This window comes from Bacillus cereus group sp. BfR-BA-01309 (genome assembly GCF_022664315.1).
In the GTDB taxonomy this organism is placed as follows: domain Bacteria; phylum Bacillota; class Bacilli; order Bacillales; family Bacillaceae_G; genus Bacillus_A; species Bacillus_A mobilis.
The window spans coordinates 57,672-101,485 of the sequence record NZ_JAKUHE010000016.1 but is presented as its reverse complement, the minus strand read 5'-3'; the positions used below and the strand labels follow the sequence as shown (position 1 = coordinate 101,485).

Here is a 43,814-nt window from a genome sequence, read left to right as displayed (position 1 = left end):
CAAATCGCAAAAGACGCAAAAACAAAAGGAAATGTATACGTAAGTGTACAAAGCAAAGGTGAGTTAGAAAGTACGCGTACAGTGAAAGCATTTGATACAGAAATTACAGCCGCTCCAAATGCAAGTAATATTGTTGTATTAAATAATGATGCTGGTGAAGATGATATAGTTCGAGTAACAGGCTTAAAAGCCGGAGATGTAGTCAAAGTATACAACGTGGCACAAGAAGGTAACGAGTTGAAATCAGCAACCGTTGCTGACTCAAAAACGTCAGTAAATGTTAAAATTCCTCAATTAGGTGAGAAAGCAGGAAAGGTATACATTACAGTAACAAACGTGAATAAGGAAGAAAGTGTACGTGTAGCAAAAGATTTTATAGGTGAATAAAAGGATAAAGTATTAAAAATTAGTAGTTCAATAGAGAACGCCAGGAGGATGTAGATCTCTTGGCGTTCTTGTCTTTGGTTAAGTAAAATAAATAGTAATAAAAATGCTATTTTGAAAATGGAAATATTTAAATTTGAGGGAGGAATGGTTTTTTTATAAATGAAATAGCTGAATCCGATTTTATACTTTTTATATATTTTTGTATGTTAATTATTTGACAGATAATTTCGAAATGTTATAATATGGATATGTTGAAATTTATATTTTCTTAAAAGGCATGGGAGTCAGATGAGAATTGTGAAAGGATGAGGGGAGTGACACATAGTATGTATCACCACACAGCAATTAATGTATTAAGTCTTTTACAAAACATGTCAAATAATAAAATGAACGATATGAAACTAGATGCGGAATTCAAAAAAATAGAAAAACAATTCCGAATAGGGTATGAAGAGCTCGTTGATTTATATAATCGAATGGTATTATTTCAAATAGATATAGAAAAAAATGGCGGTATGCGAGCATATGAAAAATCGGTAATTACATGGCTGAAATCTGAATTAGAACTATTATATGAAGTGTATAAATTTTGTCAACGCCACGGTTTAAACATCACAAATATTTCAAAATATGTTAGTAAGAATGAATTGACTCTTTTTCCAAAAACAGAAAGCCAATTACAAAACACGTATTATAAATTAAAAAAACAAGAGATGGCGTTTGAAAATATTGAAAAACAAAAACCAGGGCGAAAGCGAAAATATAAACCTGTTAAAGAGAAGATTACTGAGACGAAACAAGAAAGAAAACAAGAAATAGAAGAAGAAGTTCGAAGTGAAGAGGATGAAAAAAGTCTTGTAACAGTTATATCAGGTATCGTTGACAACTTTGAAACAATTAGTCAATGTAGCGAAAAGAAGGAACGTGAACTACATCAATTTATGGAAGGTATTTATAAGCTTTCTAGCATGGCTGCAGATCGTTCAAAAGGTGAAAAAAATACACGTGACCTTCAAAGTCAATTAAAGTCGCTACAGTTTGAAAATGAAAGGTTAAAGAGGGAGAAGGAAGAACTCGTCTTTGATATTAAAGAAATGACGCATCGTTTAATTCATTTCATTACGAGCTCTGATATTGATCAAATTCGTACATTGCCTTTCTTTGTAAAAGAATGTAAACAAGATTTGCATAAATTAGGGCTATATAACGCACAAGATGGTAAAATGAAAATTATGGTTGATCGTAGTGGACAGGTTATGACTGTAACGCAGTAAGAAAATTTGGGTACAAAACAAAAGGGAACTACATAGTTTATATGTATTTCCCTTTTGTTTTGTGTAAAACTGCTTGATTGAAGGAAAAAATCATTATGTGAGAACGAACGTAGTGTACCTTTAATTAATAATTTAGTTTTAAAATAAATAGTGTTTAGAAGAAAAGAATATTTATGATATGAAAAAGAGTATGTGACTATGAAAAATCATCCACAATGCCTCATATAAGACAAAATGAGGGAATAGGTGGGGGAGGATCCTTGTATAAATATGGCTACGGGGAGAAACAAACTTTTTCTACGCAAGGGAAAGCTGACGATATATTAAGTAGTAGGGTTTCTTCTATATCCATAGATTTAGAGTGAATTGTCTCAATGATCTAGCGGAATCTCAGAGTTAGTTATAAGAACTCTCCCTAAAGGATGGACAAGGGAGGGAAAAGAGGAATATGAAACTTCATAAAAAGTTTAAAAGAGATTTTCTCAAATATCATTTAGTTCTTATACCCAAAGGTGTAAATGGTTTAATGGTTTCGGTTCAATTATGGATATTTTTTGTGAAAAACTTGGGTCCACTTTCATATATTTAGCCCCCTTGATATGACTATTCGTTTGTTTTAATAAAGAAGTATAGGTACTTGTGCTATTAACTGTTAAATTAAGAGAGTTTTTTTTATTAATATGGCTCAGTTGTTTAGGAAATCTTGAATTTCTATGTTGAGTAATTTGGTTCTGGATTATAGGTATAACTAAAATAATTAAAAAAAACATTAAAAAGTATGTATAATAATAATATAATGATTAATAGATGATACAGTCTGAAAAATAAAGGAGCCAAAAATAATATGAAACCGTTTATGTCAGCATGTTTAATTGTGAAAAATGAAGAGGATATGTTACAAAAATGTTTACAATCCCTTCAGGAGGGGATAGATGAAATTGTTGTTGTGGATACTGGATCTACAGATGCCACAAAAGAAATTGCAAAAGAGTTTACAGATAAAGTATATGACTTTGAATGGGTAAATGATTTTGCAGCCGCTCGTAATTTTGCAGCATCTAAAGCGAGTGGTGAGTGGATTCTTGCAATTGATGCAGATGAGTGTGTAGATGGAGAAAATTTTAAAAAGGCGATTAAGGAAGTTCAATTACAAAAGGATAAGTATAATACTTATATTGTTGATATTATGAATTTTGTAGGGAAGCATGGCGAACGTACAACAGTAAATAAAATGGGAAGAATATATAAAAATGACGGGACAATCTATTTTAAAGGAGCGTTACATGAACAGATTGTAGTTGCTGAAGGAGAACAGCATATAGGATTATCTTGTTTAATACTATATCACTATGGTTATTTATCTCATATAGTAGAAAAACAAAATAAAAAAGATCGGAATTTAAAAATTGTCTCGGAAGATTTACGTAATAAAAAAAATGACGGTTTTTCATTATTTAATTATGGACAAGAGTTACGTAGACAGGGGAAAACTAAAAAGGCATTAAATAAATTTGTTGAGGCGTATAAATGTAAAAAAAGTATTAATGAAGGTTGGATACGTACATGTCTATATTATATTATTGAAAGTTTAGTAGAGCTAAAGCGTTATGAAGATGCTTTGAAGATTGTAAAGGATACAGAGACATTATGGCCAGCGTCTCCAGATTTTATTTGCTGGAAAGGTGATATTTATTATCTACAGAAACGTTATGAAGATGCGAGGGAAATATTTGAAACAATAGTAACACATCAAGAAAACTATAATGAGGTTGCTTATCAATTTGATCGGAAAACATTTATTCCTCATGAACGTCTAGGCCGAATTTATGAAATAGAAAAAAATGATAAAAAAGCATTGCAACATTATATCCAAGCTCTGAATGAAAATGCATCATCTATAAATGTGATAATGAAAGTAACACATATTTTAAATAAATACCATTCTGCACAAGAAGTATATGAATTTTTAGTGCAGCAAAAAGTTTTCAAAACAGATGTGATACGATTAGAAGTAATAAAATATTTGCTAAGCATGGGTTTATCAGATTTACCAGTATTATTAGCACGTGATTTAGAAGAGCAAGCACTAGTTAAAGTAATAGAATTAAAAGCAAGTATTATTACAATACAATCTTCTCAGTTAGAAAGTATTGCTGTTAAAAGAGATGACTTATTATTAGGGATACAAAGAGGGATATTTGATATTGGAGATTTATGTGTATTATATGAAATGACACAGGATATATATGTACAAGAAGTTATACGGAGTTCCAATTTTAAACATGTATTCGAGATGTTATTTGGAGAGGTACGTGGTTTTAAGAAAATAAAGCGTGGTGAGTATTTAGCGATACTAGAAAAAGCGCTTCGTTATAATAAGCCAGAATTTGTAGAACGACTTATTACATATAAAAATATGTTTCATAAAGATATTCATGCTAAAATTGCGGATGTATTCTATGACACTGGCTATGAAGATATCGCTTTGGAATTTTATCAGTTAGCAGATGAAAATCATATCTCGAAACAGGGATATGTGAATATTATTGAATGGTTAATTGCTCAAAGTAATAAAAAAGAAGCACAGCGTATTGCTTTGCAGGCTATAGAGTTATTTAAAACAGATTTTCGCTTTTATAGATATAGTTTAGAAATGAATGAAGGAAATGTAGAAGGAGTAATGTCAAAAGCTGTGAATGTTTTTCCTGATAGCAACTGGTTAAAATACAGATTATTATTATCATTATAATATAAAATTAAATTTAAAATATGAACTATCTTTAGAGAACGGATAGTTCATATTTTATAAAGAATCGGAACCGTATGGAGAATTAATGATAAGATTAAATATTAATAGATGGAATTTATAATAGTTTGTACTTTTGTGATTATTTAACTGCAGGATTATCTACAGATTACTTTGAATAGATAAACTTATTATAGATATGAAAAGAGAAAAAGATGTTCAGGTTAAATTTTAAAAAAATTTCGTCTATTAAGAGTAATTTAGATTTTAACAAGTGAAATGAAAAATTTGAAATTAATATAAATATAGCTTATTAGAGAATTATAAATAAATAAATAAATAAAAACAAGCACTCTTTAAGAACGTATTGCTTATAAGAGTGCTCGCTTGTTAATTATGTTTACTAGATAAATATAATTTTGTAATGAAGTTCCATACCCTTTCGGAAGAGTTGCAATCTTGATATGCATGGATTTTATTTGAAACTTGTTTTCTCGCTTTTTGATAGTAAGAATGGTTGGTTTCATAGGCTGAAATTTCGTTTTGTAAGCTTATTTGATCAAATACTTTGGGACCGGGTGTCCATTCTTCATATGGTGTAAGTAAAAAACCACGATCCTCTTGATACTCTCCCAAATCTGTAGGTGTAAATATAATAGGTTTGTCTAATAATAAATAATCGAAATAAACAGAAGAATAGTCAGTGATTAAGAAATCTATTGCTCCTAATACTTCATATAGATCAATGTGCCATGCTATTAATTTTTCAGTTGGGAATAGGCTTATATGAGAAAGTCCTTTTAACATTTCACTATAATTCTCACCATATAATGGATGTGCTTTTACAATTAATTGATAATTATTTTTTTCTAAAAATTGATTAAAAGTACTTAGTTCAAAATGGTTAAAGCCAAATAAATTGGAAGAGTAATCTGTACTGTTAATTTGGCTAGTAGCACGAAATGTCGGCATATAAAACAAGAATTTTTGACCGGTATCATCCACATGTAACATTTTACATAATAATTCGCGGCTATTTGTATTAAATAGTAAATCATTACGAGGAGCCCCGGTGATTACAAAGTTATTAGGATCTACTCGTACACATTTATATAATAATTCATTATATAAATGTGAGTAGGAAGCTAAATAATTTAATGGTTTGAAAAATGAGGAAATACTATTTTTATTGTGATAATTTGGATCGGCATAAAACATCGTTTTTAATGGAAAACCATGCCATAAATCAATGACAATTTGGTCTGGGTTAAATTGTTGTTTATTGAAATTATACTCCATATTCGTTGTAACAACGATATCGCTGTCCATTATCTTTTGTGTATATGTGTGTGATATGTTATCTACTGAAATGAGCTCAATATCAAATTGTTGTCGTATATCATTAGGGATTGATTTATATAAAGCCAGGGTATTACAGCCACTGAAATTTCTATATGTAAGTAAAATTTTTGGATGCTTATTTTTTATTGTTATATCCTGTTTCTTAGTATTTGCAATAAGTTGAGCACTTGTTATGGTCCACAGATTATCTTTTTTTAATAAGAATACTTCATATAATGAGATGTATTCATTTTTTATAAGTTGGAATTGAACGATTGCACAATTAGTATTTATATCAAGAGACTGTATCTTCGGATAACAAATGGGATAGTTTTTTGTTTCATAGTTATATCTAGTTAAGTAGGTATTAACGTTTGCTAATACCAAATCTAAAATAGTATTTTTTTCTTCTGCTTCATTAATTTTTTTAGCAGACTGTGAAGCTGTAAGCATTTTTTCCTTAATAACTTTTAATAATTTTATGTAATACATTAAACTTTCCGCATTTATATGTTTAATATACTCTTCACCGGGCGTAACAAATACTTTTTGGAAGCTTCCAGTTTTTAAAACTAAATCGTTATCGAGAGTTTTAATCCAATCAATTAGGAGTTTGAATGTCTGTTGTTGAATAACTGGTTCATTTTGTGACAAGCTACCAATGAAGAGATATTGAACACTCCCTTCAATCAAATGTTTAATATATATAGTGAAAGAGTCATGTTCTAATCCATATTTACTTTTTTTAAAGCAGTTATGTACAGTATTAAATACATTGAATACATGTGGTAAATAAACTAAAGGGTTTGTAAATGCTGATTGTGTTAAAGATAAATTTTGTGATTCTCGTACTCTATAATAGTAAATAACAGACGAAATTGTAACAATGTTTTTTGCGTTAAAAAAAGTTTGTATTGCAAATGGCTGATTTTCAATATATTGGGTATCTTCTGCGAATTGCATTTCTTGTAGTAAGTCTTTTTTATATAACTTTCCGCAACTGAAAACATTAGAAATAATTTCAGAGTTTTCTTCAATAGAGACTCGTTGCGTAATTGGATCCTCTGAATGTGTGTGGATACTATTTAATTCAGTGAAATTTTGTATTGCTCCAATAACTAAGTCAGATTTATTTTCTTTCGCGATGCTATGCATAATTTCAATTGCTTGATTTGATAATATGTCATCAGAATCTACAAATGTAATATAGGAACCTCTGGATAATTTTAATCCTACATTTCTAGCAGCGGATACTCCTTTATTCAAATCTTGTTGAAAAAGTTGGATGTTTTTATTTTTTTCGGCAAAAGATAATGCTATATTTGCGGTATTATCTTTTGATGCATCATCAATAAGGATAATTTCTATATTTGAATAGGTTTGATTTAATAATGATTGAACTGTCTGCTCTATATATTCTTCAACATTATACATAGGGACAATTATACTAATTTTATCTTGCTGCACTCTATATGTCTCCTTTTAAAAACTTATCGTTAATGTTTAATTTGTATTAGTAAATATTTCGCGAAATTGGATTATCTTATAGGAATAAAGTTGAAATTAGTTTTGTTTGGCTGGAATTCTTGGATTTTGAATTAAGGTATTTGTATGTTAAGTAAATCTTTGTTGGCAGAAAAATTCAGATTAGTGAATAATAGGTATATTACGTATGTTTTTATAGTAAAATACACCTTTCTGCAAGCAGAAAGGTGTATTTTATTTTTATCTAATGGATTATTGTAATAATTTACTCACCATTTGCGGAGTTTGGTTTGCTTGAGAAAGCATGCTGATACCAGCTTCGTTTAAGATTTTAAACTTAGTCATTTCAGACATTTCTTTTGCCATATCTGCATCTTCGATTTGAGAAGCAGTTGCAGCCATGTTAGTTGCCTGATTATTTAAGCTTTCTACGTTAAAATCAAGACGGTTTAACGTTGCACCAAGTGTAGCACGATTTCCTGCAACTGTTGCAAGGGCTGCATCAATTGCAGAAATTGCTTCACGTGCAGAACCTGCATCAGATGCTTCTGTAAGGCTAGCAGCGCCTAAGTTCTCAATACCAATTACGATATCAGCAAGAGATAGGGCGCCAAGAGAAACACTTGATAAACTAACACCAACTTGTTGAGCTGATGACGTAGAATCCATAGTTTGAATTGTAATTGTTGAATCGTCTTTTAATAAGTTTTGATCGTTAAATTGTGTGTTATCAGAAATATAAGCAATCTGATTTTTTAATTCTGCAAATTCTTTTTGTAAAGAAGCTTGGTTTCCTTTTGTGTTTGCGCCGTTCGCAGATTGAGTAGCAAGGTCACGCATACGAAGTAAGATGTTAGATACAGAATTCATTGCAGACTCTGCAGTACGGATTAATGACATACCGTCTTGTGTGTTACGAGCTGCAACAGACATACCGCCTTCACGTGCTTTCATACGAGTAGCAATTGCTAAACCAGCAGCATCGTCAGCCGCACTGTTAATACGTTTACCACTAGATAAACGATTCATAGAAGTATTCATTTTGTCTTGGTTTTGGCGCATATACTCTTGAGTACGCATGCTGTTAATGTTTGTATTAATTCTCATGTTAAGAACCCCCATTTTTTTATATTGACTTTTCTGCAAATTGAAAAACGGTAATATGCGAAAAAATCAATTTCGAGATTTATTGTAATCCCTGTCATAGCGGGTGTCAACTAAAAATTCGAATTAATAAATATAAAAAAATAACAGTTTAACAATATATTCATTTTTTTATTACAATATTATTAAAAGGATTATTGCAAACTTTAAAAAAAAACTCTAATATTAGATTATCTTTGTTTACCGAAAAGGTGATATTATGTTAGTTGGAAATATAGTAAAAGAAGTACTTGCATATAAGAAAGGACAAATTCAGCAAAAGCTAAGTAGTCCACAAGCATTCGTTAGTAGTCGTTTTCAAGAGAAGTTGCAGAGTGAACCTGCGAAGGAGACGAAGGGTACTGCGCAGCCGGTAAATGTAGAGGATATGAGTCAGCCGGTACAATCTACGAAAATAGAAACGGTCGTAAATAAAACGGAACAATCTATTAATAAAGTAGAGGAAGCGAGTAAGCCTGAAGAAAAAGCTGAAACGAAGAACGTAGATGAAGTGCAAGTCGCACAAAAAGAGTTTGAACGACGTTTCCCAGAAACGAAAAATGAGGCTGCTGATACGTGGGGATTAACGAAGAAGTATAATATTCAAAAAATACGTTCTTTCAATGAGGGGAAGTATGAGGATATTATTGATCGAGTAAGTGGTACATACGGAATTCCGAAAACGTTAATTCAAAAAATGATTGAAGTAGAGTCTAATTTTAATCCGAAAACGGTGTCACATGCAGGTGCGATGGGTCTTATGCAGCTTATGCCAGCGAATGTGAAAGAGATGGGTATAAAAAATCCATTTTCACCAGCTGAAAGTATTGAGGGCGGCGTGAAAGAGTTAAGCGGTTATTTGAAGAAAAATAACGGCGATCTCGTACTAGCGCTTGCATCTTATAATGCAGGTCCTGGTAATGTGAGAAAGTACGGAGGCGTACCGCCATTTAAAGAAACGCAAGGATATATTAAAAAAATATTAAATATCGACGTTTCAAAATAAGAAATTTCATATATAGAGAGAACATGAAATTTTCGTGAACATAATATGGGAGTTGGCTAGATTTGAAATTACAAGATGATATTCCGTTAACAATTTATTTTGAAATCGGAAATACGAAAAAGAAAATTGAAGATTTGCTTCATATAACGAAAGGTACATTGTATCGTCTTGAAAATTCAACGAAAAATACGGTGCGTCTTATGCTTGAGAATGAAGAGATTGGAACCGGAAAGATTTTGACGAAAAACGGGAAGATGTATGTTGAAATCGTTGAATTGAAAAGGTAGGGAAGGGGATTGTCATGAGTGGCGAAAAATTAAGCCAAGAGCAAATTGATGCCCTGCTGAAGGCGGTAAATGAAGGCGAGGAAATGCCAGCTTTCGCACAAGAAGCAGGAAAGCAAGAGAAATTTCAAGAGTATGATTTTAATAGACCGGAGAAGTTCGGTGTTGAGCATTTACGTAGCTTGCAAGCAATTGCTTCTACATTTGGTAAACAGACGTCACAGACGTTGGCAGCGCGTATGCGTATTCCGATTGAGTTAGAGCCTTCAACGGTTGAGCAAGTTCCATTTACGAGTGAGTATGTAGAGAAAATGCCGAAAGATTATTATTTATATTGCGTTATTGATCTTGGCCTCCCAGAGCTTGGAGAAATTGTTATTGAGATTGATTTAGCGTTCGTTATTTATATTCATGAATGTTGGCTTGGCGGAGATAGTAAGCGTAACTTCACGATGCGCAGACCACTTACCGCATTTGAGTTTTTAACACTGGATAATATTTTTATGCTCCTTTGTAAAAATTTAGAGCAATCATTTGAAAGCGTTGTTGCGATTGAACCAAAATTTGTAACGACGGAGACAGACCCGAATGCATTAAAGATTACGACAGCAAGTGATATTATTTCATTATTGAATGTAAATATGAAAACAGAGTTTTGGGATACGACGGTGCGCATCGGAATTCCGTTCTTATCTGTTGAAGAAATTATGGATAAGTTAACATCTGAAAATATTGTCGAACATTCTTCGGATAAACGTAAAAAGTATACGTCTGAAGTGGAAGTGAAAGTAAATCAAGTGTATAAACCTGTTCACGTTGCAATTGGTGAGCAAAAGATGACAATGGGCGAGATTGAACAAATTGAAGAAGGCGATATTATTCCGCTCCGTACGAAAGTTTCGGATGAATTACTCGGTTATGTAGATGGAAAGCATAAATTTAATTGTTTTATTGGAAAAGATGGAACGCGTAAGGCGCTCTTATTTAAAAGTTTTGTAGAGTAGGAGGATCCATATGAAGCATGAAGTATCTCCTGTGTCATTAATGGGATTAGAAGATTTTGCAGGAAAGCGAAATGAAGCAGGTAAAGCACATATTGATACTGTTTCAGACATTTCGATTGAACTTGGTGTAAAGCTTGGGAAGTCATCTATTACGCTTGGTGATGTGAAACAGTTAAAAGTGGGCGATGTTCTGAAAGTAGAGAAAAACCTAGGACATAAAGTAGATGTGTATTTAAGTAATATGAAAGTCGGCATTGGAGAAGCGATCGTAATGGACGAGAAGTTCGGTATTATCATTTCTGAAATTGAAGCCGATAAGAAGCAAGCTGCGCTTATGAAAGCGCAAAAGCAAATGCAAGATAAAGAGTAGAGGAGGAGTCATATGTCGTATATGACGACCTTATTTCAAGTCGTTTTACTGTTTGGTGCGCTCGGCTACGGTGCATATTATATGACGAAAAAGACGCGCAAGCAGCAGTTTTTTAAGCAAGGTGAAAATGGCCATATTCAAGTAAAAGACGGTGTGTATTTAAATCATCAAACGAGCGCTTTTTTATTTGAAGTGGACGGCAAGCAAGTGTTCACTGTTATTAGTAATAACGGTGTACAATCTGTGCAATTAACAGGAACAGGAAATCAGTTTCAACAAGCGCTAGAAGACGCGGTGAAGAGTGAAACGAAAAAAGTAGAGGATCCATCATGAGAATAAAGAAACAGTTATCATTATTAGCCGTTATTTTCGTATTTTCTATCGTTTTTTCAATTATTTTTGTAAATCCAGCGTATGCGGCCCCGAACGGTTTTATTAATTTCGAAAATGGAAAAGAGTTTACGAGTAATTCAAGCGTACAGCTATTTGCACTCGTTACCCTTTTATCATTATCTTCTTCTATCGTTCTATTATTTACACATTTTACTTATTTTATGATCGTTCTTGGGATTACACGTCAAGGACTTGGGGTAATGAATTTACCACCGAACCAAGTACTTGTTGGACTTGCATTATTTTTATCACTCTTTACGATGCAGCCTGTACTTGGGCAGCTAAAGAGCGATGTGTGGGATCCGATGACGAAAGAGAAGATAACAGTAAGTCAAGCTGCGGAGACGACAGCTCCGATTATGAAAGATTATATGTCAAAGCATACGTATAAGCATGATTTAAAAATGATGCTGAAAGTGCGCGGAGAAGAGTTGCCGAAAGATTTGAAAGATCTTTCTTTATTTACGCTCGTGCCATCTTTTACGTTAACGCAAATTCAAAAAGGATTGTTAACGGGGATGTTCATTTATTTAGCGTTTGTATTTATAGATTTGATTATTAGTACACTGTTAATGTACCTCGGGATGATGATGGTACCGCCGATGATTTTAAGTTTACCGTTTAAAATACTTGTTTTCGTATATTTAGGTGGATATACAAAAATCGTCGACATTATGTTTAAAACGGTCGCCTGAAGCGTTTGATGCTATGTGATAGGAGTCATATAAATGAATACGTCACCAATTATAGATATTTTTCAAACCTTTTTTTATAAAGGAGTTATGATTTTAATGCCGATTGCCGGTGTAAGTATGATTGTCGTTATTATTATCGCCGTCATTATGGCGATGATGCAAATTCAAGAGCAAACGCTGACGTTTTTACCGAAAATGGCGAGTATTGTACTCGTTATTATCATTTTAGGTCCGTGGATGTTTCAAGAGTTAACGACGCTTATTTTAGATTTATTTGATAAAATCCCATCGCTATTGCGTTCGTACTAAGATAGGTGAACTGAAATGAATATGGAATTATGGGCGGCGACGTTTTTTGCGTTTTGCCGCATTACTTCATTTTTATATTTTTTGCCGTTTTTCTCAGGTCGATCGATTCCAGCGATGGCGAAGGTTACAGTAGGACTTGCCCTTTCGATTACAGTTGCCGATCAAGTTGATGTCTCTCATATCAAGACAGTTTGGGACGTTGCAGCTTATGCAGGAACGCAAATTGTAATTGGATTATCGCTTTCAAAAATTGTAGAAATGCTGTGGAATATTCCAAAAATGGCCGGGCATATTTTAGACTTTGATATCGGTTTATCACAGGCAAGTTTGTTTGATGTAAATGCAGGTTCACAGTCTACTTTACTATCAACCATTTTTGATATATTTTTTCTCATTATTTTTATTTCACTTGGCGGCATTAATTATTTCGTTGCCACGATTTTAAAGTCGTTTCAATATACAGAGGCGATTTCAAAATTGCTGACGACTAGTTTTTTAGATAGTCTACTCGCAACGTTATTATTTGCGATAACATCAGCGGTTGAAATTGCTCTTCCGCTCATGGGAAGTTTGTTCATCATTAACTTTGTTTTAATTTTAATCGCAAAAAACGCTCCGCAATTAAACGTTTTTATGAATGCGTACGTCATTAAAATCACATGTGGTATTTTGTTTATTGCGATGAGTGTACCGATGCTCGGTTATGTGTTTAAAAATATGACGGATGTATTGCTTGAGGAATATACGAAACTATTTAACTTTTTCTTAACGAAGTAGGGGGACGCGCATGGCAAAGGATAATAAAACAGAAAAGGCCACCCCGCAGAAGCGTAAAAAATCGCGTGAAGAAGGGAATATTGCCCGGAGTAAAGATTTAAATAATTTATTTTCCATACTAGTATTAGCAGTTGTCGTTTATTTTTTCGGAGATTGGCTCGGTTATGAGATTGCAAACTCTGTAGCGGTGCTGTTTGATCAAATTGGCAAAAATACAGATTCGACCGAGTATTTTTATTTAATGGGGATTTTACTACTAAAAGTATCAGCTCCCATATTAATACTCGTATACGCTTTTCATTTATTCAATTATATGATTCAAGTCGGTTTCTTATTTTCTTCTAAAGTCATTAAGCCGAAAGCGTCGCGTATTAACCCAAAAAACTATTTTACGAGATTGTTTAGTCGTAAAAGTTTAGTAGATATTTTGAAATCACTATTTTATATGGGGTTAATTGGTTACGTTGCTTACGTTCTCTTTAAAAAGAATTTAGAGAAAATCGTTAGTATGATTGGATTTAACTGGACTGCGTCACTTACTGAAATTATTAGGCAAATTAAATTTATCTTTTTAGCTATTTTAATTATATTAATCGTTCTTTCTATTATTGATTTTATTTATCAAAAATGGGAGTATGAGCAAGATATTAAGATGAAAAAAGAAGAAGTAAAACAAGAGCATAAAGATAATGAAGGGGACCCGCAAGTAAAGGGAAAACGAAAAAACTTTATGCATGCGATCTTGCAAGGGACAATTGCGAAGAAGATGGATGGTGCAACATTTATTGTAAACAACCCGACTCATATTTCGGTCGTACTTCGGTACAATAAACAGGTTGATGCGGCGCCAATTGTCGTTGCAAAAGGGGAAGATGAGCTCGCATTATATATACGAACACTTGCCCGCGAACAAGAAATACCAATGGTGGAAAACCGTCCGCTTGCTCGTTCTTTATATTATCAAGTCGAGGAAGATGAGACGATTCCAGAAGATTTATACGTAGCTGTAATTGAAGTTATGCGCTATTTAATTCAAACGAATGAACTTGAAGTATAATAGCGCGTTTGGAGGAGATCTCTTGTGTTTAAGATAGATTCTGCAAGAACCTATTTTTCTATCTTTTTAGCAGCGTCATTCGTAGTGGCGCTCTTAATTCCACTTCCACCATTTATACTTGATATCGTTATCGTTTTTTTACTAAGTATGTCAGTGCTTATTTATATGCGAGCAACAAGTATTAACGAGTGGGATGAATTAAAGTCATTTCCGACGATGCTGTTATTAATCGGGATTTTCCGCGTATCGATTAACGTATCGACGACGCGAGCGATTTTGACAGACGGAAATGCGGGGCATGTTATTGAAGAGTTTGGTCAGTTCGTAATTGGCGGGAACTTATTAATTGGTATCGTTATTTTCATAGTATTAATCATATTCCAGTTTATCGTTGCAAACGGTGCGTCTCGTACTGCTGAAGTTGCGGCTCGTTTTACACTTGATTCTTTACCCGGGAAACAAATGTCAATCGATGCGGATTTAAATCAGCGTATTATTACTGAAAAAGATGCACAGGCAAAACGAAAAAAGTTAAATATGGAAACAGAGTTTTACGGGGCGATGGATGGTGCCGGGAAGTTCATTAAAGGGGACGTTATTTTCGGGATCGTCATTTTATTCGTAAACATTATTTTCGGTTTAATTGTCGGCATAATGCAGCAAGGAATGAGTTTTGCTGAAGCAGCTATTCACTATACACAGTTAACTGTCGGTGATGGAATCGTAAACCAGATTGGTTCATTAATGCTTGCGATTTCAACTGGTATTATCGTAACGCGTGTATTTGACGGTTCACCTGATACAGTAACTGAAGGTATCTTTAAAGAGTTATTAGCACATGAAGTCGTTGTATATGCGCTTGGTGGTTTATTTATAGCAATGGGTATTTTTACTCCGTTACCATTTCTACCATTCGCACTCGTTGGTGGAACAATTGTCTTCTTAGGAATTCGTAATAAAAACCGAATAAAGAAAGAAAAAGAAGACGAGCTTCAAAAAGAATTAGAAATGATTCAAGGCGAAGATGAACAACTGCAACAAGTGGAAGATTCATTCGGAGTATTTACAGATAAATATCCAATTATAGTAGAACTCGGTTTAGATTTAGCAGCACTTGTAAAGCAGAAGATTAACGGGGAAACAGCTCGTGATAAAGTTGTTCTTATGAGGAAGTCGATTATTACCGACCTTGGTATTAACGTTCCTGGCATTAACTTTAAAGATAATACGAGTTTTAGACCACGCGGACGTTACATTATTCGTATTAAAGGTGCGAAGGCAGCTGAAGGTGTTTTAAAATCAGGTTACTTATTAGCATTGAAAACACCGAATGTAATGGCCGATTTAGATGCAGAACCAGCGAAAGATCCAATTTTCGGTGAAGATGGATATTGGATTTTAGAACATATGGTACAAGATGCACAAATGAAAGGCTATCAAGTATTAGAGCCACTTAGCATATTAATTACACACTTAGATGTTATCGTTAGACGTAATCTTCATGAGTTAATTCAGCGTCAACATGTAAAAGACTTAATTAACTCGCTTGAAAATGATAACGGCGTTTTATTAGAAGAGATTAAGAAGAAAGAAATTGACTTATCACTCGTTCAAAATGTTATTAAACAACTTTTAAAAGAGGGTATTTCTATTCGTGATTTACCAACCATTATTGAAGGTATTATTGACGGAAAAGAAATTTATCAAAATCATGTCGACGGTGTAACGTCATTCGTCCGTGAATGTATTTCAAAAGTGATTTGTGAAAATGCGAAAAATCCTGACGGTAAAATTTATGCGGCGCTCTTCTCGGATTCAATCGAGTTAGATGCGGATGTTGTAAATAATTCATACCAAGGTTACTTATTAAACTGGGATTTAGATTTGGAAACACGTGTTGTTGAACAAGTACAACGTGTCTTTAAACAAGCTCGTTTAATGGGAAGAGAACCAGTATTATTAACGCGTAGAAAAGATTTCAGATTTGCGATTGTAAGACTTCTTGAGCGTTATCAAGTAGAAGCGCAAGTACTTTGTATTAGCGAATTAGCACCGGAAATTGTTGTGGATCAAATTGCCTATATTGAATAGTAGGGGGTGAAGTAATGGAAAGTACAGAAAAGAAAGAAGCGTTAATGCGAATAAAAGCAGCTTCGAAAAATGAATTGTATCGAAAGTTATTTGACCAATATGGTACAGATTATTATTACGTTGTCGATGAAAGTGTAAAACGAAATATCCCGTTTTTTTGGAAAAAGAATTATGAAATGTTAGTTGCTTTTCCAGAGGATAAACAGGAAGAAGTGAATGAAGGCACAGCTCAATTTCATGAACAACTAATGGATGTTGTGAATGATCCTTCAGAACAAATTATGAAGGTGAACGGAATTCAATCGGTACTGCACAATTTAGAAAACGTGACGACTCCTATGTCATACGCGGCGATGCAAACAGGAAATAGTGAAGAATGGGCAAGAAAGAAAGAAAAACTATTAAAGCTGTTTGAAAAAGGTATCGTCGTTGTGAAACAGACGGAAGAGACGAAAGTAACGAAAAAGCAAAAAACTGTGAAAAAAGTCGTTCCCGTTAAGAAAGAAGAAGTTGTTGTAAAGACAGAAAAGCAAGAATCTGTACCGTTTATTATTCAAAAGGTAATTCGTATGCTAGAGCAAAACGATGTAGAACAATACTTCATTCATGCATATGCTGAAAAGTTAAAAGTGAAGTTTGAGAATGCGACGATGATTACAGAAGAAGAAGTGATCGAATATATATTGGAAGATATGAGATCTCATTTCAACACGGAAAACGTTTTTGAAAAAGAAGTGCAAACAATTGCATTAATCGGTCCAACTGGAGTTGGAAAAACGACGACACTTGCGAAAATGGCATGGCAATTTCACGGTAAGAAAAAAACGGTCGGTTTTATTACGACAGATCATTCGCGCATTGGAACAGTACAGCAACTGCAAGATTACGTCAAGACAATTGGATTTGAAGTAATCGCTGTACGTGATGAAGCTGCAATGACAAGAGCGCTAACGTATTTTAAAGAAGAAGCGCGCGTCGATTATATTTTAATTGATACAGCCGGAAAAAATTATCGTGCGTCAGAAACGGTGGAAGAAATGATTGAAACGATGGGACAAGTAGAGCCAGATTATATTTGCTTAACGTTATCAGCTTCGATGAAAAGTAAAGATATGATTGAAATCATTACGAATTTTAAAGATATTCATATTGATGGTATCGTATTTACGAAATTTGATGAAACCGCAAGTAGTGGTGAATTATTGAAAATTCCAGCCGTATCATCAGCTCCAATTGTATTAATGACAGACGGGCAAGACGTGAAGCAACATATACATATCGCTACAGCTGAACATTTAGCGAAACAAATGTTGCAAACATCATAGAAAAGAGGTGAAGGATAAGGCAACTGCCTTATTCAAACGAGTATGAACGGTCTTTATATAGGTTCTATGGGTATGATGAATTACATGCAGCGCATTAATGTTCATTCGAATAACGTTGCAAATGCTCAAACGACAGGATTTAAAGCAGAAAATATGACTTCTAAAGTATTTGATGTACAAGACACATATCGCCGCGGAGATGGAGCCGTGACAAATATCGGTTCGGTCGATTACGCTGTAGTACCAGCCGCGACGCATGTGAACTTAGTACAAGGAAATATCCAAATGACAAATAGTGATACAGATTTCCTTTTAGATGACGGAACTGCTGGCACAGCTTCGTTTTTCGTTACATCTAAAAATAATGAAACGTTTTTAACGAGAGACGGTAGTTTTACATTAAATAGTGATCGTTATTTGCAAACAACTTCAGGTGCTTTCGTAATGGGAGAGAATAATGAACGTATTCGTATTCCAGAAGGAGCAAAGGTAGCTGTACAAGCAGACGGTATGTTATATGATGCAGTGACACAAAACAATATTGCTCGCTTGCAAACAAAAACAGTAGGTGCAGAAGCGAATAATCGTCTCGTACAAAGAGAGAACAAAAGCTTTACACTAGCAGAAGGAAACATTGCTGATTTACCGAACGGAGCAGGGACAGTAAAAAATCATATGCTAGAAAATTCAAATGTAGATATGACGAAAGAGATGGCTGATCTTATGACAGATCAAAAAATGATTTCAGCGTCACAACGCGTTATGACTTCATTTGATAAAATTTATGAAAAAGAAGCAAATGAAATATTGAGATAAAGGACTTCCCATAGCGGAAGTCTTTTTTTATTATTGCATTTATTTCAGTTACATCATATAATGATAATGATTATCAATATCATTATATCTATTTTCATCAGAATGGAATTTCATAATGACAGCAACATTGCTTAACTAGGTAAATTAAAAACAAGGGGATGGTGTGTATGTCTACAAAAAAACAACTTTGCATTGGATTATGTTTAATTTCTAGAAAGAAAGAGCAAGAAAGTGAGTTTAATTCGGGAATTGAAGAGCAAGTAGAGTTAGCGAAACAGGCAGAAAAATCGAAGTTAGACTTTGTTTTTAAAGCGGATTATTTAGTGGCACATCCAGATTTAATTGCTCGTAATAAGGGAAATGTCATTTTAGATCCGACGTTACTGTTTACTGCTATTGCGTATGCAACAGAAAAAATTGGAGTCGTTACGACTGCTTCAACGTCGTTTTATCCACCATATATATTAGCAAGGCAGTTACAATCTTTACACTGGATTAGTAATGGCCGAGTAGGCTGGAATATTGTCACATCCATTGACGGCGCTGAAAACTTTGGTGAGGAAGGGATGCCATCATCAGAGGAACGATACGCGAAAGCGGCAGAATGTACAGCGTTAGTAAGAAAACTTTGGGGAAGTCATCCTAATGAAGTATTGAAAATAAATAATCCTGATGTGATTAGAGAGATGGTAAAGCCTATTGAACATAATGGCGAATACTTTAAGGTGAAAGGTCCACTTAATATTCCGCAGCATATTGCAGGGGAAATGCCATTATTTCAAGCTGGTGCTTCAGAATCAGGACGGAATTTCGCTGCTTCTGTTGCGGATGCAATTTTTGCTGCAACGCCGGATGTAGAGTCAGGAATGGAATTGCGTCAAGATTTAAGAAGAAGAGCAGAACAGCATGGCCGTAACCAAGATGATATACGCGTATTACCGGGATTATATTTCTTTATCGGTGATACATATGAAGAAGCGTTAGAGATGCATAGGCAAGCACATCAACATCTCACAAAAGAAAAGAGATACTCATTACTCGAAATGGTTCTCGGACTAGATGCGAGAGGGATTCCGTTAGAAAGTAAGATTACGGAAGAGATGTTGCCAAGTCGTGATCAAACTGTTCGCAGTAAAACACACGCTGAATTATTACGGAACTACATTATTAAAAATGAACCAACTGTGGAACAAATACTAGAACGACCAGAAGTTGTTGGCTCGGCTCATTGGGTTGCGGTTGGTACAGCGCAAGACGTTGCGAAACAAATTATGGATAGATTTGAGGCAGGAGCGTTAGATGGATTTATTGCTATCCCAGGAGGGCCTCCAAAGTCACTAGATCTATTCTTTCGTGAAGTTATTCCTTTATTCGTGAAGGCCGGTGTATTTAGGGAAGAGTATACAGGTTCTACTTTACGAGAGCATTTGGAGGAGAATCTATCAAATATGCTGCAGCTAAAATAAGTGAAATAGTATGTAGAAAAAGCCTTTTAATTAGAAGGCTTTTTATTTTTAGGTGAAATTTCTGAATTATCAATTGACTTTACTGGTCTGTTTTTTTATATTAGTAGGTATACTAATAACTACTAATATATATGTATCGTTTTGAGATGAGAGTTATATAGAATGTGAGGGTTTGCTGATGGATGAAATTATAAAGGAATTACAAAAGTTAGGTTTTTCCCAGTATGAATGTAAAGCGTATATTGGACTACTAAAACATTCCCCAGTAACAGGGTATGAAGTGAGTAAACAAACAGGGGTACCTCGTTCGATGATTTATGAAGTACTCGGTAAATTGATGGATAAAGGAGCGGTGCATATCGTTCCTACTGAACCAGTGAAATATGTACCAGTACCAGCTACGGAGTTAATGAATCGAATGCGAAAAGATTTTGAAAAGTCCTTTGAATTTTTAGACCAGAAATTAAATGGTTTAGAACAAGAGCGACAAATAGATGTAATTTCGCATATTCGCTCCAATGATCGTGTTGTAAAAGAAATATGCAATATAATTAATAGGGCGAAGGAAGAGTTATGGATTTCTGTATGGGAAGATCAAGTGCATGAAATTGAACCATATATTCATCAAAAGGAAGAGGAAGGTGTACATATATTTTCGATCTTATTTGGCGCTCCACATACAAAAATAGGCGCGACGTTTCATCATAATTATATGACGCCCCACGTTGTTGAAAAGAGAATGGGTGGTCATTTAACTGTTATTGCTCGTGATGGAGAGGAAGTATTAATTGCGAACTTCTCAAATGATAGCACTTCATGGGCCGTTACAACGTATGACCCAGCTTTAGTTCTCGTTGCTACAGAGTATGTGCGGCACGATATTATGATCGAAGAAATCACAAAGGAATTTGGAGCTGATAAGTTAGATACGTTATGGCGTGAGAATATAGATTTAGTTCATGTCGTAACAGGAAAACGAACGATGAAAGGAATGGAGGATGATACGGATGAGTAAAGCTCAGGCACATGTAGCTTTGCAGAGTGATGATACATTTCAGCAAGGAGTAAAAGATTGTTTACCAACTGTATTTGGTTATTTGAGCATCGGTATAGCAGCTGGTGTAATTGCAAAAACAGCAGGTTTCTCCATCATTGAAATTGCGTTTATGTCCACTTTAATTTATGCAGGTTCTGCCCAATTTATATTAGCTGGTATGTATGCAGCTGGTGCGCCTGCTTCAGCAATTATTTTTACCGTCTTTTTTGTTAATTTACGCCACCTTCTAATGAGTGCTGCGCTCGCGCCGTACTTTACGAAACTGCCTCTATTAAAAAACGTAATGATTGGTTCTCAAATTACAGATGAAACGTTCGGCGTTGCAGTGCAACACGCAGCGCAAAAAGGATATGTAGGCGACAAGTGGATGATGGGGTTAAATGTAACAGCATATTTAAATTGGATTCTTGCTACTATTATTGGCGGGTTGTTTGGTGAGTGGATACCTGATCCGCATACGTACGGGATGGATTATGCATTACCAGCAATGTTTATCGGATTATTTGTACTTCAGCTCATAAGTAGTAAACCCAAACTAGCAATTCATCTTACTGTTGCTATTGTAGCGATAATAATCGCATACGTTTCACACTTATTTATGCCAGATAGTATAGCGGTTATTATCGCAACATTACTAGCTGCGACGATTGGAGTTGTGATTGAAAAATGGAAATAAGATTGGAAGTACTATTACTTTTACTAGCAGCAGGAGCTGTTACACTCGTGCCACGTATTTTACCTCTACTCGTATTTAGCAAACTTCAAATTCCGGACTGGGGTTTAAAATGGTTAAATTACATACCAATTGCGATATTAGCAGCACTTTTAGCACAAGTATTATTTATGCATGAGACGATGCAGTGGGATTACCTTATCGCAGCAATTCCAACATTTCTTGTAGCGATATATACTCGTAGTTTATTAGGTACAGTATTAACGGGCGTGATTGTGATTATTTTGTTACGTTTCTTTTTCTAAAAAGGATTACGCTCATATAATAGCGAAAGGTGTAATAACATGAACGATATAGGGGTGGTGTTATGATACTTTTAACGATAGGAGCAATTTTGTTAACATTGTTTATTTTCTTTATTATCGGCTTCATTACGTTTATGATGTTTGTTGATAAGGCGACACCTCAAATATATTACACACCTTGTGAATCAGTGACAGTGAAAACTAAAGGTAAACATAGAAGGAAGAAAAGTTGATTGTTGGCTTTTCTTTCTTTTGTTTTATCTGATTTTTCTGTATAATTTAAGTTAGTTATCCAACTAACTTAAAGGAGGTCGTAGAAGTGGCAAAACCAAATGTTGTTAATAAAGAGAAGTTACTAGAAGCAGCAAAAGCAATTATTGCAGAGAACGGGATGGAAAAGTTGACATTAAAAGCAGTTGCAGAGAGTGCTCAAGTTACACAAGGTACCGTATATTATCATTTTAAAACGAAGGATCAATTATTACTTGAAGTAACTGAATCGTTTTGTAAAGCGTCATGGGAACAAATAGGAAAGGATGTACAGTTAGAGAAGGCTTTACAGTCTGCGGAAAGTAGATGTGTGAAAGATTCAATGTATCATCATTTGTTTTTTCAATTAGTAGCTAGTGGATTAAAAAATGATGCGATGAAAGATAAAATTGGTGGATTGTTACATTATGAAAATCAAAAATTAAAAGGAGTGTTAAATAAAAAAATAGGAGATACAATGACATCTCAAATTTCAACTGAAACATGGAGCGTTTTATGTAATGCGTTAATTGACGGATTGGCATTGCAAGCATTATTTAATCCATCTTTTTCTACGGACAAAGTATATGGTGATTTATATATGCTCTTGGAAAAGCTTACAGCGTTACAAAAGGGAGGTAATGTCAGTGAATAATAGATTTTGGCTCACTATTTTATTTTCGATTGGCGTTTGGTTTTTTGTCTCAGCATTCTTCATTATTTTTGGTTCTTCCGTTTTATTAGAATACACTTCAAATAGGTTTTTTCTACAATTGACATTTCTGGAATTAGGAACAGCTATAGCTTTATACTTTATAATGTGGTTATACAAAAAACTAGATACTACGAAATATGCAGTTATTAAGTTAGGTATATGTGGTACAGCAATCGGTTTAATTTTAGATTCTTACATCTTATATAATTCTTCTAATCTATTCTCACAATTCTCCTCACAGCAAATCATATCATTTACCATTTGGATGGTTATTGCTTATGCATTATATTTAACAATCCCTTTCGTCATGGAGCGAAAAAAATTGTTGTAAAGAGGCATTTTATCCTCTTTACAACAATTACATCCCCGAAAGAACTAACAACAATTACATCCCCGAAAGAACTAACAACAATAACCCAAATAGAAAACTAATAATAGAAAGAAAACCGATACATATGGAGAACACACGATTGTTTCTCCATTCGCGCCAGAAAACGATAAATCCTAAAATACAAAGAAAAAACCAGATGGGCAGAAATATGAATTCGCTAACTTTCTCAGGAAGTAACGTATAAAAAGTTGTTACATATAAGATCCAATTTGTAAAAAATAAAATACAAACGATAATAGATTGTAAATGGGGGCGCTTGAAAAATTCCCCTTTTTTTACGGTTATAAAAATGATAGTTAGCGCTGCGAAAAAGGCAATGAATATGAAAAGAAGTAAGAGTAATGTAAGTGTCATTTACATCTCCTTTATAAGATAGTTTTTGCAAGAAATGAATCTATTATATTGTATGCCTGCTTTGTAGAGTTCTCGCTATATTTTTCAGTGTACGGATTTAGAAATCCATGTTCACCGTGTAGTTGTTGTAATTCTAGTAAAGGATTGTTTTGTTGCTGCAATGTTTGAATGAAAGAGGCTACTGAAAAACTAGCTTCTTTTTCAGGGAAAATAAGTAGGGTAGCACATGTTGGTTTCATATGAATATAGTCACGTATACGAGAACCGTAACATCCGATAATAAAATCTATTTTCGGGTTGTTACTGCAGATCCATGAGATGGTAGCGCCAACACTAAAGCCGATAAGTCCAATATGTGTGTAACGACTAGAAAGACGAGTAATAAACTCTTCAATTTGCTCTTTTCCATCATCAAATCCAATATGATTCATAAAAAAATGATATGCTTTTTCTTCATCACTGTAATGAAATGCATGTTGCGATTGTAGAAGATTAGGACAGAATACATCTATATGAGATGAAGTGAAGTGGTCGGCAACGTGACGCATATGGTCGTTCACACCATATATTTCATGAACAGCAACGAGAGCACATTTTTTCTTCATCGTTACAATGTACCTCTATGAAACTTAAACTCTTTCTCAACACGGCATATACGTAGATGGAAGTTTTCATACCACTGCTCACGGCCTCTTTTTTTCGCTTCTTTATGTAAGGCGTTTTGTTTCCAATTTTCAATTGCTTCAAGTGATTCCCAATAAGAAATGGTGATTCCGAGTCCTGCATGATCACGTGCACTTTCTACACCTAAAAATCCAGGTTGCTGTTTTGCAAGCTCCTCCATTTTGTCCGCAACGCTACTATAATCTGTCGTATCAGTTGATAAATGAGAAGTGAATATAACTGCATAATAATGACTCGTTTTTTGTGGAGCATGTTTCATATGATTTCCCCCTTTTATACATATTTTAGCATATAAAAAAAGAAAAGAAGCACGAGGCTTCTTTTCTTTCTTACGCTGTAAATTTTAACCCAGCATATATTTTACGACCCTTTTTTTGAATCCAACATACTTGATCCTTTTTCTTTTGAATATTACGCTCATTCATTGTTACTTGGATAACTTGATCAATGGCGAGTGGGGTGTTCGTTTGTACTTGGCACCCTCCGGTACTATAGTCGATAATGGTCGCTTCAATTGGCATCCCGTTCATATGCAATGTTCCAGGAGCCATAAGTTCTTCACGTATATGTTGCCTGCGAAATTGCCTTGGTGATTTCTTTGTATTCTTTACGAAAGATGCAATTGCAAGGATAAGATACGCTTTATCGTACACCTTTTCAACACGGTCATTAACCGGCTTACTAAATAGATGAAGAACGAGTTTACAATATTGTTCATGAGATACATCATCAAATGATACACCAACTTGCACGGAATTTGCTTGTCTCCGAATCCATTTTTTTGTACTATGAATCTTTTCTACTTCTCCAAAAGATAATGTATAGGAAGATAGGCTTGATAAAGTTTCAAATGGAATGGATGAATCTATTTCAAAACGTGCACCAGTTTCACTAATATCAAGAACACGGCAAGAAATGGTCATATCTTCTGCATATAATGTACCTGATAAATTAACGAAGAATCGTTCTGAGTTTCGGAAACGCGGTCTTTCAAATGCTACAAATAGTGAAGTGACAATAGCTATTCCGTTGTAAAGTACCCAGAAAATATTAATATATAAACTTTCTCTTTCAATATGATATTGTTCAGGGTATAGGAGCATAAGTGTAGCTCTTATAAGTGCAATTACTGTTAAAATGAGTAACACGAGGTGAGGGACACTTGCGATCCATAAAAAATGTCTCGTGTTGTTTTGAACACCTATTCTCGTTACATGAAATTGAAACTTTTTGCGTAAGAAAGTTTCTGATAAAATAGCAAACCCCATATAAGGTGCCATAGCTACTTCATAAACGTGACTCCACGTAGTTGTTCGCTTTTTATTAGAAACAGCTTTGAAAATAAGCTGTGATGTTAAAAAGGCGGGAGCCCAAAATATAAATAATTGCATAAAGTTAATTTCTAAACTATAAATATCAAATACTAAAAATAATAGCGGTGCTAGTAAAAATACCATTTTATAAATGCCGAAAAACCAATAATGGATTCCGTCTGCATATAAAATACGTTGCATAATTGACAATCCTTTTAAAGTGAAAGGATTCCATTTTTTCACGACTTGAATATTCCCTCGGCACCAGCGATCCCGTTGTTTTAATAAATCGCTAAAAGTTTCTGGGGATAATCCAACTGCTAATGTTTCATTGACAAATACAGTTTCCCATTTGTTCGCTTGTAGGAGCATACCAGTTGCCATGTCCTCAGTAATAACGCCAGTAGCAAATCCTCCAATTTCTTCTAGCGCAGTACGGCGAAATAAAGCGTTACTACCAACATACATCGTAGCGTTAAAACGATCTTTTCCTTCCTCTAATTGACGCATAAAGAAATCTTGTTCATTGGCGATATTATCTTCAAAAAATAAATTGTATTGGAATGGATTAGCATTATAAAACACTTGTGGTGCTTGAACAAATACAACATTATTTTTAGAAAAATAACCAATCGTTCGCTCTAAAAAGTTAGCTCTTGGTACCATATCAGCATCCATTGTAACGATAATATCACCTGTCGAATGTGTCATGGCATGATTTAAGTTTCCTGCTTTTGCATGCTTGTTTTCAGTACGAGTAATATAGTGAACAGAAAATTCACTAGCAAGAGTTTTAACACTTTCCCGTCGGCCATCATCACAAATGTAAATATTAAGCAACTCTTTCGGATAAGTAATCATTGTAAAACCAGCGACAGTTCGTTTTAATAAATCGAGTGGCTCATTGTAAGTTGTGATAAAAATGTCGACAGTAGGTAATGTTTCGAAAGTAGATAACGGTATTTCTTTCCGTTTATACGGCTTCCATGAAATGATGCTGAAAACGATAGACTGTAAATAACCAGCCCACTCTGTAAGTAACAATATAATACCGGCAATAATACTTATAAGATTAATAGTGGGTAGTGAATAAAAAGTTCGCCAAATAAGGTAAATGGCATTACTAACGAGAAATGGAATAATAAGTAATTTCTTTGACCATAATTATTTGTGGGCGAGAGCATAAATAAAAATTATTAAGAGAAAAATAATGCCTAAACCTTCGTATATAGAAAGGTTCATCAAAAGCCTCCTTTATTAATAAGATATGGAATTATAAAACCTTTTACATTTATTTATAAAGATTTTGTAATTACTACCATGCAGAATACCATAAAATAGATTAAAAGTAAGAAGTTTCTATATTTATATTCAAAGTTTAGTTAGTTTTAATCTAAAAATCTCTATATAAAAATGTATAAATAAGTAATAAAACACATATTTTGTTAACAAATCTTATGATTTATATTAGAATAATATATATAAAGTATATACATATAATATGTTAGAAAAATATATTGAAGGAGGTGACCTCTTTGCACAGTTGGGGAAAAGAAAATAAAAAAATATTAAATGTATTTGTAGTTGCTATGAGTTTATTCTTGTTATTATCTCAACTACAGTTTTTAAGTCCAATTGATAAGGTGAGTGCAGCGGTAACAGATGATGAGGGATTCGATAAACCTACTTATCAATCTATTCATAAAGGTGATATGTATTCTACTGGGAATGTGAATTTGGGTATTAAAGCCACTGAAGCTCAAAAGAAAACGGCATTGTATTCGGATATTACATATACTTATGGGACAACACCGAATGGTTATACACGTGAACTCATTGATGTAGATGATGACTCAACAACTACAAATTCATCTAAGGCATACATCCCTGTTCCGGAGGATGCTGAAATTGAATGGGCTGGATTATATTGGAGTTCCACACGTTATGAATTAAAACAACAGCAGTATGTAGCACCAGTTAAGTTTACTACTCCGACAGGAATGAGTTTTCCAGTAACACCAAGTTACACATATTATGGAAGTGGTTTACTGTATAATTTTGGGATTAATGGTACGTATTATTCTAATTATGCAGAAGTTACCGACCTTTTGAAATCATCGAATGCAAAAGGTGGAAGCTATACTGTAGCAAATATTCCATATCCAAATACAGGCGATGCATATGCTAGTGGTAAATATTCTTTTGCTGGCTGGTACATGCTAGTGATCACGAAAGATAAGTCAAAAACAAGAAAAGCATTTACTGTTTATGATGGCGGATTAAAAAGGGCTACTGGATCTGGTGAAAAAGAGTTTACCGTGAAAAACTTTATTGCTTCAAAAGCAGGCGATTTAGATCCAAAAGTTTCTGTTTTTGCTGTTCAAGGTGATAGATATTGGCAAGGTGATAAACTTTTTGTCCATACAGATAACACCTGGAAGGAAATTACTGATAAGTTGAATCCGACTGGTAATATATTCAATTCTACAATTTCTGAATATGAGGAACATATGCGAGATAAGTATCCAGGTACTTTTAATCCAGATTATAAAAATAATTTAGGAATTGATGCAGATTTAATTAAGTTACCAGCAGGATATATTAAACCAGAGCAAAAGGAAGTACGTTTAAAAGCTGCGACATCTGGTGATGACTATGTATTAAACACATTAGCCTTTGCGGTAAATGCAACAGCGCCAGAGCTTGATATTGAGAAATCAGTCGTTAATGTAAAAGAAAAATACGAACCCGGTGAAGAAATCGTATATCGATTGAAAGTAAGAAATATTGAGATGAATTCGAGTGCAGTTGATACAAAGATTATAGATGTTCTAGACCGTCGTTTAAACTTTATACCTGGATCGGTGAAAATTATTTCTGGCCCGAAAGCGGGGAATCAAACAGATCAAGTTGATTATGATGAAAAGACGAGAAAGTTAACGATTAGGATTGGTGAAGGAGCAAATGCTTCGAAAGGCGGAATTTATACGGATAAAACGCCTGAAACAATCGTTGAATTTAAGGCGACATTAAAAGGTAGAAAGGTAGAAAGTGAAATTCCTAATACTGCCGTTGTTCAAGGAATTGATGAGCTGACAGGAAGTAAAGTTGAAGATAACTCTTCTAATAAAGTAGTAGTTAAAGTATTACCCGAACGAGAAGAGAAACCTGGGAAGTTAGTAGCTACTAAACTAGCTAAAGATATAAACGGTGGTACGCTGAAAGTTGGCGACAAACTAGAATATACAATTCATACTAAAAATAGTGTGCCAGATTCTCTCTTAAAATCTGTTAAAATTACGGATAAACTTCCTGAAGGAGTAGAATATGTTCCAAATACGTTAAAGATAAACGGGAAGGAACAAACGGATGTTGAAGATGAAGATAATGCACATATAAAAGATGGAACGATTTATGCTCATCTCGGCGACCTTAAAGGTGAGGAAGAGAAAGCAATCACGTTTGAAGTGGTTGTAAAATCGGAGATGGCAAATAAAAAAATAAAAAACATAGCAATAGTTGAGACTGATAGCTCGAAAGATAAGGAGAAACCAGAAGTTGAAACGCCAGTTGATCCGTTGTCTGGACAACTAGAATCGAAGAAAGAGATTATTGGCATAAAGCAAGAAAAATTTCATGTCAATGATGAATTTGAGTATCAAATTAAAGCTCGAAATAAGGTGGGAAATGGGCTTATTAAAGATATGCGTCTAATAGATAAACTTCCTGAAGGTATAGAGTATATAGCTGGTAGTATGAAATTGAATGGGAATTTATTGACAGATGCAGTTGACGAAGATGAAGGATCTTATGAGGATAACACAATCAAAGTAAACTTTGGTGACGTGCTTGATACAGAAGAAAGAACGGTAACTTTTAAAGTGAAAGTTAGGCAAGACGCATTAAAAACGAAAGAAATTGAGAACATAGCGGTTGTTGAGGGGAAAACGCCAGATGATGAAGATTTACCACGACAAAAACCGAATGTAAAAACGAATGTGGAAGCAAAGGAACCTAAAGTAAGAAAGATGGTTTCAGATGCAGATGAAAAAGAAGTGGAAAAAGCGACATTACAAAGTATAGATGAAGAGTTTACATGGCATGTAAACTATAATTTTGGTAATGATGTTATGAACCTTGAAAAAGTAGTATTGCAGGATGACTTAGAAGATATTTTAACTATCTTACAAGTAAAACTTGTAAGCAGTGATGGAGAAGAAATAGAAGTTATACCGCAAATTGATGAACAAATAAAGAAAGTAAGTATTGAGTTACCGAAGCGGGATGGAAAGTATACTTATCTTGCGAATCAATCGTATACAATGCATATTAAGTCAAGACTAAACGATAATGTAGATATACTAACGACATACAATGAGAATGATGGTATTCCAAATAAAGCTGAATTACTGTTTGATCAGAAAAAATCCGTGTCAAATGAAGCAATCGTAGTACCGCCAACATTAGGGAAGTTTGAGATTGAAAAAGTAGATGCGAACGATGAAAATCTCAAATTAGAAGGTGCGGTATTTCAAGTAATTGATAAAGATGGAAAAGTAGTATCTGAATTAACAACGGATAAAAATGGTGTAGCCATTTCTAATCCATTGCTATTTGGAAAATATACGTTAAAAGAAGTACAAGCACCAGTAGGATATATGCTTATGAAAGAGCCAATTGAAATTCATGTGGCTAGCGATGTATCTACCCAAAAAATGAAAATAGTAAATCATAAAAATGAGTGGATTATCCCTGAAACAGGTGGCATAGGAACAATTGTCTTTTATGTAATTGGTGGAATATTGATGTTCATTACATCTTTCTTCTTCTTTAGAAAAAGAAAGGTTATGAAATAGATTAGTAGTTTGCAACAAAGGTAGACACAATAGGGGAGTGACGAATAATGAAAAGGATTTTTAGCTTATTATTAATATGTGTATTAGCTTTTTCGGCATTAATGAATATGACGGTTAGTGCTGAATCAAAAAGTACAGGTACTTTAACGATTCACAAGTTTGAACAAAGTAAAGGTTCTAAAACAACTACAGAAGGTAATGGAAAAGAAGGACAAACTGTTCCAGAAGATGCAAAACCTTTAGAAGGTGTAACTTTTGAAATTAAACGAATTGAGTCATTTGAAAAAATTTCAAATGATGGAACTGTTATAAAAGAAGAAGCAAAACTAGTAAAAGACGCTACAATTACAAAGGTAACAGATGCGAAAGGGGAAGCTGTTTTTAAAGATCTTCCGCTAGGGCGTTATGAAGTAAAAGCAATTGAAGGCCCAAAACATATTGCATTGGATAAGACTACTTTTATTGTCGATATTCCAATGACAAGTGCAGACGGTAAAGATTTAAATTACGATGTTCATATTTACCCTAAAAATGAAACAAAACGTGGTTCAGTAGAATTCGTAAAAAAAGGTGAAGCCGGTCAAGTATTAAAAGATGCAGAGTTCCATTTATTTAAAAAGAATAAAGATGGAACAAGTACACAAGTTAAGACACCGAGTTCATTAGTAACAGGGGAAGATGGTAAAGTTCGTGTTGATTCGCTAGAATATGGAGATTATTATTATTTTATTGAGCATAAGGCTCCAACAGGTTATTTAACTAGTAAAGAGGAGCGACCTTTCTCTATTAAGGAATCTGGTGAAGTAGTTAAGCTGGAAGATATAAAGAACTATAAAGAACCTACCATTACTAAAAGTATAAATAACGGTTCGGAAGTAGCTGGAATTAATAAAGAGACAGATTATACGTATGATGTTAAAACATTACTTCCAGAAGATATTAAATCATATAAAAAATATGTCGTAACAGATATTTTAGATGATCGTTTGGAAATAAAAGGTCAACCAATTGCTATGGTTGATAGAAAGAAAGTTGAAGATGGTATTGTAAAAGTAGTTGTAGAAGGCCAAAAAGTAACTGCTACGATTGAAGATTTTTCAAAAATAAATGGAAAAGAGCTTCATTTACAAATTACTGCGAAAATTAAAAGTGATGTTCAATCTGGAGTAGAAATTCCGAATAAAGCAGTACTAGATTTTGTAAATAAAGACGATGTTTCATCAGAAAAAGATGGAAAGCCATCTAATGAAGTAGTGGTTACACCAACTATGGGAAATATTAAAATTGAAAAAGTTGATGGTAAAGATAAGTCTCTGAAATTAGAAGGTGCGAGATTCGAATTACGAGATAAAAAGGGAAATGTTGTAGTAGTAAACAAAAAGAAAATGGATGATATCACGGATGCAAATGGTATTATTACATGGAATGAAATCCCATATGGTGAATATCAAATTGTTGAAACAGTAGCACCAAATTACAAAGATGAAGACGGCGCAGTAGAACAATATCAAAAATTAAGAGATCCAATTGATATTAAAATTGATAAAGATCATAAAGTAATTGAGCTGCAAGTTGAGAATAATAAGAGCGGTTGGATTATTCCAGCAACGGGTGGTATGGGTACAATTCTCTTCACAGTAGTTGGTCTTATGCTAATGGTGACAGCAATGTTTATTTTCTTTAGAAAGAAACCTGAAAAGAATTCTTAATTCATATGTTTATAATATTGTAGTATGGAAAAGAGGAAAGGTATAAGCTTTCCTCTTTTCCACATTTTATCCGTAGTGAAAGAGGCTGTTATGAAACGAAATATTATTTTTGGAAGTATTTTTTTACTAGGATTAAGTATATTCCTCTATCCAACTGTAAGTAATTGGTTTGCAACGAGAACGCATTATTCTGAAGTAAGTATGTATGATGAAGCGGTAAAAAGGTTGGAAAAAGAAGAGATTGATCGTAAAGAAGCAGAGGCACAAGAATATAATAAGAAGGTCCAAGATACGACGCAAACATTTTCAGATCCTTTTCGTGAAAAGAATGACGAACATAAAAGTTCGACTGTAGATATGTTAAATATTGGTGATGTTATGGGGTATGTCGAAATTCCGAAAATTGATGTGAACCTTCCTATTTATCAAGGAACGACTGAAGAAGTGCTAACCCGTGGAGTAGGGCAACTGAACGAATCTTCATTACCAATAGGGGGAGAAAGTACGCATACAGTTTTAACGGGGCATCGTGGTTTACCATCGGCACTTATGTTTACCAGTTTAGACAAAATTGAAAAGAATGATATATTTTATATTCATTCATTAGATAAGATACTTGCTTATCAGGTAGATCAAATAAAAGTTGTATTACCAAATGAAACGAAAGATTTATTAGTAGTACAAGGAGAAGATTATGCAACGTTAATTACATGCACCCCTTATGGAGTAAATACGCACAGATTACTAGTGAGAGGGCACCGAGTTCCATATGATGCTGGAGAAAAAGAAATGATTCCAAAATCTTTTATTATAGAAGATTGGATGATTGTTCTTCCTATTGTTCTTATTTGTATCATCCTTCTAATGATTTATTTGAAAAAACGAAAATAATATGTATTGTGTGGTGTATGTGTGAGAAGGGGCTTAATAAGTTTAGCATTGTTCCTTACAGGGTTATCTCTATTTCTATATCCATTGCTTGCTGATTATATAAACAATTATGTATATAAAACAAGAGTAATTCGTTACGAAAAGATGGTAGATAATTTAAAAGCAGAAGGTGCCAATGAGAAATTTCGGAAGATGGAAACATATAATCGTTTGCTAGGAAAAACTACTTTCAAAATGAATGATCCATTTGTTCATGATATTGAAGTAGAGAATGAGCAGTTAGATTTTATAAATAAAAACGAGATGTTTGGTACGATTTCAATTCCAAAAATAAATGAGGAGTTGCCAATTTACTTAGGTGCAAATCAAGAAAACTTAAGTAAAGGAATAGGCCAAATTGAAGGGACTTCTTTACCAATTGGTGGGAAAGATACACATAGTGTATTGGCAGGGCATCGAGGCTATCATGGTGCGAAGATGTTTCGGCACCTAGATCAATTGGCTGATGACGATATATTCTATGTCAATGTACTTGGAAAACAACTTGTTTATAAAGTAATTGGACGTGAAATCATTAATCCAAATCAAGTTGAGAAATTGAGTGTAACAAAAGGACAAGATAGAGTTACATTACTTACATGTGAGCCATATACATCTAGTAAATATCGATTGTTAATATATGGTGAGAGGGTAGAAACAAATCAAAATGGACATGATTACAAAAGTTTAGTAGAAGTTAGGGGTCATGAAACAAGGGATTTATTTGAGAAACTGGCTTTTGGCATAGTAGGTCTCATTGTAATTTGTATAGGGTTGTACGGTTTATTAATAAAGAAAAACTAGTGATGAAATATATAATATAAGAAAAATGCCACTTCAAAAATGAAGTGGCATTTTTTATATTTCCTCTAAGCTATTAACTGGAACAGTTAATTCGCGTCCTGGATTTTTTACTTCATATATGCGGGCGGTTTCGTTGTTTTCATCGACGTGTTGAATGGTAACAGGCATGCCTTGAAAACTGACATTCGCTTGTTCTGATGATACAGAAAGCTCTTTTGCACGTTGAATATTCATTTATATTCCTCCCATCATTATTATCTTTGCTAAAAAAGAGGAATAATATACCATTTCGAGACATTCTTAAAGTTTTTGTATTATTTGTAATGTTTCTTTAATAAATGCAGAGAAAATAGAATCCGGATACGATTGTATCATTTCATTTGCTTTTGTGGCTTCTTCAAGAGCTCTTTTTTTATCATTCAGTTTGACGTAACAAAGTGCACGATATGCACCTGCTGTTGTAAGCCACGATTGATCAAGCGGATGGTTCATATAATCTGGTATAATAGCACGTTGCAATGCTTGTAAAGCTTCTTCGTAACGTTTTAATCCGTATAAAGCTTTTCCTTTTTCAAGATAATACAATCCGTCGTCTTGAAAAATGGGCTGATCTTTTAGTTTTTCTCGAAATTGTTCTACATGTTTTAATGCGATTGTATATTCATTAGTAATCGTGTTGTAGTAGTAAGCTTTTAAAATATCGATCATCGCAATGGATAGAGTGTCTTCTGTAAAAATGGCAAATTGCTCAGATTTTTTTATGTAATATAAATATTGTTCTTTATCAACTGTAATGGCTTTTTGATAAGATAAAATCCGGTAAAATACATCTGTTTTATAATACACTTGATGTTTCTTTGAAAATGCGAGTGTCTCTAATATCGTTCCTTCACATTTTTCATAATCGCCACATGCTAGTAATATGATGGCTTCATATAAACATAAATCAATATGTATAATAAGATCCATTTCTAAATGTTTCTCTTCATAATCATTTCTAATATTAGATATAAGTTGTAAACATTCTGCATATTTTTTACGTGTGAATATTGCAAAAGATAATTTTAATTTTGTTTCCGTACTGTCGCGGTATAACTTATATTTTTCAAAAATAGAAACAGCTTTTTCTACGTAAGATTCAATGTTGTAATCTTTTATAATTACTGCGGCAGTTACGAATTGTTTGTATATACGAGCCGTATTTAAAGTAGAAGGGAGCTCTTTTTGAACGATAGGTAGTAGGGTCTTATACACTTCATCACATTTATTTTCCTTTATGAGTTGCTCCATTTTTGTAATGAGTTCTGCAATTTCTCCATCATCTTCTTCTAGTAAAAAACTTGTTTCACATCCTAGTTTTTCAGCGATATATTGTAATGTTTTCATGGAAGGTGTAGCTTTTCCATTTTCAATTTGACTAAGCATACTTTTTGTAAGTTCCGAACCTGCCAGCTCTGTTTGTGTAAGTTTTTTTTCTTTACGTAGCGCTTTAATTTTTTCGCCGAGAGTTTCCATATTATTGCTCCTTTATCATTGGAAAAGTTAAATTGTATTTAACTTTTTGTTGTAAAAATTGGAAAGTCGATTATATAATAAGTTTAACACAATTTAACTTTTAAGGGGAGAGAGTCATTATGGGAGATGTAAGTATAGGACAACATGATACAAGAATGAAGATTGCAACGAGAAATATTATTTTAATGATGATTGGAAAGATGACGTCTTTATTAGGGGCAGGAATTTATACATTTGCGATGGGGTTATACGTTTTAAAGACAACTGGTTCAGGAATGGGTTTTGCAATTACGCTCGTTTGCGGATCACTTCCAAGGATGATTTGCGGTCCGATTGCGGGTGCTGTAGCTGACCGTGTGAATCGAAAATGGCTTGTCATTGGCACTGATTTATTAAGTAGCTTAACGATGCTTATTATGTTTATTCTTGCTACTATATTTGGACCATCACTTCTTTTTATTTATGTTTCAGCAGCATTATTATCAATTTGTGCCAGTTTTTATTCTGTTGCATTAACTTCGTCTATTCCGAGTTTAGTAGATGAAGGGCGTATTCAAAAAGCGAGTGCTTTAAATCAAACAGCAGCTTCTTTATCAAATATATTAGGGCCGATTATTGGCGGAGTTGTATTTGGTTTCTTTTCCATTAAGTCGTTCTTTTTGTTAAATAGTATTACTTTCTTTTTAGCCGTTATTTTGCAATTATTTATTGTATTTGATTTGTACAAAAAAGAAGTGGCTGAGAGTAAAGAGCGTTTCTTGACGAGTATAAAAGAAGGATTTTCATATGTAAAACGACAGCATGAAATATATGGTTTAATGAAAATAGCGCTGTGGGTAAACTTTTTTGCATGTGGGTTAACCGTAGCACTTCCATATATTATCGTTCATACATTGCATCTATCTTCAAAGCAACTCGGTACTGTAGAGGGAATGTTAGCAGTCGGGATGCTAATGGGTGCGATTGCTTTATCAGTGCGTAAAGAAGTGAAGAATCCGTTTCGTTCTATTTATACTGGACTGTTTTTATTTGCGGGTTTGAGTTTATGTACAGTCTTCCCATTGTTAGTTACCATTCCAAAAGTGGCGAGTTTTATTTACTATATTGCTTTTATGATGTTAACGGGTATAGCAATTATGATTGTAAATATTCCGATGCAAGTACATATGCAAAAAACGACAGATCCGAGCTATTTAGGGCGTGTGTTTGGCCTACTTGAAACAATTGCTACTGCAATCGCACCACTCGGTATGATTGTATATGGATTATTATTAGATATGTTGCCTACTAGCATTGTTATGATGACATTAGGCGGAGGTTTATTGTTAGTTGTATTAGTTGGGGTAAAGCAACATATGGCAAAAAAACAAGTGGATGTGTCGGTTTAAAAATAAGAAAATAATAAAAAATTGACTTATCATTATAAAAATGACTAAATTAGTATTTTAGTTTTTGAAACTCTTTTTCATGTGTGTTACAGTATAGTGAGCAGACAAAGAAAAGGAGAAAACATCATGAAAAAATTAAGTTTTGTTATGCTTTTTCTGTTAGTTGTAATGGCTGGATGCAGTAATTATGACACGTATATTGAAACAGGTATGCAATCATTGAAAGATGAAAAATATAGTGATGCGATTATGTGGTTGGAAAAAGCGGAAAAAGAGAAAACAGGAAATGAAGCGAAGGCATATAAAGAAGTCGCGCAGTTATTGGATCGCGGTGCGACAGCATTAAAAGATGGTAAGTATTTAGAAACGAAAGATATTGCAAATGAAGTGCTACAAAAGAAAAAAGACGATGCACTTGAAAAAGCTGTAACATCAAATGCAGAGGATATGCTTCAAAAAGCAAAAGATGTGGAAAAGAAAGTAAATGAAAGAGTGGCAAAACGGAGAAAAGTAGAAGAAGAAGGAATCGATAAACTCATTAAAGCTGTAGACAGTATAGATGATGTAAAAGAAAAAGAGAAGAAAGTTTCAGAAGCATTAGATAAGGCTGAAGAGGCACAAGCAAAAATTGAAGAAAAGAAAAATAAATAGAGTAATAGTTAAAAAGGCTGTCGTGTATAACGACAGCCTTTTAATTTTTTGCTGCATAAGAAGTGATGCTATGTAGTAAAAAAGAAATAATCTTAGAATTCCACCTGTCCTCATGATGAATCGTATAAATGTTACGTTGAAATTCAAATCCAGGGATGGGTATGTAGCATAGTTCATTTCGGTGTACTTCTTGTTCAATAGCAAGTTTAGAAATAAAAGCAACTCCATTCCCATATTTTAAAATTTGTTTCATCGTTTCTAATGAATCTAATTCAATTTCAGATTGGAACGTAATGTTATGCTCTAACATCCATTGCGTAAGTAAATCTCGCGTTGTAGATGGGTTACGATGCAATAGTATACGTTCTTTTTCGATATCTTGTAAGGATACATTTTCTTTTTTTGAAAAATGATGTTCTTTTGAGAAAGCAAGAACAAGTGTATCAGGTATTATTTTTGTTTCTTTTAAAAGTGATTCATCAAACGGTGCCGCAGAAATTACACCGAGATCAATTTCATGATTTTGTAGCATCGTTCGAATTTCAGGAGCTGTTTTTACCATGATTGTTATTTTTATATTTGGGAATTCGCATTGAAATTGGTGAATAATTTCTGGTAAAAGATAAGTCGCTGGTACATAACTAGCGCCAATTGTTATAGCACCTTTATTAAAATCTTTAAACTCTTGTGTGACCCGCCTAGCTTCTTTCATAAGTGCATCTATTTTACAAGCATAATGATGCAATGCCTCACCAGCCTCTGTTAAGAAATATCTTCCAGAACGTAATTCAAATAAAGGCACACCGAGTTCTTCTTCTAAGCTTTTTATATGGAATGTAATAGTAGGTTGTTTAACACCAAGTTTTTCTGCAACTATCGTAAGTTTTTTATATTTCTTAATAAGCACTACAATTTCTAATTTTAAGAGATTCATTATGAGTTGCCGCCTTTTTTATTTTAACTATAGAAAAAATCTATAGAAATAAATAGTTTATTAGAAGTTTTTTAATTTAATCTTTACAGTACATTAACATTCAGTATAAATCTTCCAGATAGAATGAAAGTAGGTTAAGAGTGAGGGGAGAGAGGTGAAACGATGGATATTAAAATTCATGGATTAGAAAAGACGTTTGGAAAAACGCAGGCGTTAAAACCGTTACAAATTGTCATGAAACAAGGTGAATTCACTACACTTTTAGGGCCTTCGGGATGCGGGAAAACGACTTTACTTAGAATGATTGCAGGACTTGAAGAGCCAGATAAAGGTGAAATATATTTTGGAGATAAGTGCATGTATTCTGGTGCAAAAAAAATCAAAACATCTCCTCATGAACGTAATATCGGTATGGTATTTCAAGATTTTGCTTTATGGCCGCATATGACAGTATTTGAAAATGTTGCATTTGGTTTAAGGGCTACAAAGCAAACGAATCAATTACGGGAAAAAGTAGAAGATGCAATAAAGCGAGTTCGCCTGCAAGGGATGGAGAAAAGGTATCCGCATGAACTCTCTGGTGGACAGCAGCAACGCGTCGCATTTGCAAGAGCGATTGTAACAAAACCACATTTTATTTTGTTTGATGAACCGCTGAGTGCACTCGATGCAATTTTGCGAGAAGAAATGCGATTAGAGCTTATGGATATCGTTCATTCAATCGGTTTAACGGCATTGTATGTCACGCACGATCAAACAGAAGCGATGTCAATGTCAGACCAAATTATTGTTATGAAACAAGGAGAAGTATTACAAAAAGGAACTCCAGAAGACATTTATGTGAAGCCATCTCATGAATTTGTTGCAAAATTTGTTGGTAAAGCAAATTGGCTTGTAGAGGGGAAACAAATGGTTCGTCCAGAACATGTAAGCTGGACGAAAAATGAAGTGAGTGAAATGTATACAGGTGAAATTCAGCACGTTACATATGTAGGAGAACGGTATGAAATGAAAGTAAACATGGGGGCACTCGGAATATGGACAGCTTATCACAATAGTAAATTAAGCATCGGTAAGCCAGTATCGTTATATGTGCCAAAAAAATGTATTCATCATATAGGGGGAGAATCGTATGAAGAAATTCAGTTCGCTTAAGTCTTTATTTGTATGTACTTTATTATTTTCGGCTGTAGTAACAGGGTGTAGTTCAAAGACAGGCAATGCAGATGCAAAGAGTAAAGCTACGAATGAAAAGAAAATTGTTGTATATAGTGCAGGACCAAAAGGATTAGCAGAAAAGATTCAAAAGGACTTTGAAAAGAAAACAGGTATAAAAGTAGAAATGTTTCAAGGAACAACAGGTAAAATTTTAGCGAGAATGGAAGCTGAAAAGAAAAATCCAGTCGTTGATGTAGTCGTACTTGCATCATTACCAGCGATGGAAGGATTAAAAAAGGATGGGCAAACGTTAGCTTATAAAGAAGCGAAACAAGCTGATAAGCTTCGTTCTGAATGGTCGGACGATAAAGGACATTATTTCGGATATAGTGCTTCAGCGTTAGGAATTGTGTATAACACAAAAAATGTGAAGACAGCGCCTGAAGATTGGAGTGATATAACGAAAGCAGAATGGAAAGGAAAAGTGAATCTTCCAGATCCAGCACTTTCAGGTTCAGCATTAGACTTTGTAACAGGATATGTGAAAAAGAATGGAAAAGATGGATGGAATTTATTTGAACAGCTTAAGAAAAATGAAGTTACAGTAGCAGGGGCAAATCAAGAAGCGTTAGATCCTGTAGTAACAGGTGCGAAAGACATGGTCATTGCTGGTGTTGATTATATGACGTACAGTGCAAAAGCAAAGGGTGAACCGGTTGATATTGTTTATCCAAAAAGCGGAACAGTTATTAGCCCACGAGCAGCAGGGATTATGAAGGATAGTAAAAATGTAGAAGGCGCAAAAGAGTTTATTGATTATTTATTATCAGATGATGTGCAAAAACAAGTTGCTAAAGCGTATTTATTGCCAGGTAGAACAGATATAAAAGCTGAAAATAGACCGAATGTAGAAGAAATTCCGGTACTAAATATTGATTGGAAAACAGTTGAGAAAGAACAAGATGAAATAGGAAAACAATTTAAGAAAGTATTTCAATAAGATGGTGATTACATGGTAAATCAATTCATGTCAGTAAGACAAGTTGGGATGACGGTAGCGTTGTTACTTGTGGCGATGTTAATCGTCATTCCGCTTTTCCTCATTTTATTTTCTAGTGTATATGAAAATAGTAGTTGGAATTTTTTAAAGCCTTTTGAAGTGATGCAGAGTGGTGGATTAGCTGGGATTTTTCTAAACTCGATGCTTTTAGGTGTACTCGTAGTAATAGGAGCGACCATATTTGCATTTCCATTAGCGTTTATTATGAGCAAAACAGATGTTGGAAAGTATAGTAAGCTGGATATTGTTTTTATGATTCCATTTATGACTCCGCCGTATATTGGATCGATGGGCTGGATTTTGTTCATGCAGCCGAATGGCTATTTCGAGCAGTTCTTTCCGATGCTAAAGACGATTTCATCTTCGTTTTTTAGTTTAGGAGGTATGGTTTTAATAATGAGTCTGCATTTATTTCCATTCCTTTACTTTATGTTGAAAAATACGTTACTTCAAATTGGAAGTAGTAAAGAAGAAGCTGCAGCGGTTCATGGTGGAAGATTTTTCTATCGTTTAAGAAAGATCATATTGCCGTTATTAGTATCAAGTTATGTAATGGGTGCGTTACTTATTTTCGTAAAGACGATTGCTGAATTTGGAACACCGGCTACATTTGGACGAAGAATAGGATTTCATGTATTAACATCAGAGATTCATAAATTTATTTCGAGTTGGCCGATTGATTTTAGTAGTGCAACAGCATTATCTTCTTTATTACTTAGTGCATGTATGCTCATTTGGTATATGCAAAATGTATTGAATCGAAAGTACTCATATGCAATGGTTAGTGGAAAAGGTGTGAAATCTAAAAGGTATACACTGTCTATATTTACACGGGTTGTAGCATGGGGTTATGTAATTGGTTTATTAATTGTATCAATTGGAATCCCGTATTTTTCTATACTTATTGCTTCATTGTCAAAATTAAGAGGCGGCGGTCTACAGTTAAACAACTTTACAACGAGCCATTATGAAGCATTGTTTACAAGTGGATCTCCAGGATTAGAGGCTTTATGGAACAGTTTTCTATTTTCACTTATAACAGCAATTATTGCTGCTACTATTGGAGTCTTTTTTGCGCTTATGATTCGAAAGGGGAAAAAGTCCTCTGAAAAATGGCTTGATATGTGCGGTATGTTACCAAATATGGTACCAGGAATCGTGATGGTTGTAGGGCTTATTTTGTTCTGGAATTCACCCTATATGCCCCTGTCGATTTACAATACACCAGTCATGGTTATCGTAACGTACGTCGTTCTTTTTTTACCTTATACGGTGCAGTATGTAAAAGCATCGCTTGGACAAATTGATGATTCTCTAGTACAGGCTGGAAGTATTTTTTCTGGAAATTATATTTACATTTTTAGAAGGATAATATTACCCCTTATTATCCCGGGCATTCTTGCTGGATGGGCGATGACATTTACAATCTCGATAAGAGAATTAGTAGCATCACTTCTCGTACTACCTCCATCAGTAGAAACGTCAGCAACATTTATTTTCGCTCAATTTGAACAAGGAGAAGTATCTATTGGAATGGCGATGGCTGTCGTTTCAGTTGGACTTACAACAGTATGTTTATTACTTCTGCAACATATGGAGCAAAAGCGAAAAGGGGTAGCAGGATGAGGATAGAAGTATGGGGAGGAGCGGGAGAATATGGTCGTTCCTGCTACTTCGTAAAAAAGAAAGATACGAAAATAGTATTTGACTGTGGTATTAATCGGTCATATGAGGATAGTTATCCAAAAATAGAGAGGGAAGTTGTACCATTTTTAGATGCGGTATTTTTATCACATATTCACGAAGATCATACGATGGGATTACCTTTATTAGCAAAGTATGGATATAAGAAAAAAATTTGGACGACTCGTTATACGATGGAGCAACTTCCCGCTTATTATGAAAAATGGAGAAACTACAATTTAGCGCAAGGATGGAATGTACCTTATAACGACCAAAATGTTAAAGATTTAAATTATGTTTGTATTGATGAGATTAGTAATCCGAATGAATGGATACAGATTACTCCTGCATTACGGTTTCAGTGGGGATATAGTGGGCATGTATTAGGGGCTGTTTGGTTTTTAGTGGATATGAGTCATACATATGTATTTTATTCTGGCGATTATTCAGCAGAGTCTAACATATTGCGAGCTAATTTACCTGAGAAATTACGCGGGGGGATAAAAGTCGCAATCGTAGATGCCGCTTATCATACTGACGATGTTTCGCAACATGAACGAGTAAACGAACTGTGTGCAGAAATTGAACGAGTTGCTCAAAATAAAGGAATAGCGTTACTACCATTGCCACCGCTTGGTAGGGCACAAGATATTGTATTGTATTTATATGAAAAATATAAAGAACTGCCCATTATAGTAGATCGAGAAATTTTGGATGGTTTTGAAGAGATGTTCGTATACAAAGATTGGCTCAAAAATAATGAAGAACTTGAAGGGCTTATGGAGAGTTTAAAAAGAAACATAATCGTTATGGATCATGACATCGGAACGCAAAATAGTTATGGAATAGTTGTCATGAGTAATGCGAATATGCAAACGAAACGAGCCCAGTTATATTATGAACAACTTCGGCATGAAGAACGAAATTCTATTATCTTTACTGGGCATATTGCTAAAGGAAGTTTTGCAGAAAAAATTTTGAAAGAACGTGTAGGTAAAGGGTGTAGGGTGAAACGAGTTCCTTATAAAGTTCATCAAAGTATAAGTGACGTTAAGGCAATGTTAAATACACTATTACCAGAACATACGGTGTTAGTACACGCTTTGAAAGAGGATACGGATCGATTGCAGGAAAAGCTTAGCACGGCAGGGTATGAAAATGTGTATTCACTTGCAATGGAATGTGTAGAAGTTATTTAAAATGTAAAGGGGATCGGTATATGAAAAAGGTATTTGTATTCGCAAGCATTTTCTTTTGTTGTTTCCTTTATAACGTTAAGGAAGGCTTTGCCGCCAGTCCGATGAAACCTAGTTTTGAAGTGAAATTATTATTAAAGCCAGAACAAGTATTAGGTTATAACAAAGAGATGAACGAAGAGGTACTAGAATATTTCAAGGCTGGTACAAATTATGAAAG

40 protein-coding genes and 2 pseudogenes (1 of these 42 only partly in view) are annotated in these 43,814 nt (G+C 34.1%); 33 read left to right on the top strand and 9 right to left on the bottom strand.

The genetic code is table 11. From position 1 onward, the window contains the following. From MR115_RS24135 to MR115_RS24125, 3 genes and pseudogenes are all read left to right on the top strand, one after another. Positions 1 to 387, top strand: a pseudogene (locus MR115_RS24135) (IMP dehydrogenase); the annotation flags it as partial. Positions 388 to 713: 326 nt separating this feature from the next. Then, positions 714 to 1,661: a DNA-binding domain-containing protein gene (locus MR115_RS24130; RefSeq protein ID WP_242243028.1), complete on the top strand. Its 948-nt coding sequence runs from the start codon at positions 714 to 716 to the stop codon at positions 1,659 to 1,661. An 844-nt stretch (positions 1,662 to 2,505) separates the two neighbouring features. Beyond that, positions 2,506 to 4,410 (top strand): tetratricopeptide repeat-containing glycosyltransferase family 2 protein, encoded by a 1,905-nt coding sequence (locus MR115_RS24125; RefSeq protein WP_242243025.1) that lies wholly within the window; start codon positions 2,506 to 2,508, stop codon positions 4,408 to 4,410. Positions 4,411 to 4,797: 387 nt separating this feature from the next. On the opposite strand, the gene MR115_RS30110 is transcribed toward MR115_RS24125, so the two are convergent. After that, positions 4,798 to 7,215 (bottom strand): bifunctional glycosyltransferase/CDP-glycerol:glycerophosphate glycerophosphotransferase, encoded by a 2,418-nt coding sequence (locus MR115_RS30110; RefSeq protein ID WP_242243024.1) that lies wholly within the window; start codon positions 7,213 to 7,215, stop codon positions 4,798 to 4,800. Between the two features lie 270 nt (positions 7,216 to 7,485). Next, positions 7,486 to 8,340: a flagellin N-terminal helical domain-containing protein gene (locus tag MR115_RS24115; protein WP_076536514.1), complete on the bottom strand. Its 855-nt coding sequence runs from the start codon at positions 8,338 to 8,340 to the stop codon at positions 7,486 to 7,488. Positions 8,341 to 8,596: 256 nt separating this feature from the next. Here MR115_RS24115 and MR115_RS24110 point away from each other — a divergent pair, with 256 nt between their 5' ends. From MR115_RS24110 to MR115_RS24020, 19 genes are all read left to right on the top strand, one after another. Next, positions 8,597 to 9,382: a lytic transglycosylase domain-containing protein gene (locus tag MR115_RS24110; RefSeq protein ID WP_242243023.1), complete on the top strand. Its 786-nt coding sequence runs from the start codon at positions 8,597 to 8,599 to the stop codon at positions 9,380 to 9,382. Between the two features lie 62 nt (positions 9,383 to 9,444). Beyond that, positions 9,445 to 9,669 carry a flagellar motor switch protein FliN gene (locus tag MR115_RS24105; protein WP_000775712.1) on the top strand — a complete coding sequence of 75 codons (225 nt, stop codon included), beginning with the start codon at positions 9,445 to 9,447 and terminating at the stop codon, positions 9,667 to 9,669. Between the two features lie 14 nt (positions 9,670 to 9,683). After that, on the top strand, positions 9,684 to 10,670 hold the full coding sequence (gene fliM, locus MR115_RS24100; RefSeq protein ID WP_242243022.1) for a flagellar motor switch protein FliM: 987 nt from the start codon (positions 9,684 to 9,686) through the stop codon (positions 10,668 to 10,670). A gap of 10 nt (positions 10,671 to 10,680) precedes the next feature. Continuing rightward, complete coding sequence (gene fliN / locus MR115_RS24095) at positions 10,681 to 11,040, top strand: flagellar motor switch protein FliN (RefSeq protein WP_242243021.1); 360 nt, start codon at positions 10,681 to 10,683, stop codon at positions 11,038 to 11,040. A 12-nt stretch (positions 11,041 to 11,052) separates the two neighbouring features. Then, entirely contained in the window at positions 11,053 to 11,373 is a 321-nt protein-coding gene (locus MR115_RS24090) for a hypothetical protein (RefSeq protein WP_000121176.1), read from the top strand. Further along, positions 11,370 to 12,128, top strand: a complete 759-nt coding sequence (locus MR115_RS24085; RefSeq protein ID WP_098267350.1) for a flagellar type III secretion system pore protein FliP — start codon at positions 11,370 to 11,372, stop codon at positions 12,126 to 12,128. The genes MR115_RS24090 and MR115_RS24085 overlap by 4 nt, the downstream gene beginning before the upstream one ends. A gap of 33 nt (positions 12,129 to 12,161) precedes the next feature. Further along, positions 12,162 to 12,437: a flagellar biosynthetic protein FliQ gene (locus MR115_RS24080; protein WP_064449842.1), complete on the top strand. Its 276-nt coding sequence runs from the start codon at positions 12,162 to 12,164 to the stop codon at positions 12,435 to 12,437. A gap of 15 nt (positions 12,438 to 12,452) precedes the next feature. Continuing rightward, complete coding sequence (locus MR115_RS24075; RefSeq protein ID WP_001055718.1) at positions 12,453 to 13,214, top strand: flagellar biosynthetic protein FliR; 762 nt, start codon at positions 12,453 to 12,455, stop codon at positions 13,212 to 13,214. Between the two features lie 10 nt (positions 13,215 to 13,224). Then, a complete protein-coding gene (gene flhB / locus MR115_RS24070; RefSeq protein WP_001040116.1) occupies positions 13,225 to 14,271 on the top strand; it encodes a flagellar type III secretion system protein FlhB in 1,047 nt (348 codons plus the stop codon). Between the two features lie 24 nt (positions 14,272 to 14,295). Beyond that, complete coding sequence (flhA, locus tag MR115_RS24065) at positions 14,296 to 16,362, top strand: flagellar biosynthesis protein FlhA (RefSeq protein ID WP_242243020.1); 2,067 nt, start codon at positions 14,296 to 14,298, stop codon at positions 16,360 to 16,362. Between the two features lie 14 nt (positions 16,363 to 16,376). Then, complete coding sequence (gene flhF / locus MR115_RS24060; RefSeq protein WP_242243019.1) at positions 16,377 to 17,687, top strand: flagellar biosynthesis GTPase FlhF; 1,311 nt, start codon at positions 16,377 to 16,379, stop codon at positions 17,685 to 17,687. Between the two features lie 42 nt (positions 17,688 to 17,729). Next, on the top strand, positions 17,730 to 18,503 hold the full coding sequence (locus MR115_RS24055; RefSeq protein ID WP_255864079.1) for a flagellar basal-body rod protein FlgG: 774 nt from the start codon (positions 17,730 to 17,732) through the stop codon (positions 18,501 to 18,503). A 167-nt stretch (positions 18,504 to 18,670) separates the two neighbouring features. Next, positions 18,671 to 19,969, top strand: a complete 1,299-nt coding sequence (locus tag MR115_RS24050) for an NtaA/DmoA family FMN-dependent monooxygenase (protein ID WP_242243017.1) — start codon at positions 18,671 to 18,673, stop codon at positions 19,967 to 19,969. 178 nt (positions 19,970 to 20,147) lie between these two features. Next, positions 20,148 to 20,984, top strand: coding sequence for a TrmB family transcriptional regulator (locus tag MR115_RS24045; RefSeq protein ID WP_061680563.1), 837 nt, complete (start codon positions 20,148 to 20,150; stop codon positions 20,982 to 20,984). Beyond that, on the top strand, positions 20,977 to 21,702 hold the full coding sequence (locus tag MR115_RS24040) for an AzlC family ABC transporter permease (RefSeq protein WP_242243016.1): 726 nt from the start codon (positions 20,977 to 20,979) through the stop codon (positions 21,700 to 21,702). The genes MR115_RS24045 and MR115_RS24040 overlap by 8 nt, the downstream gene beginning before the upstream one ends. Then, complete coding sequence (locus tag MR115_RS24035; protein WP_063263665.1) at positions 21,693 to 22,004, top strand: AzlD domain-containing protein; 312 nt, start codon at positions 21,693 to 21,695, stop codon at positions 22,002 to 22,004. Before MR115_RS24040 ends, MR115_RS24035 begins: the two co-directional genes overlap by 10 nt. A 62-nt stretch (positions 22,005 to 22,066) precedes the next feature. Continuing rightward, entirely contained in the window at positions 22,067 to 22,237 is a 171-nt protein-coding gene (locus MR115_RS24030) for a DUF3951 domain-containing protein (protein WP_000602236.1), read from the top strand. An 86-nt stretch (positions 22,238 to 22,323) separates the two neighbouring features. Beyond that, the gene (locus MR115_RS24025; protein ID WP_242243015.1) at positions 22,324 to 22,908 is read left to right on the top strand and encodes a TetR/AcrR family transcriptional regulator; all 585 of its coding nucleotides are present in this window, start codon (positions 22,324 to 22,326) and stop codon (positions 22,906 to 22,908) included. Beyond that, positions 22,901 to 23,299, top strand: a complete 399-nt coding sequence (locus tag MR115_RS24020) for a DUF5367 family protein (RefSeq protein ID WP_242243014.1) — start codon at positions 22,901 to 22,903, stop codon at positions 23,297 to 23,299. Before MR115_RS24025 ends, MR115_RS24020 begins: the two co-directional genes overlap by 8 nt. A gap of 54 nt (positions 23,300 to 23,353) precedes the next feature. Here the strand turns inward: MR115_RS24020 and MR115_RS24015 are convergent, their stop codons facing one another. The 4 genes and pseudogenes from MR115_RS24015 to MR115_RS24000 all read right to left on the bottom strand — a co-directional run bounded on the left by MR115_RS24015 (position 23,354) and on the right by MR115_RS24000 (position 26,952). Beyond that, entirely contained in the window at positions 23,354 to 23,713 is a 360-nt protein-coding gene (locus MR115_RS24015) for a hypothetical protein (protein WP_242243013.1), read from the bottom strand. Between the two features lie 11 nt (positions 23,714 to 23,724). Beyond that, a complete protein-coding gene (locus MR115_RS24010) occupies positions 23,725 to 24,318 on the bottom strand; it encodes a dienelactone hydrolase family protein (RefSeq protein WP_242243012.1) in 594 nt (197 codons plus the stop codon). Positions 24,319 to 24,320: 2 nt separating this feature from the next. After that, positions 24,321 to 24,656, bottom strand: coding sequence for an antibiotic biosynthesis monooxygenase family protein (locus tag MR115_RS24005; protein ID WP_088029151.1), 336 nt, complete (start codon positions 24,654 to 24,656; stop codon positions 24,321 to 24,323). Positions 24,657 to 24,726: 70 nt separating this feature from the next. Next, positions 24,727 to 26,952: pseudogene (locus MR115_RS24000) on the bottom strand (glycosyltransferase). 284 nt (positions 26,953 to 27,236) lie between these two features. Between MR115_RS24000 and MR115_RS23995 the strand changes: the two are divergent. The 4 genes from MR115_RS23995 (at position 27,237) to MR115_RS23980 (ending at position 34,009) form a co-directional block, all read left to right on the top strand. Further along, complete coding sequence (locus MR115_RS23995) at positions 27,237 to 30,566, top strand: isopeptide-forming domain-containing fimbrial protein (RefSeq protein WP_242243010.1); 3,330 nt, start codon at positions 27,237 to 27,239, stop codon at positions 30,564 to 30,566. A 47-nt stretch (positions 30,567 to 30,613) separates the two neighbouring features. Beyond that, positions 30,614 to 32,275 (top strand): SpaH/EbpB family LPXTG-anchored major pilin, encoded by a 1,662-nt coding sequence (locus MR115_RS23990; RefSeq protein ID WP_242243009.1) that lies wholly within the window; start codon positions 30,614 to 30,616, stop codon positions 32,273 to 32,275. A 90-nt stretch (positions 32,276 to 32,365) separates the two neighbouring features. Continuing rightward, positions 32,366 to 33,166, top strand: coding sequence for a class C sortase (locus MR115_RS23985; protein WP_242243008.1), 801 nt, complete (start codon positions 32,366 to 32,368; stop codon positions 33,164 to 33,166). A gap of 21 nt (positions 33,167 to 33,187) precedes the next feature. Then, positions 33,188 to 34,009: a class C sortase gene (locus MR115_RS23980; protein ID WP_242243007.1), complete on the top strand. Its 822-nt coding sequence runs from the start codon at positions 33,188 to 33,190 to the stop codon at positions 34,007 to 34,009. A 54-nt stretch (positions 34,010 to 34,063) separates the two neighbouring features. On the opposite strand, the gene MR115_RS23975 is transcribed toward MR115_RS23980, so the two are convergent. Further along, positions 34,064 to 34,243: an H-type small acid-soluble spore protein gene (locus MR115_RS23975; RefSeq protein ID WP_016088502.1), complete on the bottom strand. Its 180-nt coding sequence runs from the start codon at positions 34,241 to 34,243 to the stop codon at positions 34,064 to 34,066. Positions 34,244 to 34,309: 66 nt separating this feature from the next. Continuing rightward, positions 34,310 to 35,524: a helix-turn-helix domain-containing protein gene (locus MR115_RS23970; protein ID WP_242243006.1), complete on the bottom strand. Its 1,215-nt coding sequence runs from the start codon at positions 35,522 to 35,524 to the stop codon at positions 34,310 to 34,312. Between the two features lie 119 nt (positions 35,525 to 35,643). On the opposite strand from MR115_RS23970, the gene MR115_RS23965 reads away from it, so the two are divergent. Continuing rightward, positions 35,644 to 36,912 carry an MFS transporter gene (locus MR115_RS23965; RefSeq protein ID WP_063263661.1) on the top strand — a complete coding sequence of 423 codons (1,269 nt, stop codon included), beginning with the start codon at positions 35,644 to 35,646 and terminating at the stop codon, positions 36,910 to 36,912. A gap of 126 nt (positions 36,913 to 37,038) precedes the next feature. Further along, positions 37,039 to 37,563, top strand: coding sequence for a COG3014 family protein (locus MR115_RS23960; protein WP_242243005.1), 525 nt, complete (start codon positions 37,039 to 37,041; stop codon positions 37,561 to 37,563). Between the two features lie 40 nt (positions 37,564 to 37,603). On the opposite strand, the gene MR115_RS23955 is transcribed toward MR115_RS23960, so the two are convergent. Continuing rightward, entirely contained in the window at positions 37,604 to 38,497 is an 894-nt protein-coding gene (locus MR115_RS23955) for a LysR family transcriptional regulator (protein WP_242243004.1), read from the bottom strand. Positions 38,498 to 38,659: 162 nt separating this feature from the next. Here MR115_RS23955 and MR115_RS23950 point away from each other — a divergent pair, with 162 nt between their 5' ends. The 5 genes in view from MR115_RS23950 to MR115_RS23930 are tightly spaced (at most 20 nt apart) and all read left to right on the top strand, a layout consistent with a single transcriptional unit that may run on beyond the window. After that, on the top strand, positions 38,660 to 39,652 hold the full coding sequence (locus MR115_RS23950; RefSeq protein WP_242243003.1) for an ABC transporter ATP-binding protein: 993 nt from the start codon (positions 38,660 to 38,662) through the stop codon (positions 39,650 to 39,652). Continuing rightward, positions 39,630 to 40,655, top strand: a complete 1,026-nt coding sequence (locus MR115_RS23945) for an ABC transporter substrate-binding protein (protein WP_063263657.1) — start codon at positions 39,630 to 39,632, stop codon at positions 40,653 to 40,655. The genes MR115_RS23950 and MR115_RS23945 overlap by 23 nt, the downstream gene beginning before the upstream one ends. 12 nt (positions 40,656 to 40,667) lie before the next feature. Continuing rightward, positions 40,668 to 42,341 carry an ABC transporter permease gene (locus MR115_RS23940; protein WP_242243002.1) on the top strand — a complete coding sequence of 558 codons (1,674 nt, stop codon included), beginning with the start codon at positions 40,668 to 40,670 and terminating at the stop codon, positions 42,339 to 42,341. Next, positions 42,287 to 43,597, top strand: coding sequence for an MBL fold metallo-hydrolase (locus MR115_RS23935; RefSeq protein WP_242243001.1), 1,311 nt, complete (start codon positions 42,287 to 42,289; stop codon positions 43,595 to 43,597). The genes MR115_RS23940 and MR115_RS23935 overlap by 55 nt, the downstream gene beginning before the upstream one ends. Before the next feature lie 20 nt (positions 43,598 to 43,617). Further along, a protein-coding gene (locus MR115_RS23930; protein WP_242243000.1) for a hypothetical protein crosses the window boundary here: on the top strand, positions 43,618 to 43,814 show its 5' end (the start). Its footprint extends 637 nt past the window's final position; 197 of the gene's 834 nt are visible here — the first part of the coding sequence; it begins with the start codon at positions 43,618 to 43,620; the stop codon falls past the right edge of the window.

Excerpts from the sequence above, each read along its gene's own strand:
- MR115_RS24130 (WP_242243028.1), top strand. The coding sequence starts at position 714 with ATGTATCACCACACAGCAATTAATGTATTAAGTCTTTTACAAAACATG.
- MR115_RS24125 (WP_242243025.1), top strand. The coding sequence starts at position 2,506 with ATGAAACCGTTTATGTCAGCATGTTTAATTGTGAAAAATGAAGAGGAT.
- MR115_RS24115 (WP_076536514.1), bottom strand. The coding sequence starts at position 8,340 with ATGAGAATTAATACAAACATTAACAGCATGCGTACTCAAGAGTATATG.
- MR115_RS24110 (WP_242243023.1), top strand. The coding sequence starts at position 8,597 with ATGTTAGTTGGAAATATAGTAAAAGAAGTACTTGCATATAAGAAAGGA.
- fliM (WP_242243022.1), top strand. The coding sequence starts at position 9,684 with ATGAGTGGCGAAAAATTAAGCCAAGAGCAAATTGATGCCCTGCTGAAG.
- fliN (WP_242243021.1), top strand. The coding sequence starts at position 10,681 with ATGAAGCATGAAGTATCTCCTGTGTCATTAATGGGATTAGAAGATTTT.
- MR115_RS24090 (WP_000121176.1), top strand. The coding sequence starts at position 11,053 with ATGTCGTATATGACGACCTTATTTCAAGTCGTTTTACTGTTTGGTGCG.
- MR115_RS24085 (WP_098267350.1), top strand. The coding sequence starts at position 11,370 with ATGAGAATAAAGAAACAGTTATCATTATTAGCCGTTATTTTCGTATTT.
- MR115_RS24080 (WP_064449842.1), top strand. The coding sequence starts at position 12,162 with ATGAATACGTCACCAATTATAGATATTTTTCAAACCTTTTTTTATAAA.
- MR115_RS24075 (WP_001055718.1), top strand. The coding sequence starts at position 12,453 with ATGAATATGGAATTATGGGCGGCGACGTTTTTTGCGTTTTGCCGCATT.
- flhB (WP_001040116.1), top strand. The coding sequence starts at position 13,225 with ATGGCAAAGGATAATAAAACAGAAAAGGCCACCCCGCAGAAGCGTAAA.
- flhF (WP_242243019.1), top strand. The coding sequence starts at position 16,377 with ATGGAAAGTACAGAAAAGAAAGAAGCGTTAATGCGAATAAAAGCAGCT.
- MR115_RS24055 (WP_255864079.1), top strand. The coding sequence starts at position 17,730 with ATGAACGGTCTTTATATAGGTTCTATGGGTATGATGAATTACATGCAG.
- MR115_RS24050 (WP_242243017.1), top strand. The coding sequence starts at position 18,671 with ATGTCTACAAAAAAACAACTTTGCATTGGATTATGTTTAATTTCTAGA.
- MR115_RS24045 (WP_061680563.1), top strand. The coding sequence starts at position 20,148 with ATGGATGAAATTATAAAGGAATTACAAAAGTTAGGTTTTTCCCAGTAT.
- MR115_RS24040 (WP_242243016.1), top strand. The coding sequence starts at position 20,977 with ATGAGTAAAGCTCAGGCACATGTAGCTTTGCAGAGTGATGATACATTT.
- MR115_RS24035 (WP_063263665.1), top strand. The coding sequence starts at position 21,693 with ATGGAAATAAGATTGGAAGTACTATTACTTTTACTAGCAGCAGGAGCT.
- MR115_RS24030 (WP_000602236.1), top strand. The coding sequence starts at position 22,067 with ATGATACTTTTAACGATAGGAGCAATTTTGTTAACATTGTTTATTTTC.
- MR115_RS24015 (WP_242243013.1), bottom strand. The coding sequence starts at position 23,713 with ATGACACTTACATTACTCTTACTTCTTTTCATATTCATTGCCTTTTTC.
- MR115_RS24010 (WP_242243012.1), bottom strand. The coding sequence starts at position 24,318 with ATGAAGAAAAAATGTGCTCTCGTTGCTGTTCATGAAATATATGGTGTG.
- MR115_RS24005 (WP_088029151.1), bottom strand. The coding sequence starts at position 24,656 with ATGAAACATGCTCCACAAAAAACGAGTCATTATTATGCAGTTATATTC.
- MR115_RS23990 (WP_242243009.1), top strand. The coding sequence starts at position 30,614 with ATGAAAAGGATTTTTAGCTTATTATTAATATGTGTATTAGCTTTTTCG.
- MR115_RS23985 (WP_242243008.1), top strand. The coding sequence starts at position 32,366 with ATGAAACGAAATATTATTTTTGGAAGTATTTTTTTACTAGGATTAAGT.
- MR115_RS23975 (WP_016088502.1), bottom strand. The coding sequence starts at position 34,243 with ATGAATATTCAACGTGCAAAAGAGCTTTCTGTATCATCAGAACAAGCG.
- MR115_RS23970 (WP_242243006.1), bottom strand. The coding sequence starts at position 35,524 with ATGGAAACTCTCGGCGAAAAAATTAAAGCGCTACGTAAAGAAAAAAAA.
- MR115_RS23965 (WP_063263661.1), top strand. The coding sequence starts at position 35,644 with ATGGGAGATGTAAGTATAGGACAACATGATACAAGAATGAAGATTGCA.
- MR115_RS23960 (WP_242243005.1), top strand. The coding sequence starts at position 37,039 with ATGAAAAAATTAAGTTTTGTTATGCTTTTTCTGTTAGTTGTAATGGCT.
- MR115_RS23955 (WP_242243004.1), bottom strand. The coding sequence starts at position 38,497 with ATGAATCTCTTAAAATTAGAAATTGTAGTGCTTATTAAGAAATATAAA.
- MR115_RS23950 (WP_242243003.1), top strand. The coding sequence starts at position 38,660 with ATGGATATTAAAATTCATGGATTAGAAAAGACGTTTGGAAAAACGCAG.
- MR115_RS23945 (WP_063263657.1), top strand. The coding sequence starts at position 39,630 with ATGAAGAAATTCAGTTCGCTTAAGTCTTTATTTGTATGTACTTTATTA.
- MR115_RS23940 (WP_242243002.1), top strand. The coding sequence starts at position 40,668 with ATGGTAAATCAATTCATGTCAGTAAGACAAGTTGGGATGACGGTAGCG.
- MR115_RS23935 (WP_242243001.1), top strand. The coding sequence starts at position 42,287 with ATGTTTATTACTTCTGCAACATATGGAGCAAAAGCGAAAAGGGGTAGC.